The organism is Thermomicrobium sp. 4228-Ro, assembly GCF_026241205.1.
Lineage (GTDB): Bacteria > Chloroflexota > Chloroflexia > Thermomicrobiales > Thermomicrobiaceae > Thermomicrobium.
In genome coordinates this window covers 691,068-747,882 of sequence record NZ_JAPFQM010000006.1, presented here as the reverse complement: position 1 = coordinate 747,882, position 56,815 = coordinate 691,068, and the positions used below count along the sequence as shown (strand labels likewise).

The window sequence follows — 56,815 nt, the reverse complement described above, 5'->3', positions numbered from 1 at the left end:
GGGCGTCAGGATGTCCGGTTCGGCAGCGAGCACTGCCACCAGCGCTTCCCGTGCGGCATCGACGATGACCGGGAGCTGGCGAGAACGGGCCAGCGCGACACACTCGACATACAGGGCGACTGGGAGGCCAGGTGGGAGCGAGCCGATCGCCACCACCAGCGCACTGTCCCCGAGCTTCCGAGCGAGCAACTCGAGCAACTCCGACGCCAGACTCGCGTCGAGCCGGGGGCCTTCCTCATTGAACACCGTCACCCGGCCACTGTCCTCGAGGACGATCGTGTTGACCCTGGTCTCCGCCTGGAACCAGTAGGGGTGCACCGCGAGACGCTCGCGGTCGGCGAGTTCAGCCACGAGCCGCCCGATCCAGCCACCGAGGAAGCCGACCACGCTCGCCTCGGCACCCAGCGCCGCAGCCGCCCGGGCGAGGTTCAACCCCTTCCCGCCTGCCGAGACGAAAGCCGAGCGGAAGCGCATGACCGTACCCGGTTCCAGCGCCCCCAGCGACCCGATCCGATCCAGGCCGAGATTCGGGCACAGAACCGTGACCTTCCCTCCGCTCATCGGCTGACTCACCCTTCCCTCCGCTAGACGGTCGAGCCGAACAGGAACTGCCGCGTCTCGGTAGGAGGGTACGAACCTCGTGCAAGAACATCCTACCGGCCCGGCACCTGCCACGGTAGACTGCACGGTCGCGGCCGGGTCGGGCAGCTCGAGCGCCAGCGGTGGCCACGGCCCGCTCCAGCCGCTCCGGACAACTTCTCGACGAAGAGACGGCGTCGTAGACTGGTTCAGCACGGCACGACCGAGGGGGAAGGGAGAGCTCGAGCGATGACGACGACACTGCTCGGCAAACCGCTCAAGCGACGCGATGCTGAACCGAAGGTGCGCGGCGAAGCACGGTATACCGACGACCTGCGCATACCGGGGCTCCTCCACGCCCGGCTCGTCACGAGTCCACACGCGCACGCTCGTATCGTCCGCATCGACACCCGTGCTGCCAGCCACTTGCCGGGAGTCGTCGCGGTCCTGACCGGCCAGGATCTCCTGCCACCAGGACCGGAGCCAGCTGAACGAGCCCGGCACCTCCTGGCCCGCGACAAGGTCATCTTCGCCGGTCAGCCGGTCGCGGTCGTGGTCGCCGACTCGCCCTATACCGCAGCCGATGCGGCCGAGCTCGTCGCGGTGGAGTACGAGGAGCTACCGACTGTCGTCGACCCGCTCGAGGCGATGCGTCCCGACGCACCGGCTATCCGCCCGAAGGAACTCGAGGGCGAATGGGCAGAAGCAGGGATGCACGCGACCGTGTCCGGCGGCGAGGAGCTGGATATCCGCCGACTGCCGGCCAACGTCACGAACGCCGTGCGCTTCCAGCGCGGCGACGTGGCACAGGGCTTCGCCAGCGCGGACCTCGTGATCGAACGCACCTACCGCACGCCGTTCGTCCACCAGTCGTATCTCGAACCGCATGCCTCGGTCGCCGTGCCGCGTCCCGACGGCGGTGTCACGATCTACACGAGCACACAAGGCATGTTCTACTGCCGCAACGTGACGGCCACGACCTTGGGCCTCCCGCACGAGCTGGTCACGGTCGTCCCCATGGAAGTCGGCGGTGGCTTCGGCGGGAAGACGGTCTTGCTGGAACCGCTCGTCGCAGCGGTCGCGCTCCGGCTCGGCCGACCGGTCAAGCTCGTCCTCACGCGCACGGAAGAGTTCCTGCTCGCCACACCCGCACCGGCGGCGATCTTCGAGTTGCGCGGCGGGATCCGCCGCGATGGAACGCTGACGACACTTTCGGCACGCGTCATCTTCGATTCCGGCGCCTACCCCGGCGCCCCGGTGAATATCGCGCTGCTGCTCCTAGGGGGCACCTATCGCTGGGAGCACCTCGATCTCGTCGGATACGAGGTCCTGACCAACAAGCCGGGCACCGGGGCCTACCGGGCTCCGGGAGTTCCGCAAGCGACCTTCGCCGTCGAACAACTGGTCGACGAGCTGGCTCGGGGGATCGGTCTGGACCCGCTCGAGGTGCGCCTCCGGAACGCGTCCCGGACCGGTGATCTCCAGCCGAACGGCGTCCCCTGGCCACCGATCGGACTCGTCGAGGTCCTCGAGCGCGCGCGAGAACATCCCCTCTGGCGCGCACGGGAGAAGCGCCCGAACGAAGGCTGGGGACTCGCCATCGGCGGCTGGCCGGGTGGCATCGAACCCTGCGCAGCGAACGTCCGCCTCAACCACGACGGTACCTTCACCGTGACGCTCGGCGCTGTCGACATCACCGGTACGCATACCGTCCTCGCGATGATCGCCGCTGAGGTGCTCGAGCAACCGGTCGAGCGCGTCCGCATCGCGCTCCTCCCGAGCGATGCCGCCCCGTACGCGGGGATGAGCGGCGGGAGCAAGATCACCTACACGGTCGGACTCGCCGTCAAGGCAGCGGCCGAGGAAGCGAAACGGCAGCTCCTGGAGATCGCCGCCAGCGAGCTCGAAGCAGCACCGGAAGACCTCGAACTGGTCGACGGGGCGGTTCAGGTACGTGGCGTGCCCGATCGCCGTATCACGCTCCAGCACATTGCCGCGCTCAGCATGGCGTTCGGCGGTCGGTACGCGCCGGTCTACGGCACGGGCCGGGTGGCCGTGACCCAGCAGTCGCCCGGTTTCGACCTGCAGATCGCGCACGTGCGCGTCGACCCCGAGACGGGCGAAGTGCACCTCCTCGACCTCGTCGCGATCCAGGACGTGGGGCGGGCGCTCAACCCGGCACTGGTGGAAGAGCAGGTGCACGGTGGCGTCGGTCAAGGGGTCGGCTGGGCGCTCCACGAGGCGATGCGCTGGGACGAGAACGGCCGACCGCTCAACCCGACGTTCCTCGACTACGACCTCCCGAAGGCGAGCCACCTTCCGGCGATCGCCGTCGAGCTGGTCGAGGTGCCCTCGCCGGTCGGTCCTTTCGGCGCGAAGGGAGTCGGTGAACCGCCGGTGATACCGACCGCCGCTGCGGTCGCCAATGCCATCGCCGACGCGATCGGCGTGCGCATGACCGAGCTTCCGATCACGCCGGAACGCGTCCGAGCAGCGCTCCAGGAAGCCTCGGCGAGCTGAGGGGGAGCGAAGCGATCGGGTCGCTTGTCACCCGGTCCGATCGCTTCGCGCATGCTCCCAGCGACCGCCTCCCGAGCGGCCACTGCAGCCTGGTCGGGAGCGAACCCGAGCGCAGGGCCCGGTGGCAGTCGCATGGCAGGAACCCGCGCTACCCAGCGTTTCCAGCAGGCAGTGGCTGGGATCGGGGCGGCGCATCTCCCCGATTGCCGGGAAACGGGGACACACAGCGCATTGACGCGCCTGCATGGCCAGGTGGACGTATCGCGTGCGCGTCGGGCGTGGTGCAGCCGTCCGCACGCTCCCCGAGCGAGCCGCGCTAGCAATCCGGTTTGCCCGGTCGGCACTCACGGCTGTGGCGTGATCGAGACGACCGTTACGGACTCGGTCGAAATCGTGCTGCCCTCGATCCGGGCAACACCGAACCAGAGGTAGAACGCCACGAACAGGACAACACAGGCGAGAACGATTGCCCCACTGAGGGTAACAATCCAGAACACGAACCGACGCATCGTCCCGAGCGAGTGTGCCCGCTCTCCGTTCTGCACGGCTCACCTCCCCGATCGCACCGCTAGCGGGGATCGATACGATCGCCCCCTGGCCGAATACCTTCCGTCGGCATAACCAGTCAGTTCAGCCCATGGGTAGGAGTGACTGACGCAGCCGAGCTGCGAGGTCAGGCACAATGCGAAATGCCCTTGCCGGAAATGACGGACGAAGTTATAGCCATTACCATCGGCGGTATTCTGTGCGATATCGCCAACGAATTACCAAAACGGCATAAGGACACTACCTCTGCTCCGGCCACCATAACCTGTTATTGTAGAGCCATTCGAGCACCGCCAAAGCACGACGTGATATTCCCACAATGCGACACCGAATGCATTACGTCCTACAAGAAGGACACCCGCTTCCCAGCAAATTCCCGTTGTCGAGACGAAGTGGTTCCGAGGGCTCGAAATGGCAGCGGGGCGTCCGATAGTGATAGTCGTGCGCTCCGCTGAGAGGTAGTCACGAACGAGCTGCTGCTCTTCAGGAGACAGCTGCTGGAACGCTCCGGCCGGATCGCCAGCCTGCGCCAGCGCAGCCACGATCCGTTCCGCTCGCTCGCGCGTTCAAGTCGTGACCGGCTTCGCTGCCGCGACCGGCGTCGGCACCACCGCGAGGGAGAGCGCGAAGACGAGCAAAGCCGTACGGCGTCGCCAGAGGCTGCGCATCGGAACCCCCTCTCGAATTCCAGAGACGCTCTACCGGTCACGGCGCGTCGTACGTCCAAAATATCAGAGAGAGATGTCAACCCTCAGGCGAGGCCGAGACGCACGCAGGGTGGGACACCGCGCCCTCGTCGAACCCAGCGGGCACCTGGGAGACCGAATACCGGCCTTGCGTGCAGGGTCGAGAAGACCCTGCGCGGTATCCATCGGACACGCGGGGACACATTCAGTCGAAGAACGATTCAGGGATCGGCACGAAGGCAGCATCAGCGAGGAGTTCCTCGCCTTCGCGGGTAAGCCAGGTTCCGAGCACGACCGCGCGGGCGGGGCGCCGCCCGATGCGCTCGAGTATCGCCGCCCGCTCGCGGGCTCGCTGGACGTCGGACGGGCCGACCCCCCAGGAAATCTCGCAGACCAGGTAGACCAGACGCTCCCGCCCGTTCGCCTCGCGTCCCTCGATCACCAGGTCGGCGAGCAACAGCTGTTCCGCTTCCTCCTCGCTGAGGAGCCCGGCATCCACCGCATCTTCGACCAACCGGGTCAGGTCTTCGTTCGTCAGCACACGCGGGCGCCGGACGACCTTGCGGAAGAGTCCACCGAACCGCCGCTCGACGAGGAGCGGGAGAACCAGGCCCTTGAGCCGTCCGAGGTCACGCTCGACCCGACCCATCCGCACTGTGAGGTCGTCGACCCGCTGCGTCAACGCTTCGATCTGCGCTTCCACCCGCTCCATCCGTTGGGTCAACGCCTCGATCTGCGCCTCGACGCGCTCCATCCGTTGCGTCAGCGCCTCGATCTGGGCTTCCGCGTCAGCGCCTCGATCTGGGCTTCGACACGCTCCATCCGCACCGTCAGGTCGTCGACCCGCTGCGTCAACGCCTCGATCTGCGCCTCCACCCGCTCCATGCGCTGCGTCAGCGCCTCGATCTGCGCCTCGACCCGGTCCATGCGCTGCGTCAGCGCTTCGATCTGCGCTTCGACTCGCCCCGCCAGTTCGTCGATCCGCGCAGCTAGTCCAGCTAGAGCACGCTCCATCGCCTCTTGGAACGCTGCCAGATGGGCAGTCAACCGTTCCTGCCCCACCACCAGCGATCGGACGACATCGGGTAACTGCAGGAGTTCCTCCGAGAGCAAGAGAGCCCGTACCGCCGCCCGGAACTCCGGCGAGGTCTCCAGCAAGTGCAGAAACTCTTCAATGTGCTTCGAATATGCACTCACCCAGCTCCTCCCCCTCGCTGCAGCGAAAGCATAGCAGGAGCGTGCCGCGCGCGCCACACCTGCCGTTCGCTCAGGTGTGAGTCGGTAAGGGAACCGGTTGCCAGCCCGCTTCGCTGAGCAGCGATACCTCCCGGTACCCGACCGCAGCGAGAATCTCCTGCGCTTCTGCAAAACCCGCTGTCACGTCCTCCGGCCGGTGCGCGTCCGCACCGATCGTGACGGGAATGGCGAGTTCCCGGCAGCGATGGAGCACCCACTCGCTGGGATACGGCGCCGCGATCGCCCGCCGCAGTCCAGCGGTGTTGAGTTCGATCGGCAAGCCTGTTTCGCGGATCGCCGCCAGCACGCGCTCCACCGCCTGCCGGTACCACGCTGCCGACTCGGAGAAGTACCGCCCGCCAAGGTTCCACTGCTTCACTTTGTCGAGATGCCCGATCACGGCCGGTAGGCCGAGCGTGCTCGCCCAGTGGACGAGCTGCCGGAGGAGCCGGTAGTAGTCTTCGACCAGTCGTCGCACGTCGCCACCGTACACCTCCTCGACTTGCCGGGCGAAGGACTCGGCCGACTCGTCGACCGCCCACGGGTGTCCCTTCCCGTCGCGCCCGACGAAATGGAGGCTCACGACGGCGTAATCGAGTCCCGTGCCGAGCACGACCTCCCGCTGGAAGGCCATCCCTCCCGGTACGAGCAGCGGATCCAGATAGTCGAGTTCGACCCCGAGCCAGATCGGGAAACGCCCCCGCCACCGTTCCTGAGCTGCCCGCACGTCCGTCAGGTACTGTTGGAAACGCTCGACCGTCATCGTCCAGTCGCACGGAAACGGCACCGGTGCGTGCGACGAAAACCCGACCGCAGCGAGTCCCGCCTGCCGCGCTGCAACGATATAGTCCTCGACGCTTCCCGACCCGTCGCAGTAACCAGGATGGTTATGGTAACTCCCGAGCATCGCCTCGCCGCTCCTCTCGCCCGTTTGCGGTACCCCCGAACGCTCAGCCTACTCGACGAGCGAGGCCTCCTCGTGCGCACCGAAGAGGACGCCTGCCTCAGGACTCGCATCACGACTCCGGATCCCGTCAGGCATCCGTCCCGATTCCGAGGCGTCGCGGAGTGGAGGCACCTGTTGACAACTCTCTCTGCTCTGTTGTGCGCGAGTAGACCGAGGGCCGTGCAGTCTCCTGCGCACTCGCCTGCGTAAGCCATCCGACGCCCGGAGCGACCGGGCAAGGAGAGAGCGATGGGACAGTTCTCTCGACTCTGGCTCACTTTGGTTCTCGCGGTGACGCTCCTCGTCCCGCCGGTCCCCGCCAGCAGCACCGCCCGAGCTGAAGCGCAACAGCTGGAACGCGACGCCCAGTACTTGTGGTGGGCTCGAATCCGCGGCGACCACTGGGAGTTTCCGTTCGTCGACTACCGGCCACACGTCCTCGCCATCTGGAGCCGACCGTCCTGTTACAGCCCGCAGTTCCACGGTTCAGCCGGTAACCAGGATACCTGCTCGAGTGGCCACGGTTGCATCGGCCAGTGGACCTGGTGGATGCGGGCACCCCAATCGAAGCTCGGCGTTCCCGGCCGCTGGTGGGTCACGCCGTGGCGAGCCGACCGCCGCAATATTTCGAACTACTCAGCCGTTTGCTGGTTCGACTGAAAGGGTTACGCTCATGGTGCTTCGGCGCATCGTCCTGGTCGCTGTGATCGGGCTCGTGGCGCTCTCGTTTCTGGGCAGCGGGCTCGCGCTCTGGACGAGCCGGCCATCCGCCCCGGTGAGCGTCTCCCGAGCGACGGATCCCGTTCCTCGCCTGCTCGGTCCGGAATCGCTCGCTGTCTGCCACCTCGCCATCTGCGAAATGGACGAGCACGAGTTCGTGCCCGGTTCGGAGGATTGGCAAGCGTTCGCTCGTGCCTACGGCATCACGGTGACACCCACCGCCGCACGCTCGCGCACCATCCTGATCGAGACGATGCCGATCCCACTCGTCCTCGTGCAAACTCTCCTCACCTTCGGCGATCCCGCGCAGGCCCGAGAAGCAGTGCGCCTGAGCGCCGCCAGCTTTCCCGACGCGCGACCGCTCGCGCGCAGTACGCACGCGACAGGTTTCTGGGCATCGACGCACACCTACCAGGACATCAGTGGCGAGAGCACACTGGTTGCAGTCCAACGGGACCGCTTCCTGCTCGTGCTCGAGGCGGCCACGCTTAGAGGGTGGCAGGCATCCCTTCGGTCGACGATCGAGCAGGTTGCCCCAGACCTGGTCGATGCGCTCAGTTCGTTCGGATCCACGACCCCAGAACGCACAGCGATGCGCGAGGCTCTCCTCGCTGACGTGCTGCAGATGACTGGCCTGGAACCGATGACCGTCGCATCTGTCCCCGGACCGCTCGCTGGAGTTCGCCTGACCAGCGAGACCGTACCCATCTGCCGTTTCGTGCCCTGTCGGGCGGAGACGCTCGCACCCGCGCAGGCCAGCGCAGCGCTCGTTCCACTCGCCTTGCCGGGTCAGCCGGTGCTGGAGGCTGCCGAGCGGCTCACGCGGCTGACCCCACCGCTTTTCCGTTCAGTCACACGCCTCGTCATCACGTATCCCGACACGAGAGCAGCCGAGGAAGCTCTCGAACGGTTGCACACGCACCCGCACCGCTGGCCGGATCAGGTGGAAGGGTTCGACACTGGAACGACCGGTCCCGCTGTGATCCTCCAACTGGCCGACGAGTCCACCTCGACCGCGTGGCTCATTCTCGGCGAAGGTAACCGCCTCGTCGCCTTCGCACTCCAGCGTGAGGAAGCACGAGCACGCCACCTATTGGACACTGCCACGGGTGTGGACGATACCCCAGCCGCACGGGGCGAAAGTTGGGAACGGCGGATCGGCGACGAGGCACGGGGCATCAGCGAACTCCTGGCTGTCGTGGCCAGCGTGCGCGACACCGATAGGAGACTCGACCATTCCGGGTGAACAGCGGCACCCCGCAAGCAGGAGCGCGGTGGGGCAGCAGCGACTCGCTCGTTCTGCGCTCTCGTTGGCCACTGGTGGTGGATCGGACAGCCCTCCCGCACCCCGCTGGAGCGGCTTTGGCTCATCGCGCCGCGGCCATATCCGGCACGGGCCTGCGGCTCTGCCTGCAGCGAAACGCCGACGAGTGTGGCCCCACAAGCAACGCGACGCTACCGAGGAACCAGCAGCTCGGGTCGCGTCAGGAAACTCGCGGGAAGGGTACAACCGGCGATGACCGAGAGAAGCGTCTCGCTGTGGCTCAAAACACCACCGCGTCCACGACCATCGCCGCGAAGAGCAGCCCGAGATACTGCATCGAGTACAGGAAGACCTTCTTCGCGAGGCGATCGCTCCGTTCGCGGTAGAGCCGAGCCACCAGCCAGAGGAAGCGGGCGCCGAGAGCCGCTGCTGCGACGAGATAGGGTAGACCGAGCACCCCGAGCGGATAGAAGAGGAGGCTCGTCAGCACCATCGCGGCCGTGTAGACGAGAATCTGCCGCCGCGTTTCCTCCTCGCCCCGCACGGCTGGCAGCATCGGTACCCCCGCTGCGGCGTAGTCGCCGCGCTTGTAGAGGGCCAGTGCCCAGAAGTGCGGTGGTGTCCAGGCGAAGACGAGCAGGAACATCAGCAGCGCAGCGACACTCAGTTGTCCGGTGACCGCCGCCCAACCGACCAGCGGTGGTACCGCACCCGCCGCACCACCGATCACGATATTCTGCGGCGTCGACCGCTTGAGCCAGATGGTGTACACGAAGACGTAGAAGAGATTTCCCGCGAGCGACAGGAGCGCTGCGACCGGGTTCACGAACGCCGTGAGCACATAGACTGCCAGCACGCTCAGCACCACGCCGAAAACGAGCGCGTACTCCGGCGCCAGCCGACCAGCCGGCAACGGCCGGCGTCGCGTCCGCGTCATCACCGCGTCGATGTCCCGATCGACATAGTGGTTGATAGCGCCTGCACCCCCAGACGCCAGCGCCCCACCGACCAGCGTCCAGAAGAGCGTGCCGAGCGCGGGCAGTCCCTGAGCCGCCACGAGCATCGCGCAGAGCGTCGTGACGAGCAACAAGACCATCACGCCCGGCTTCGTCAGGACAGCATAGTCGCGGAGCACCGCCCGGAGGGGGCGGTTGCGCTCCACGCGCGCTCCTGCCCGCGAGCTTTCTCGCTCGAGCACCGGCAACGCGCGGTCGGCCAGCGTCGCCAGGACGAGGAGCACCCAGATGACCGTCGCGACCGCGAGATGCGCGACGCTCACGGCCGGATGCAGGTGGAACCAGATATTGGCTGCCCCGACGAAGACCTGCGCCACCATGAGGACAGCTGCTGCCGACGTCAGCCCGACGACCCACGGTGCATCGCTGCGGACGCGCCGGGCTTGCCAGGCCAGCAAAACGACCGAGAAAATGGCGACCAGCGCGAGCAACCGGTGCGTCAGATGCACGTCGACATTCGTCCAGCCGGTCGGGAGCCAAAAGCCGCCACAGAACGGCCACTCTGGGCAGGCGAACCCGGCCCCACGCTTAGCCGTATACGCACCGCTGAGCATCAGGACGAACACCGTGACGAGCGACATCAGCAGCCAGGGGCGGAGCGGTGAGTGCACGGCGTGGCGAGCGAGAGCGGGAAACCAGGTTCGGAAGGTCAGGATGAGGGCGACCGCGAGATAGCTCAGCGCGACACCGAGATGCAGCGCGACGACCGCTGCTTCGAGGTGCGTCCAAACGGTCACCGCACCGAGGAGCGCCTGCAAGAGAACCAATCCGACCGCGACAAGCGGGAGCCGGTTGACCCAGCGGTCCGATACCCGCGCTCGCCAGCCCACTCCTGCAACTATGCCGGTGAGGAGGATTACCGCGAGCGCGATCAACCGGTGCACGTACTCGATCCAGGCCAAGAGATCCCACCCGGGAACGATGCGCCCATTACAGAGCGGCCATTCCGGACCGCATCCCAACCCTGCACCGGTCACGCGGACCGTTCCGCCGATAACGATCAGCGAATACCCTGCAAGAGCGGTAGCAAGCGCGAGCCAGCGAAGTCCTGGCTGTCCCTCTCCCGACTCACGCATAGCGGCCCCCGACTAACCTGTCGTCTACCGACACGACTCGCTCGACGCGAGTCTACCACAGTGAGCGTAACGCACCGACCGTGAGGACGGTGTCGGAGATCACCCGATTTTCCACGGCACCCGACTCAATTCGAACCACGAGAACCCATAGAGGAAAATGAACAAGATGAGGAAAGCGACCGAAATGACCAGCGTGCCAGGAACCTCAAAGCGACTGTGCTCGCCAGACGCAGCCGCTTCCCCGCTTCCACCAGCGATCACCGGATACGGGCTGAACGCTTCCGGAACGATTCGACCGACGACCGGCCGCGGTGTCCGCTGTCCGACGAAAACGGTCGCGACCGCGACCAACACGAACATCGCACCGCCCACGACAGCGATAATTCCACCGATCCCCATCATCGCCAGGAAGACCGCGATCTCGGGGCGGAGGTCGATCAGGTTCATGCCCAGTGCCGGAGCTGTCGAGAACGTGATATCCCAGTGTCGTCGGGGAACGCCCCAGTGCCCAGCCAACCCCATGCCGATGCCGAAGATCAACATGCCGAACCCGTAGACGTACGGCTGCCACTGGGCAAGCCGGCGGAACAAGAGCTGCCGCTGGAAGATCAGCGGCACCAGGTAGTAGGCGATCCCCATGAACGCTGTTGTCGTCCCAGCGACAACGGTCATGTGGAAGTGGGCTGGAACCAGCAAGGTATTGTGCGAAATCATGTTCACCTGCGGCCCACCGATGATGACCCCGCTGATGCCACCGAGGAGCCCGAAGAGGATCATGCTCACGACGAGCGCCGCGAAACCCGGTTCACCCCAGGGCGCACGACGCAACCACTCGAAGAGTCCACGCCGGTACCCGCGCTCACGCAATGCCAACTCCATCGAGGCCGGGATGCTGAAGGCGTGGATCAAGCTTCCCATCACCGCCGCGTACATGAAGTAACTCGCATTCACGTTCTTCACCCAGGTCCCGAGCCCGGGATCGACCAGCAGATGATGCATCGCGCCCATATTGATGAACAGGACGTACAGCACGATCGCGATCCGGCTCAACCCCTCATTGAGCGGCCGCGCGCCGGTCGTCAGACTCGCCAGCCCGTACCAGACACCGACCATCGCGGCGAGATTCACTTGCTGAGCCCCATGCCCCAGTCCCCAGTAGAGCAAGCGGTAAATACCAGGGTCGACCTCGGGAATGACACCGAGCGTCCAGAGCCAGACTGGGAAAAGAGCCAGCGCACCCGACACCAAAGACCAGAGCGCGATGATGGCGGCTCCCATCAACGCGAAGGTGAAGAGCGGAAGACTCTCCACCTCGCCACGCAGCCGGGCGGCGACGATGTTCAGGAAAAAGTGCACCACTGCCAGGATCGCGCCGACCGCGAACACCAGGACGGCTGCGTAATACCAGTGCGTCTCGGCACGCAGCGGCGGATACGACGTGAACATGACGGTCGCACGCCCGCTCAGCATCAGGAGCGTGGCGACGACGGATCCTCCGAGCATCAGCCAGTAGGCAAGCCAACCGAGCCAGGGGATGACCATCCGCGCACTGAGCAGTACTGTGCTGGCGAAAATCAACCCGGCAACCTCGAAAAAGAGGATCCAAAAGATCAGCATCACCATGCCATGCGTCGAAACGAACTCGTAGAACCGTTGCGGAGCGAGAAGATGGACAGCCTGCCAGCGAGTGAGCGCGATGAGCAACGCCAGAATACCGCCGATCGTCAAATAAACGACTGCTGTTACCGCATTCAGCATGATGAGACGCTCGGCGTGCCGGTCGACCGAGAGCCCTGTGACCTCGCACCGTCGCATCGCACCGATCGTCGCCATGGCCGCACCTCACTCTGTGACGATGACCCGTCCGATCATCAGATGATGACCGAGCCCGCAGTACTCGTTGCAGATCAGGGGGAACTCTCCGGTCTCTTCGGGCGTCAGCCTCAGCACCGTCACGTAACCCGGCAGAACCTGCACGTTGATACTGTGCGGTGGCATCACCAGCGAGAAACCGTGCTGCACGTCGCGCGAGCTGATCAAGAACCGGTACGTCTCACCGCGCTTGAGCCGGATCACCGGCTGCCACGCGAAGGCGCGCGCATCCAGGTACACGTCCCCACCAGCCGGTGGTGCCACGACCGGCACCCCATCGAGCTCCCCGACTCGGTACTGCTTCATGAACGCCTCCGCCTGGGAAGCGAAGGTCGCTGGGTCAACCCGGTACGAACTCAGCCGGTTTTGCTCCTGCCCGATGAGCGGCCAGACGAAGGCGATCATCAGGAACATCGCGACGCCCCAGATGACCGTCAACCACACCCAGAGCCGCTCGTCACGACCCAACCCCTCCCACCAGACACCGCGCGGTTTCGCCAGCGTACTCACCCGGCTGGCCATCGCGATACCTCCCGCTGGACACCCGTCACCGACCGAAGAGCGGGATGAAGCCGAGATCGATCAATCCCCAGATCAGATAGAACAGGGTCGGCACGACCAGTCCCGCCATCAGGATGAGGAAGATGTCGTCCAGGAGCACCTGCGGCCAGGGGATGCGCTCGGCTCGCTCGTCACGATGCTCCATCCTACTCTCCTTCCGTCAGGAGTTCTGTTCTTATAGTGTCGGTTGACGACAATCCGTGTCAAGGGGCAGTGACCACGAGCAGCGTTACAAGAATGTAACAATACTTTCAAAACCGGTATGTACAGAATACCGGAATCTAATCGTCCACATCGACACACACTTCTTCGACAGTCCTGTACCGCTCCTTCTGGTCCCGGCGTCCACGATACCGCGGAGGGCGTCTCGTCGGTCTCGCGAGCGTCGCACCGACCTGGCTCGCGGCAGCCGCTCCCACACCACGAGCTTCCCGAGCCCAGTGGCTCCCCGGACTGACGCTGTCGCGCCAGATGAGATGAGGACGAGCGGTCGTCTCGCGAACCAGAGGGCAGCCACTCGCACAGGCGCCGTCGCCACGCTCCGGCACGGACCATGGACCGGCCAGTCCATCACTCGTCGCCCGTGCTGGACCGAGCGTCCTCTCGCACCGGCCCTCCTCTCGGGGGAACCGTCCTCTCCCCGGAGAGAGCAGTGCGCGGCGACCGAGCTGCGCGCTACTCTTTCACGATGACGAGCCCGGTCATCGACCGGAACGTGGGGCCGCACAGTTCCGTACAGAGGATCGGATATTCCCCTGCCCGATCTGCTCGAATGCGGACCACCGCCACGTGGCCCGGGAGGACCCGCACGGTGAGCCGCCGTCCACCGAGATCGACAAACAGTCCGTGTGCGCTGTCGCGAGCCGAGACCACCAGCTGGTACTCGACGCCACGCTGAAGTTCCAGCAGCGGGTACCAGCCTTCCGCTCGTCCGACGAGCAGGGCTTCGCCGCCGGCCGGTGGAGCGACGACCGGTCGCCCATCGCGCTCGCTGACTCGATACGCCGCGACGAACGCCTCGACCCGGCGCTCGAACGATTGCGGATCTTCGCGTTCCCACTGCACGACGTCACCATCGCGTGCCATGACCGGCGCGATGACACCCAAGCTCAGAAAGACGAGCGGCACCACCGCAAGCGCTGCCACTGCGATCGGAAAGAGAAGACGAGCCGGTTCCGACGCACGCGCACGCCTCGCGACCGTCCCTGGTCGCGCAGACCGCACGAGCAGCACGAGGAGCACCACCGCGTAGAGGCCACCACCACCGACCCACATGATCGCCCCGCCGAGCCGCTGGTCAGCAAGTGGATCGATCCCCCAGAGCGCAGCGGTCTCGGTGTAGGAACGATAGAAGGGGCGTGGAGCCAGCGTCACCGTGGCACAGACCAGATCGGTCGCCATCCAGGTCGCGAAAACGAGCAGGAGGGCAGTCGTCGCCGACAAGCGGCGACGCCGCGGGAAGGGGTCGAGCAACACCCACCAGAACAGGAACGCCCCACCGAGAAAACTCGCGTGTTCCAGTTCGTGCAGTGCAGGGATCCGGAGCGCCGCCTCGTAGAACGGCGGATAGTGCCAGAGCACGAAGGGCCCGACCACCGCAAGGAAGGCGGTGATGGGATGCGCGATCACCCTGAGCGACGCCACGAGGGCGCGTCGTCCGGCTAGCCAGCGAAGTGCTGGTGGCGGCAAGCTGCGAACGAGCGTGCGAGCAGGTTGCCCGAGCGCCAGCAGCGGTGCAGCGACGAGCATCAACAGCGTATGCTGCGCCATGTGGACACTGAACCGCACCGCATTGCCATGATCGGGCGGCCCCATCAGCGCGACCGCCACGGCCTCGAGCCCTCCCAGAAACGCGACGACACGCCAGCGTGACGGGAGTGCCCGGCCAGCCCGCGCTGCGGCCCGCCGGGCCAAGAGATAGCCAGCCGCGATACTCAGGAGGAGAACCGTCAACGGTGGATCGAGATGCCAAGCGCGCAGCGCATCGACCGGCAAAACAGCGGCATGTAAGACGGGAAGGAGCGGCGCCGGCATCGTTCACCCCCGGGGCGCAGGCGCCACTCGCGCGCCCCGCGTGCTAACTGCGCGAAGCCAGCTGCCCCAAGCGCTCTTCGAGCGCCCGAATCGCCTCGCGGTCCCGCGCGACCAGCGTCTCCAGATAGGCCCGCAACGTCATCCGCCCACGCGGCGTCTCGAACTCCTCCTGCCACACCTCGTCGGGAAGATCGCGCACCATGGCGAGCGTCGCCTCGCGCGCTGTCCCGAACTGGCTCAACAAGACCGTCGCCGTCAAACCCGAGACAGCCTGCTGCAGTGTGAGCAGCGGCTCACCCTCATCGTCGAGGATCGTCCGCTCTCCTCGCCGGAGCATCTCCTTGATCGCCTGCGACGCATTGAGTTCCCGGTTGCGGAGACGATAGAGGATACCGAGCGGCGTTGTCGGATCGTCGATCGAGCCCACCCCAGCGTTCATCGCTACAAGGATTGGCCGGAATCGTCGGTTCAGTTCCCGGTAGGTCGCGATGAGTGCTTCGATCACATCTCGATCGGCCATCGATCCCCCCGTCTCCCGCCTACTCACGCGAATCGCTGTCTACCATAGCCGAGAGCCCAGCGACCAGCAAGTACCGCAACGGCTGGGACAGCAACCCAGAGATGCGCCAGAACGGTTCCAGCACGCTTGCGTGTTCCACCCTGACACAGCAGGGTCTTCGTGCTCCCCACCCGGGTGACTCGACCGAGCCGACACAAGTCCTGCACAGGCACGCGCGTTCAACTATACCGAACACTCCGATTGTCACCTACCGACAGCCATGCTACGATTCGGACGGTTCAGCTGAAGTTCAAGGCTAAAGGAACGGAGGATGCGATGAAATCTCGAGCAGCGATCTTGTACGGTCCGACACGCTCCTTCAGCATCGAGGAGATCGAGGTCGACGAGCCGAAAGAAGGGGAGGTACTCGTCAAGCTGGTGGCGACCGGCCTCTGTCACTCCGACTGGCACTTCGCTAAAGGGCAGTCCCCGGTCCGTTTTCCGATGGTCGTCGGGCACGAAGGTGCCGGGATCATCGAGAAGGTCGGCCCCGGCGTCACCGAGGTCAAACCGGGCGACCACGTCGTGCTCTGCTACATTCCTGCCTGCGGCAAGTGCCGCTGGTGCTTGAGCGGACTGGCCGCCCTCTGTGACCGTGGTATCCTGTTAACCCAGGGCACTCAACTCGACGGCACCTTCCGGATGCACAAGGATGGCCAGGACATCGCCCAGTTCGCGCTGGTGTCGGCGTTCAGCGAGTACACGGTCTGCCCGGTCGACTCGGTGATCAAGATCGACCCCGATCTGCCGCTCGACCGCGCCTGTCTGGTCGGCTGCGCCGTCCCGACCGGGTGGGGTGCGGCGGTCAACCGGGCACGGGTGCGTCCCGGCGAGACGGTCGCCATCTTCGGCACCGGTGGCGTGGGGATGAACGCGGTGCAAGGGGCAGCGATGGCGGGTGCCGAGAAGGTGATCGCCATCGATCTCGTGGACTGGAAGCTGGAGAAGGCGAAGGAGTTCGGCGCTACGCACACGATCAACCCCACCCGGGAGGACCCGGTGCAACGCATCATGGAGATTACCCATGGGGTCGGTGCTGACGCGACCATCCTCACCGCTGGCCTCGTCACACCAGCACTCTTGGCAACGGCGACCCGCGCGACGCGCAAGGCCGGGCGCACAGTCATCGTCGGGCTGATCGGGCAAGATCCCAACGAACCGGAGACCCACCCGCTCGACCTCATGTTCATGCTCATGGCCAAAGAGGTATTCGGCACGATTTTCGGCCATAACGTCCCACGCGTCGATATCCCGCGCTTGCTCGACCTCTATCGGGACGGTAAGCTCAAGCTCGACGAACTGGTGACGCACCGCTACCGCCTCGACGAGATCAACCAGGCTTACCACGATCTCGAGGCGGGCAAGGTCATTCGGGGCGTCCTGCTCTTCGACTGAGCGGTAACCGGAGCAGGTCAACGAGGCGGCCCGGCGCGATGCGGGCCGCCTCGTCTCGTGTGAGTGGCAGAGCGACCAGTGCAGACTCATCCCCGGCTCAGAACCGCAGCCAGGTGAGCTGGTGTTTCTCCGTCAGGTTATAGTTCGGCTGCGGCGTCCAGTTGGCCACGACGCCCGGGCGATAGACATGCCAGATCACCGGTCGGTAGACGGAGATCTTCCCGAAGCTCAGTTCAGCGAGCGTAAGATAGTCCAGCTCGTTCACCATCGTCCGCCGCTGCGCTTCATCGCTCTCACGCAGGATTCGCTCGAAGAGAGCGATCAACTCGTCCTACCACAGGCCAGTGAACGACGTATCGGGATCATTCGTCATCCAGGAAGCAAAGGTCGCCTTAGGCTCGTCGAGCCACGGCGCATCGAAACCGAGCACGAGCTGATAGGCGCGATCCTGCAGCCGGCTCACGTACTCCCCGAGCTGGAGAATCTGCGTCTGGACGCGGATACCGATCTGACCGAGCTGGTCAGCGATGGAGCTCGGGGTCGACACGTCCAGGTTGAACGCTAGCAACTCGACATCGAAGCCGTTCGGATAGCCTGCTTCGGCGAGGAGCTGTTTTGCCCGGGCGATATCCGCCGCCTTGTCGCTGCCGAACCCGGGGACACTGCGAACGCGTTCCTCCGGTAAGGCCCAGGCGCCATCGGGATGCATCCAGCCGGAGAGCCGGCTCCGGCCTTCGGTCAAACTCGCGATCAAGCCCTCACGATCGAGTGCGAGCGAAATGGCGAGACGAACGCGTTGATTTTTGAACGCTTCGACGTTCGCGGCATTCGTGTAGAGCGTCCAGACGAGCAGGGTCGGCACACCGACGACCCGAACGTCCGGCTGACTCTCCAGGAGATCGAGCGGTGGTGCCGTGAGCGACCGGTACAGGTGCAGCTGCCCGGCGAGGAACGACTGCGAAGCGGCGTTCCAATCGACCATCGGATACGCGACGATACCATCAAGATACGGTAGGTTCCGATCGTAATAGTTCGGGTTCCGCTCCAGCTCGTAGCTCACCGATGGCGTGTAGCTCTTGAAGCGGAACGGTCCCGTGCCGATGATGTTCTGTGGCTCCCGCAGATCCGCCCCAGACTCGATGAGATGGGCCGGATAGAAGCCACACCACGGGATCGCGACGAAAGAGACGAGCGAGGGATACGGCTCCGTGAGGACGAACCGCACGGTCGAGGGGTCCGGCGCTTCCAGATGATCTACCGTATCGAAGAAGACCGCCGGCGGGCTGTTGACTCCTTCCGGTGGATTGATAATGCGCTCGAAGTTCACCACGACATCGCGACTCGTGAAGGGGCTCCCGTCATGGAACTGCACACCACGGCGCAAGAAGAACGTGTAGACCAGCCCGTCCGGTGATACTTCCCACCGTTCAGCGAGGTTCGGCAGTAGTTTCGTCTGATCGTTCCGAACTGCAGGAGCGAATCGAAGCAGGGATGAAGACACCAGAGATCGGTGCTCGTGCCGGCCTGATGGAGGTCGAAGTTCACCGGATCACCGGGGAGGTTGAACGCGAGGATACCCCCTCGCCGCAGCGCCTCGGTCGGCGTCGGGGCAGGCGTCGCCGCTCCCATCGGTGTGGTGACCGGCGGAGGCGTGCCCGGAGCAGTCATCGACGTCGGAGCTGCACCACCGCGGCAAGCGACCAGGGAGCCGGTGAGGAGCATCGCCCAGGAAGCCCGCAGCAGGTCACGCCGTGTCCACGCCCACATGCTGCGCCCCTTTCGCGTTGTCTTTTCACGAGGAGATGCGTTGGTTCACATATCAATTCATATCACTACCGGAGTCAAGAGCACCCAGACACCGCAGTCTGCAGCCAGCAGGCTCGGGCGCCCCCGTCCGAGCGATGCATCCGCCGCACGGACAGGGGCTGCTCTCGCCTTTACCTCGAGAACCGCGTGCCGACGCGCCCACGGCATGCACGTGCTATGATCGTCAGCGAGGAGCTCCGGACGGGAGCGACCACACCTTCTCTCGGTGAGGGGACGAGCGGCCATGAAGACCGTTCGGCGAGAGCCAACCACACCGCTGCGCTGCCCGCTCTGCCGCAGCGAGCTCGAGGATGTCGTCATACGCCACCTCGGGCAGGTAACGGCACGGTTGCCTTGGCAACTCCATGCTGGGCGCTGTCCGCAGCACGGCTGGTTCCAGGCCGAGGTGATCAGTCGCCCACCGCGCGAGATCTTCCCGGTCACTCGACCAGGCGGTATCGCCCGCCGTATCGTGCTCGAAGGCAAGGCAATCTACGCGTTCCCCACTCTTTGGAACCGGCTGGATACGCGTCAGGAAGTCGATGCGTTCGATCCACGCTTCTGGCAAGTCGACTGGGAACGGCTCGGTATCCGGCCACCGGCTCCAGTCGCGCAGCCGGAGACGACCGCGGTTCCGGCAGGGGGCGGGCACCGTGCCTGAACTCCCCGAGGTCGAAGCAGCCCGGCGCGGGATCGCCGAACAGTTAGTCGGCCGCCGCTGCACCGGCTACGAGCTCTACCGACCTCGCCTGATCGTCGCGCCCGCTGGCCTCACGCTCGATCTCATCGTCGGCGATACACTCCAGGATGTCGGGCGCTGGGGGAAGTATCTCTGGCTCCGGTTCCCGCACCTCGCGTTGCTCGTCCACCTCAAACTGACCGGTCAGCTCGTCGCCCGCGGGTCGACGATCCCCGGATTCGCCGCTGGCCATCCCGTTCCACCCTACGACGCGCCGCTTCCCCACAAGTCGACTGCCTTGCGGCTCGATTTCGCACCCGACGTTCAGCTCTTCCTCACCGACATTCGCCATTTCGCGCGCGTCCAGCTCGTGCTCCCCGAGGAATTGCCGACGACAGTCGCGTCGCTCGGACTGGGCCCCGATGCGCTGAGTCCGGCGTTCACGCTCGAGGCACTCCGCCGCGGACTCACCCATCGCCGTGGCACCGCGCTCAAGGCAGCGCTGCTCGACCAGACGGTCGTCGCCGGGCTCGGCAATATCTATGTCGACGAGAGCCTCTGGGCCGCCCGCCTGCATCCGCAGCGGCTGGTCGGAAGCCTCACTGATGAAGAAATCGAACGCCTGTACGAGGCGATCCGTTCGGTGCTCGCGCTCGCCGTACCGATCGGCGGAGCCGAGATCCGTAACGGTCGTGCTGTTCCGCCGCTCGGCGAATTTCCGTACGTCCACGGACGCGCTGGACAACCGTGCGTCCGCTGCGCTACCCCGATCGTGAAGCGGACGATCGTCGGACGCGGGACATATTACTGCCCGTCGTGCCAACCTGAGCCGACCGGAGACGCGCTCCCGGCAGGCGATCAGGTAGAGACAGCCATCACGGCCTCGTGACGAGACTCGCCCTCCGTGTAGCCGTTCCCGTTCGCTTCGTACACCTCGCGCTTGAGGACACAGATGAACGGCAGGTTGCGGTAGAGTTCGCGATAATCCAGCCCGTATCCGACGACGAACTCGTTGGGAATCGTGAAACCGACGTACTTCACCGGTACCGGTACGAGCCGGCGCTCGGCCTTGTCGAGTAGGGCACAGACTTCGAGACTCGCTGGCTCGCGCTCGCGGAGCGTGCGCAGGATGAAGTCGACCGTGAGCCCGGTATTGACGATATCTTCGACGAGCAAGACATGCTTCCCGCGGATGTCGAGGTCGAGATCTTTGCGGATCGCCACCCCCTGGCGCAGGTCACGCGTGAGCTGCAAGTAGTCGATCGCGAGCGGCCGCGTGATCGCCCGCGCCAGATCAGCGAGAAAGAAGGTGATTCCCTTCAGCACGCCCACCAGCAGGAGCGACTCACCCGCGTAGTCTTCGGAGATCTGCCGGCCCAGCTCGGCCACGCGACGCTGGATCTCCGCCGGGCTCAACAGCACCCGCTCGATCTGGTCCGGCCGGAGCGAGGTGATGTCGACCGAACCGTAACCGAACCGCGAGAGGATCTCGTGATAGTCCTTGCGGTACAGGAGGACGATGTTCACGTGTGGATAGAGTTCCTTGAGGCGACGCACCTTGCGGTGCTTGCGGGTAACCAGACTCTGTTTCATCGTGGTGAGTTCGACGTAGAGGTCTTGTTCGGGGAGATAGAAATCCGGGGTGAACTGCTCGATGACGCGACCGTTTTCCCAGCGGAGCGGGAACGTTCGGGGTTCGTACTCCCAGGCGATGCGATAGAAGTCCAGAAACGCCGCGAACTCAGCTTCTGCCGGGTGCGCGAACCGCCGGAGCTTACCGGTGCCCGGCGGCAGCACCTGCTCTGCTTCTCTCGCCATCCGACCTCCTCAGCATCCGGTCAACCCCCACTCCACCTTCCCTCCCGCTACCACAAGTCTAGCACATTTCCGGAAAAATGTCTTCCAGAACATGGTGCCAATCTGTCACACTCCTCACGGACGAATGACGTGCTGCGTACTCCTCTCCCCACCATCTGCAACACGCAAAATGAGCGTCAGCTCGGGCAATGCCATCCCGCGACCGGAGCACACGGCAGGTCGTTGCTCGTATCTTCTCGATCGCAGGACTCATTCGTCGCTGGCGAGACCATACCGATGCCGCGCTTTGCTCGTCACGGTAATCCGGTCGCCGCCTTCACCGGGCTTGCGGGCGATGAAGCCACGACGGGCCTGCTCAGCGACCCAGGCCTCGTCGAAGCCGTAACGCTGGGCGAGCGCGGCGAACGCATCCACTGAGAGTGGTTCCTGCTCGACGGCTTCGCGATAGAGCGCCCGCCGGCGCGCCTCGTCCTCCGAGTCCGGGCGCAGGAGCAGGCGCTCCACCGGCCGGTCACCCCTGCGCAGTGAGTCGATCAATTCGGCCAGATCGCTCACCTGGACGTTCCGATAGATCCAGCCCGGCGGATAGACGACGATGTTGGGACCGATGTCGCAGAGGTCGATCGAGTCGCAGGTATTGACCATGATCTCGGCATCGAGACCAGCACGCTTGAGCTCGAGGCGCAAGCGCGCGGCGACCTGCTGCGCACCCTTTTGGGTACAGTGGTTGGCTGTGCACACCAGGACATGCAAGCGGCACCAGTACATGGGGCGTCTCCTTTCATGCTGCCCTGCAACGAGTACGCTGGAGGCGAGACGACGCCCGGGAAAAGTCTAGACGTTTCCGTGACCTGGCGCGGCCACGGACGACCCTGCTGTCTCTCGCCAGGAGAAGCCACCGAGCGACGCGTTCTGCGTTGCACCGATGCGAATCCGCGAGCACGCTCGAACCTGCCGAGCGTCTCGCGCGAGCCGAGAATCGGCATCGGGGATCGGGTAGAACGCGGGACACCTCGACCAGATCCGCCAGCGCGCGAGCCAGCCACAGCGACGGAGCCGAGCCGAAGTATACGAGGGTCGAGCCATTTTTCCTTCGCTAGTAAAAAATGAACCTGTTGCATACGGAATTGCGTATGCGTTACACTGTGCCCAGGGCCGGCCTGGGCACCTCGAAAGGCGGAATCAGCGATGGACGAAATCACTGCGGGAACAGCGCGACCAGCGAAGCCGGTCAGTACTGTCCTCGAGAGTCTCGCAACGGTCGGGGCCCTGGCTGTGACCGCCATAGCCTGCTGCAGTTGGCTCGTCATCCAGTGGCTCGCGCTCGCGCTGGCAACGCTCGGCGGCACCGCTGCCTTCACGTATCTCAGCCGGTTCGAACACGTCTTTCTGGCTGCGATCGCCGTGCTGCTCACTCTCGCCGGAATCGTCGCCCGGGATACGTGGTCACGAATCCTGGACGTTGCCCTGGCCGGACTCGCTCTCTGCCTCGCCCTCTTGCGGACGGTTCGGGAGTGGCAACCCACCGCCCTGTGGACCGCTCCACCGCTGAACTGGCTCTTCATCCATCGGCAGCAAGCCCTTTTCGTTGCCTTTACGGGTGCACTCGTGGTTCGACTGCTTCTGGCTCTCCTGCATCGCTGGCAGCGGTCCGCTCAGGCGGCCTGCTGCGCAACGTCCAGCGCAGAGGCAGCACTGCTGGCAGGGCACCACTCCCACGTCTCCGCGAGCGAGGGTGGACCCTAGGCCCTACTCGGTTTCTGGATCGCCGAGTCGGAAGGTCTGCGATGGGTACTGTCCGAAAGATTGCTCTCTTCACGATCCTGACCTTGGCCTGCCCGTGCAGCTGGCCAGTCCTCGCGTTCGTCGGCCTCAGCCTCTCGCGCTCGGTTCCGACATCCGTGCTCGTCACTGGTCTCACAGCGGTTGCGCTCGGAGGCACGCGACTCGTGATGCTGCTGCGCCGGCATCGCTCAGCACGCGGAAAGCTGGAACCGTGCTGTTCCTCTCGCCTGCAGCGTGCATCGCTGCTCGAGAGCCGCTCAGCCGAACGGTAGGCCACGCTGCGGTCTCGCCGGGAATGAGGGGTCGACATGGCGAACATCCGGAAAACCCGAGCCGATCGGAAACTCGTCGTGATCCTCGTCTCGGTTCTGTTCGCCCTGGTCTCTGCCTGCCAGTCGAATCGTGAGCGGACGGCCCAACGACCGCCGGACACGACTCCCGCACGAGCGAGGCGATCGACTCCGAACCCACCTCTCGCGTCCCCATCTCCTGATCGATTCCCGGGCTCGCCTGCCCGCGCCACGACGGTCCCGCGAGTCGGTTCGGTCGTCACTGCGGACATGCTCGACCTGACGGCGTTTCGGGGACGCACGCTCGCCGTCTTGGCGATCAGCTCACGAGGATGCGTTTCGTGCGTTCCCGCGATTCGGTCACTCGAGTCGGTCGCTCAGCAGCGGCCGGACGTCCTCGCGCTCGTGCTCGATCTCGCACCGGGACAGGACGAGAGCGGTCTCCTCGAGCTGCAAAACGCTCTCGGTGTCGAACATCTCGTCTGGGTCGTCGACCCGGACGGCAAGCTCGCGCGCGAACTGGAACTCGCGACCGTCGATCAGCTGCTCGTCCTCGATCCGAATGGCGCCGTGACCTACCGCGGTAGTGCGCTCGTGAACCAGGAGCGATGGGTACCGTTGCTCACCGGTCGCTCTCCAGCGATCCCGTCACCGCCAGGGCCAGCATCCGGCTGCTGTTCGGAGAGGGCAGGAAGGATCCGCACACGATGAGCACCCGGACGACGCGACGCACGCCCCGGTCGCGTGGGCAACGAACCGTGCTCCTCGGGTTCGTGCTCACGCTCGTTCTACTCGGTACCGTCGTCGTTCTCCTGTTTCGAGGCCGCGCGCCCGCTGCGTTACCCGGCACGGCATCGCTTTCGTCAGCTCCGCTCGTGACCCTCACGCTCGACGACGGAAGAAGCACGCTTGAGATCGGTGGACCCAGCAGCGGTCCGGTCGTTCTCTACACCGTAGCCAGCTGGTGCCCCTCCTGCGTTCCCGGTGCCCAGGTGCTCGCGACGCTCGCTCCGGAGTTTTCGACTGTACGGTTCGTTCTTCTGTCCGTTGACCCGACCGATTCACCAGCGATGATGGAGGAATTTCTTCGGCGAGCTGGCATCCCACCTGGCACGCTGCGGTATGCGCTCGATGCGAACGGCACAGCAGCGAGACGTCTCGGCGCCCGGGGCCTCGACCAACTCATCGTCTTCGACTCGGGCGGCCACGTGATCTTCACGGGCATCGGCGCGCCGCAGGAAGAACAGCTCCGCCGTGTGCTGCGATCTCTCTCATCGGATCGCGGTACGAGTTCCGGAGCGGCAGAGCACGCAGCATTGGCGCTCCAGTAGCGAGGGGCAGCTACCCATACCGATACTGGACACCGAAGCCGCCGCGCGGATACGTCCAGGCGATGTTGCGGAACTCGTAACAGACGATCCGGCAGGTGCCGCACTCGACGCAGCCTTCGTAGGAGAACTTCACTCGCCCGTCCGGCAAGGGTGTGTAACAGGCAGCTGGGCAGCAGACGATACACTGCTGCCGCTCGCACTGCAGACAGACGTCCGGATCGATGATCCAGATGTGCGCTCGCTCCCGATCCACATGGTACGGGGTCGTCGCGAGCTTCCGTTCGAGACCTGCCCGGTCGAGGATCGGATCGACGACACGCACCGGCCCACTCCGATCGCTTCCACGGCAGTCTACCACGCCTTTCCGCGCATCGGCATCGCAAGGTACACTCAGCGGGCCGGGGTTTCCTGCCCCGCAGTCGATGGAAGGCGGAACTCTCCATGGCGGATCGTCGCACGCCGATCGAGCGCGTCTGTATTTTCTGTGGGTCACGGCTCGGCAACCGGCCGATTTACCGGAGCCACGCGGCACGTGTCGCTGGACTGCTGGCCGAACGCGGTATCGGGATCGTCTACGGCGGTGGCAGTATCGGGCTGATGGGGGTCGTCGCCGATGCCGCATTGCGCGCGGGCGCTGAGGTGATCGGTGTCATTCCGGAAGTGCTGATGGCGCGCGAGTTCGCGCACCCGAACCTCACGCGACTGCACGTCGTCCGCACCATGCACGAGCGGAAGGCCCTCATGTCGGACCTCGCCGACGGGTTCATCGCACTGCCCGGTGGCTTCGGGACGCTCGACGAGCTCTTCGAGATCGTCACCTGGGCTCAGCTCGGGATTCACAGCAAGCCCGTCGTGCTGTTGAACTCCGGCGACTACTATCGACACCTTCTCGCGAGCCTCCGGCACGCTGTCGAGGAGGGATTCATCGCCCCGGAACATGCCGGACTGCTCGCCGTGACGGATGACCCGGAGGAAGCTGTCGAAGCCGTCCTGACCTACCGACCACCGGTCGCCATCCCACGCTGGATGGGACGCGAGGAACGCTAACCGTCGAAGCGACGGAGCTGCAGGCGGGCAGCGCCGAGCTGCACGTCGTGCTCTGTCCAGGCCCAGAGCCGCGCCAGCACCGGCCCCGGCCCGAGTCGCCCGAGCCGCTCGGCTACGAGCGGATGGGTTCCAGCCTCGGTGAGCAGGACACGATGCGGCCCCACGACGAAGCGATGCACCGGTATCCCGAGGCTCGGATCGATTTCCTCGCTACCGATACTTCCAGTCAAGGCACGCCAGAGGTCGACCGCAGTGGGAAGTTCCGCGACCGCAATCAGCACCTCGGCGAGGCCACGAGCACCATTGGCATGTTCTGCGAAGCGCCCATGCGGCACCCGCTCGCTCCGTGGCGTCACGTCTTCGATCAAGAACGGGAGGACGCCAGTCAGTTCCTTCGCAGGCGTCGCGTTCTTCCAGGCGATCACGACGCCATCGGGCCTCCGGCGGCTCCCCTCGCTCACCTGGTAGGCCAGGCCGCGCTCGGCGAGCCGGCGCACTTCCGCGTCGAGGCCGTCGACCAGGAGACACAGATCGATGATGCCACCACCCGGCGCGACGAACCGGTACCAGCGGTGATCCGGGTTCGCCTCGCGGAAGGCGAGCAGTTCCAGATAGGAACCATCAGCGAACCCGACCAGCGCATTGTGCGTTCCCGTCGGATGCTCCCCACCGCGGACGACCGTAAAACCGGCATGCTCCGCTAAGGTCACTGCCTCCTCGAGCCCCGGAAACAACACCACGAGGTGATCGATCTGTCGGAGCACGGGTGTTACTCCTTCCACTCGGCCCTCGCTCCAGAGCAGCAGTGTACCCAACTCGGTGCTGTGCCCGGTGGTGTCTTGTCGGATTCGGTATCGGTAGGCTACACTGCACGGAGCCGCGCCTGCGGCGTCTCGTTCCTGGAAACTCCGCGAGGCGACCGGTTTGCGTGCCGGCCGTCCCGCGGGGGTTCCACCGAGAGCTGACTGTGCCGCCGCCCCCACAGCACGAGCGTACGAAATCGAGCGGACGGAGTCGCGATGCTGTTCGGCCTCGCAGCGCTCGCTCTCCTGATCGTTCTTGCACCGATCACTGTTCCGTACCTCCGGCGGCGCTTCGGCTATCTCGTCGCGTCGATTTCCTTCCTGCTTTTCGTCTGGTTCGCTGCCCACACTCCGGAGCTTTCGCAGGACGCCCCCCGCATCGAAGTCCTACCCTGGCTTCCGACGCTCGGCAGCTCGCTGGCGTTTCGGCTCGACGGTCTCGGTGCGCTGTTCGCACTACTTATCACCGGTATCGGAGCGCTCGTGGCGCTGTATACCGTCGGCTATCTCGAAGATCATCCACGCCTCGTGCGTTTCTGGATCGTACTGCTCCTGTTCGAGCTGGCGATGCTCGCAGTGGTACTCGCTGACGACATCCTGGTGCTCTTCGTGTTCTGGGAACTCACCGGCATCGCCTCGTTCTTCCTGATCGGTTTCGCGAGCGAGCGACCACGTGCCCGCGCCAGTGCCCAGCAGGCCCTCGTCGTCACCGGTGCGGGCGGGTTGGCGCTCCTCGCTGGGCTCCTGCTCCTCGCTCTCCAGGCCTCTACCTTTCGCCTGAGCGAACTCCTCGTCACGCTCCAGGGGGCGAAGGACGAACCGATCTTTACGGCAGCTTTCATCCTCGTGCTTCTCGGTGCTGCGACCAAGTCCGCGCAGGTCCCCTTTCATTTCTGGCTCCCCAATGCCATGGAAGCACCGACGCCGGTCAGTGCCTATCTCCACTCGGCGACGATGGTCAAAGCCGGGGTGTACCTGCTCGCGCGCATGAGCCCGCTCTTCGGTACTCACCCTTGGTGGGAACCTGCCCTGGTCACGCTCGGGAGCACAACCGCCCTGCTCGGTGTGCTCTTGGCCGTACCCCAACGCGACCTCAAGCGACTCCTCGCCTACAGTACCGTCAGCGCGCTGGGAACGCTCGTGCTCTTGCTCGGACTCGGCTCGGCGGGAGCCAAGCCGTTCGCTCTGTTCCTCCTCGCTCATGCTCTGTACAAGGGCGGCGCCTTCCTCGTCACCGGGGCGATCGAGCACGCCACCGGCTCGCGAAATCTGGATCGAATCGGCAGTCTCTGGCACACGAGCCACACGCTGGCCATCGCCACCGGGCTCGTCGTCCTGGCTGCCGCCGGACTCCCACCGACCCTGAGTTACGTCGCGAAGGAAGCAGCACTCGAAGCTGGATTTCACGATACGAGCGTACTCGTTTTCATCGTTCTGTTGTTCAGCTTCACCGGACATGCTGCAGTCGCCTGGCTCCTGCTGCGACCGATCCTCACCCGCTCCGAACAGCTGCACGACCCGCACGGGGTAAACTGGACGCTCCTCGCCGGCCCGTTGCTTCTCGCGAGCACCGCACTGCTGAGCGGTGTCGTCGTCTCGCGCCTCGTTCGCCTGATCCAAGCCGTCACAGCCAGCCTGCACACGAAATCCGAGGAGTCATTCGAGCTCGCGCTCTGGCACGGCTTCACGCCAGTGCTCGGTGCGAGCAGCGTGCTGCTGGTCGTCGCGGCAGCGATCGCCCTCGTATGGCCCCGCATCCTTCGTCTCGGCGATCGCCTCGCTTTGACGACTCCTCTCGAGGAATCACCGCGGGGACTCGGGCGTTGGGGAACAGAACGCTGGTACGGTGCCACCTTGCTGGTTCTGAACCGTTTCGCGACGCTCGTCACAGGATATCTGCAGAACGGTTACCTTCGGGTCTACGTGAGCACGGTCATTCTCACCGCTCTGGCACTCGTCGGGGCAAGCATCTTCCACGCGCGGATTCCCGTCCCTGCAGACCTGCCAGCGTTCCTCGTTATCGACGTCATCGATGCGATCCTCGTCGGCATCATCGTCGTGAGCAGCCTTGTCGCCGTACGCGCCGCAGAGCGCCTTGCGGCCGTCGCTGCTCTCGGCGCACTCGGCTTCAGTCTCGCGCTGCTTTATGCCCGGTACGGTGCCCCTGACCTGGCAATCACCCAGGTGCTGGTCGATACTCTGACAGTTGTCCTCCTCGTTTTCGCCTTCTACCGACTCCCACGCTATGCTCGTCTTTCGTCGACCCGGTCGCGCGTTCGCGACGCCATCCTCGCTACCGCATTCGGCTGCATGATGGCAGGGTTCGCACTCGCGACCCACGTCTTCCGGTACCCGGAGCGGATCTCCGCATTCTTCGTCGAAGAAGCCTACCCGGCAGCCCACGGACGGAACGTCGTCAACGTGATCCTGGTCGATTTCCGTGCGTTGGATACGTTGGGCGAAATAACGGTTCTCGGCTTGGCGGCGCTCGGCGTTGCTGCTCTGCTACGCCGGAGAGGGGAACGCACCACATGACCACGCTGGCATCGATCATTCTGCGGACCGCTGTTCGCTGGATCTCCCCGTTGCTCCTGCTCTTCAGTCTCTTCTTGCTGCTGCGTGGGCACCACGAACCCGGCGGTGGCTTTGGCGGCGGCCTCGTCGCCGCGACGGCATTCGCTCTGCTCACCTTTGGGTACGACCTCTCAACGGCGAAACGCCTGCTCCGTATCCGTCCGCTCACGCTCACCGCGCTCGGGATCGCTGTCGCCTTGGCAAGTGGACTGCTTTCGCTCCTCCTCGGCGATCCGTTCCTGACCGGCTTGTGGTTGAAGATCCCGGTCACGACGGCTCTCACGCTGGAACTGGGCTCTCCGGTGCTCTTCGATATCGGCGTGTACCTGGCAGTGATCGGGGCCACGTTGACGATGCTGTTCGAGTTCGCCAAGGAGTGAGGGTACGATGGAGATCCTCTTCGCACTCATGGCCGGTCTCCTCTATGGGTGCGGTCTCTACCTTCTGCTGCGCCGGAGCATCGTGAAGGTCGTAGTAGGCTTGATCCTGCTCGGCAACGGCACGAATCTCCTGATTTTCACTGCTGGCGGCTTGATCCGTGGTCGCCCGCCGCTCGTCCCACCCGATGCCACGAGTGTTTCACCACCGTATGCCGATCCGCTTCCCCAGGCGCTCATCCTCACCGCGATCGTCATTAGCTTCGGGGTGCTCGTCTTTGCCGTCGCGCTTGTCTACCGCACCTATCGCGCACTTAGTACTGACGATCTGGACGCACTCATCACCACCGACCGGCTGGGCGAGGTGCCGGAAGCCGCTCACGCACCGATGATCCCAGCCGTTGTCGCGAGCGAGACGAACCGGGAGGAAGGCTGATCTATGGGACTGACGCTCGTCCTCCCTCTCCTCATCCCACTCGTGACAACTCTCGTGCTGTTCGCCGTGCGGCAGCGGCGACGAGTGATCTCGCACGGAATTGCCATCATCGGTGCGACACTTACCCTCCTCGCTGCAGCTGTTCTGCTCGCCGATGTCTGGACACACGGAATCCGCGTCATCGCCATCGGTCGCTGGCCACCTCCGTATGGGATCGTGCTCGTCGCCGATCTGTTCAGTTCAGCGCTCCTGGTCGTCTCCCAGCTCGTCTCCTGGGCAACAGTCGTCTACGCGACCGCTTGGATGGACCCCGACCGAGAACGTGCTGGTTTTTACCCCCTCGTCTTCGTGCTCCTTGTCGGCGTGAACGGAGCATTTCTCACCGGAGATCTGTTCAATCTCTATGTCTGGTTCGAAGTCATGCTGATGGCATCCTTCGTGCTTCTCGTCCTCGGCGTCGAGCGGGGTGAGGTCGAAGGTGGTATCAAGTACGTTTCGCTGAATCTCCTCGCTTCAACCTTTTTCCTCAGTGCTGCCGGTATCCTCTACGGCATCGCTGGAACCCTCAATCTGGCCGATCTGAGTGTGGTCCTCCCGCGTCTCGATCCCGGAATCGTCACCGTGATCGCCATGCTGTTCGCTGTTGCGTTCGGGATCAAGGCAGCGGTCTTCCCGCTGTTCTTCTGGCTACCAGCCTCCTATCACACGCCGCCGGTACCGGTGTCGGCGCTCTTCGCTGGCCTCTTGACCAAGGTTGGCGTCTATGCCTTGATCCGCGTCTTCACCCTCCTCTTCGTCCACGACCCAGGTTGGACGCATCGGATCTTGCTCGTCTGCGCCGCCTCGACCATGGTTACCGGCGTGCTCGGTGCACTCGCGCAGCAGGAGGTGCGGCGCATCCTGTCGTTCCACATCGTGAGTCAAATCGGTTACATGATCTTCGGGCTCGCTTTGCTGACGCCGCTCGGACTATCCAGTAGCGTCTACTACCTAATCCACCATATCGTGGTCAAGACGAACCTGTTTCTGATCGGTGGATTGGTCGAACGCACGGGTGGGAGCAGCCGACTCGCTAATCTCGGTGGCCTCGATCGGATACACCCCTGGCTCGGCCTGATTTTCTTGATCCCTGCGTTATCCCTGGCAGGTATCCCACCTCTCTCTGGTTTCTTCGCAAAGCTCCTGGTGATACGTGCCGGATTCGCTGCCGGAACGTACTGTGCAGTAGCAGTCGCGATCGTGGTTAGCCTGCTCACTCTCCTCTCTATGCTGAAGATTTGGAATGAGGCCTTCTGGAAAGAAGAGGGCCACGCACCGTCGAGCTCACTGCAGGCGAAGCACTCGCTCAGGCTCGTACTCCCGAGTGTGCTCCTTGCACTCGTCACCATTCTGATCGGCATCGCGGCTGAACCGGTGCTCACGCTCTCCACCGAAGCAGCCGAGCAGTTGCTCGACAACCAGGCCTATCGGGATGCAGTCCTCGGTGCACGGTCGGCACAGGTGGCATACACGTTTCCCGGGGGAGGTCACGCGTGAACGCTCTGCTCCTCAATATCTTGCTCGCTATGGTGTGGATGATGGCAGTCGGCCGCTTCACGTTCCACCAGCTTCTGCTCGGTTTCCTGCTCGGGTTCCTCGTCGTCTCGGTCGTCGAGCCACTGTGGGGCAGCGGAGCGTACGCCCGTCGCGTCTTTCGGTTCGTTCGTTTCGCTGGTTTCTTCTTCTGGGAACTCCTCCTGAGCAGTTTGCGTGTCGCCTACGATATTGTCACGCCCGAGCTGCATGCCCGCCCGCGCATCTTCGCCGTTCCACTCGATGCTCGAACCGACACAGAAGTCACGCTCGTCGCGAATTTCCTCACGCTCACTCCTGGCACGCTCTCGCTTGACGTTTCAGCCGACCGGCGGACGCTTTATGTCCACACCATGTACGCCGAGAGTCGTGAGCAGTTTATCGCTGAGGTCAAGCGCGGGCTCGAAGCGCGACTTCTGGAGGTTCTGCGATGATCGAGCAGTTGATCGGGCTCCCGACCGACTCACCGTTCCTCGTCGGAGCGATGCTCCTGCTCGTCCTCGCGCTCGTGCTCGCCTTCGCGCGTGTCGTGCGCGGCCCGACGATTCCGGATCGCGTCGTTGCGCTCGACATGATGGCGACGCTCGTCGTCGGGCTGCTGCTCCTGCTCGGCGCCGTACTCCGGATGCTCGCCATCGTCGATATCGCGATCGTGCTCGCGCTCATCGCTTTCCTCAGCACGGTCGCCTTCGCTTCGCTCGTCGAACGGAGGACGCGCGAATGACGGACGTCGTGACCGGTCTCCTGGCCCTCTCCGGTTCCTCGCTCATGCTGATCGCAGCACTCGGCCTGCTCCGCATGCCTGATTTCTACACACGCATGCAAGCGGCCGCGAAGGCTGGAACGCTCGGCATCCTGCTCGTCGTGACCGCCACCGGCCTCGTCCTCGGCAGCCTCTCCGCGCTGCTCCACGCGCTGCTCGCCAGCTTGTTTTTCCTCCTGACGACACCGATCGCGACGCACCTTCTGGGCCGCGCTGCGTACCTCTCGGGGATCCGTCCATGGGTGCTCGAGGATGATCTCGCCGGGCGCTACCACCCCGAGACGCACGAACTGGAAAGCGCGCCTGACGCGGGCTCGTCGCCCTGAACGACACGACGAACCGGCAAAAACACGCAGGGCGGCCCGTTTTCAGAACCGCCCTACGCTCCAGCAGTGCGATTGGGACATCAAGACCTTACGCCTTCTCGGTGCTCTCCGGCGTCTGCTGCTGGCGCGCCCGCTTGGCCTCGCGCCAGCGCAGCATCGCGACTGCATCGTCTTGCGTCAAGGGCACCCGGCCGCGCTCCGTCTGCCGGTACTTGAACGGATACCGCTGCGGGATGCTGTGCTTCGGCTGCTTGAGCCGCTGGTTGATCCGCTTGGCAGCTTGCCGGCGAAGCTTCCGTGCCATCGATTCGACCGACATCGTGCGTTCCTCCGTTCCTCTCCAGCTTCGTCAGGGCGCTTGCTCGCGCCGCGGTACGAACGTATTCAACGTCTCGACTTCCTCATCGCCGACGACGCGTGCTCCGTGCGCCACACCACCCGGGATCACGATGACGTCACCCGGCTCACCGAGCAGCTCGGTGCCATCGATCTCGAACGCGAGCGTCCCACGGAGCACGACGGTGATCTGTTCTTCCGGATGCGCATGGACGGGGAACACCGAGCCGGGCGCATACCGGTATCGGACGAGCGTCTGGCGCTCAGCGTTTACCGTCTGCCGGATCACACCCGGTCGGGGCACCTCTTCCGGCATAGTCGACCACCGATACAGGGTAACGCGTTCCGCAGCAGCCATCGGCCGATCCGTTCAATCGAGCGGCGGGAGCCCCAGTCCACAGCGCTCGCGGACCACCGCCATCTTGGCTGCAGCCAGCTCGCGTGCCTTGGCAGCCCCCTCGTGCAGCGTGCGGATCACGATACGCGGATCCGACATCAGCTCGTCGAGCTTCGCCTGAATCGGTGCGAGCGCATGAACGATAACTTCAGCCAGATCCTGTTTGAACTGCCCGTACCCTTTGCCGGCATAGCGCGCCTCGAGTTCCGGTATCGGGATGCCCGAGAGCAGCGAATAGATCGTGAGCAGGTTCGCGATCGCCGGTTTCCGCTCCTCGTCGTAGCGAATGACCGTCTCCGAGTCGGTCACCGCCTTGCGGATCTTGCGCCGGATCACGTCCGGTGGGTCACGGAGTTCGATCCGGCTGTCCGGGTCCGGATCGCTCTTGCTCATCTTCTTGGACGGGTCGGTCAGCGACATGATGCGTGCCCCGGCGGGCTTGATGTCCGGCTCCGGCACGACGAACGTCTCGCCGAATGTGTGGTTGAAGCGGATCGCGAGATCGCGCGTCAGCTCGATGTGCTGCTTCTGGTCCTCACCCACCGGCACGACGGCAGCATCGTAGAGCAAGATATCGGCGGCCTGCAGAACCGGGTAGAAGAACAATCCCGCTCCAACCCGTTCGTTTCCTTTCGATTTCTCCTTGAACTGCGTCATCCGCCGCAGCTCACCGAACGTGGCGAGCGTACCCAGGATCCAGCAGAGCTCCGTATGCTCGCGCACGTCCGATTGGACGAACAGGATCGAGCGCTCGGGGTCGATCCCAGCTGCGAGCAGGACACTCGCGACTTCGAGCGTCCGCTGCCGGAGCTCGCGAGGATCGTACGGCACGGTCATCGCGTGCAAATCGACGATACTGAAGATGTTCTCGTACTGATCCTGCTGGAGCACCCAGTTCCGGATCGCCCCAAGGTAGTTTCCCAAGTGAATGCCACCAGTCGGTTGGATTCCCGAGAACGCGCGCGGCTTCCCCGCCATCCTCGCTCCTCCTGCATTCCGACGGGAGAGGATACCACGAGCTGGAAGATCAGCTTCTCCCTCTTCGCTGCGGCACGGAACGTTCAACCACCGTCGTCTGCCTCGAGTGCCCGCCGGAGTTCCTCCGGGATCGGTACCGGCCGCATGGAGTCCACATCGACGAAGACCTGGACCATATGGCCTGTCACTGCCGGTTCAGCTTCGCCCTCTTTGACGAGGGCGAAATCGAGCCGCAGCGACGAACGGCCGATCGTACTCACCCAGAGCTGGCAGGTACCGCGATCGAAAATCCAGAGCGGGCGATGGTAATCCGCCTCCACGTGCACGCGCGGGTTGGCCAGCCGTCGCTCACGCATCAGGCGGATCGTGTCGAAACCGAGACCGCTGAACAGCTCGTGTTCCGCCTGCATCACGTAGCGGAACACATTCGGGTAGAAGACCAGCTGTGCGGCATCGGCGTCGCCCCAGTAGACGACGAACGGCACCTCGACTCGGCGCACGATCCCTCCTTCCCGGACTCGCTTTCGCACACGTGTCGCCAACTCTCACACCAACGATCGCACGCGGGATTCCGGCACGGTCGCCCGCTCCGTCACGCGCATCACCAGCGAGGCCGGGAGGGCGAGCGCGACCAGCGCGACACCGGCAACGGTGAACGGCACCCACTGACCGAGTCCGTAGAGAGCCGAACTGCCCAAGGCACTCAGCGCTGCACCGGCGATACCGGCCGTCGTATAGGCCCCTTGGACGCGCCCTTGGTGCTCCGGCCCCGCGATCGTCGAGAGATAGGCATCCACCGACGGGATCAGCAACCCAACCAGCGCTCCCTCCACGGCAGCGAGGAGAAGCAGTACCGGCACCGACGGGATACCGTAACTCACGACGATCATTCCGAGACAGAGCGCCAAGATGGTCATGCGGCGCCAGCGCGGTCGACGATTCGCCAGCCGTCCACCGACGGGGAGCGTCAAGAGATTCGTCACCGAGAAGGCTGTGTACGAGAGCCCCAATGCCAACTCGCTGGCACCGAGTTCACTGAGGTAGATACTCCAGATCCCGCTGAAGATGCCCACCGGAACCTCGAACCCGAACGCCAGGAGCATCGCCGCGAAGAGCGGTGGCCCGAGGAGTGGACGGAAGGAACCGCCCGTCACCGTGCGCGTCACCTCGTCCCGCACGGCGATCAGTCGCCGGAAAGCGAAGGCAGCCGGGACGACCAGTACCATCTCCCCCAGGCCGCTGAGCACGAGCAGCGGCACCTTCCCGACGACACTGACTAAGAGCCCACCGAGTGCAGGGCCGAGTAACCAGCCGACGTTGAGCATGCTCCAGAACGCGGCAAAGGCTTCGCCCCGGCGCTCCACCGGCGCGAGATCGACGATCAGTGCACGGACAGCCGGATAGATCAACGACAGGCCGATTCCTTGCACCAGCCGCAACGCGACGAATGCCCAGGTCGATTCTGCCCAGGCGAAAGCAGCCGTCGCTGCCCCCTCGATGAGCAGACCCGCCATCACTGGTCTGGCGCGCCCGATGCGATCGGCCAGCGCTCCAGCGGGGAACTGAAACACGAGTTGCGCGAGCAGGAAGGTCGAGGCCATCAAGCCGATCGTTCCGTAGGAGGCGCCCCGGTCGCGCGCGACCAACGGGAGGAACGGCACGACGAACCCGCTCACCAGTCCTGCCAGCAGGGTCAGACCGAGCACTGCGCGGAGCGCCGGTTGCCGGAAGACCCACGGTCGGGGTATCAGGTCACGCATGCCGCTACGCTCCTCGCGATCGCCGATTCAGCGGACGCGCGTCACTGCCCGCGGCTGCTCGCCGAGAAGCGTCGGGCGACGCAGGATGGGAAAACGTGCGGCAACCATCACGATCGCGAGCATCGCGCTCAGCGTGAGCAGCGTGACCGCCCGTGGCGCGCCCCAGACATCCGCGATCGCACCGGCCGGCAAAGTCCCCACCGGTAACAAGCCCCAGGTCAGCAAATAGACGCTCAGCACCCGCCCCCGAATCTGGTCATCCACTGCAAGCTGCAAGAGCGTGTTCGTCGATGCCATGTACACCGCCCCTGTCGCCCCCGCCACGAACAAGAAGAGCGCAGCGAGCCAGGGTACTGGCGCGTGCGCGAAAGCGAACACTGCAGCCGCGAAGGCGAGCACACTCGCCACGAGAATGCGCGGTGACTCGCCGAACCGGCGGCGAGCTGCGACCGCGACGGAGCCGATGACGGCTCCCAGGCCGTTCAGAGCCATCAACACCCCAAGGCCGGTCGCACCGAGTCCCAGTTCGTCCCGCGCGAAGACCGGCAGAAAATTGGTGTAGGGGAAGACGAGCAGGGTCGGCAGCGCCGCCAGCCCCATCAGAGCTCGGAGCTGCTCGCGCCGCCAAACCGCTTCCAGCCCCTCGACGAACGAGCGCCAAAAACCGCTCCTGCGCGTGGTGGGTCGAACGCGTGGGAGCCGCACCGTGATCACGACCGAGAGCACCTGGAAGACTGCACAGACCGCGAAGGCTCCAGGCATTCCGAGGAGCCCGACGAGCGGCCCGGCCAACGCCGGGCCGACGATACGCGGCGCATTTTGGGCCGTCGAAGTGAGGGCGACCGCATTGGCGAGCGCCTCGCGCCCGACGAGGTTCCCCACGAGCGCGCTGCGCGTCGCGAAGACGAAGGCCATCCCTGCCCCGGAGAGAAATGCGGCGAGCAGAAGCTGCCACGGATGCAGCCAGCCGAACCACAGGAAAAGCACCAGCACGACCGTGACCAGGGCGACGACGACCTGCGCTGCCAGCAGGACGAACCGGCGGTCGAACCGATCGATGAGGACACCAGCCGGCAGACTGACGATGAGCATGGGGATCCCGCTGAGAAAGCCCGTGAGGCCGACGAAGAATGGTGAGTCGGTGAGGAGCAAGGCGAGCCAGCCAGCGAGGAGCGACCACATCCAGAAGGCAGCATTCGTCGTCAAGGTCGTCCCGAACAACACGCGAAAGGCCGGATACATGCGCAACGAGTAGAGTACATCGACCCGGTCCGTCATCGACCGTGCATCGTCGCTTTCCTGCGCCATGACTCCTCCCACACGCGCCCCATGCTATCACGGTAGCGAGCGATCCGCGAACGAGTCAGCGCTCCCTCGCGCCCCTCCTCACTGGGATCGGACAACCTGCCAGCTGGCCTCGCTCCGATGCGCTCCAACCCGCTTCCCGCTCTGAACGCAATGGGCGCACCGCGAACACTGCCTCGACGTCGGTGACGGCAGCGCAGTCGACAGGGAAGACGCGCCGCGTGCGTCCGAGCAGGAACGGCCGTCAGACAGTGCGGCCGACCTGGGACAGCCCCGCTTTCGGTCGGGCCACCGTCATCTCGATCTCCGCACGATCCGCCACCCCGTGCTTCCGGTTACAATCCTGGCGTATGAGCGTGGCTGTTCAGCGTGGTCGAGGAGTGCGGTATGGGAACGATCGAAAAATATCGCGAATACGTCTGCACGAGCTTCGTCGCCGCAGTCGAGCCAGTCGTCGTCGCTCGTGCGTCCGGCGCGACCGTGTTCGACGTCGAGGGGCGCGAGTACATCGACTGCTTCGCTGGCATCGCCGTTACCAACGCCGGCCACTGCCATCCCAAGGTCGTCGCGGCAGCCAAGGCGCAGGCCGACAAGCTCGTGCATGCCGCTAGTTACGTCTACCATGTACCGGTGGTCGCTGATCTGGCGGAGCGGCTCGCCCAGATCACACCGGGCCGGCTCAAGAAGACGTTCTTCGGGAACAGCGGTGCCGAAGGAATCGAGACGGCACTCCGCATGGCGAAGGCGTACACCGGGAGGAACGAGTTCATCGCGCTGACCCACTCGTTCCACGGGCGTACGGTCGGCACGCTCTCGGTCACCGGCAACATGCTGCGCAAGAAGCGCGGTGGTCCCTACCTCCCCGGCGTGGCTTTCGCTCCCGCTCCGTATCTCTACCGGAACCCCTTCGGAACGGACGACCCGGAAGTCCTCGCCCAGCGCTGCGCCGAGATGGTCGAGTGGGCGATCAAGTACCAGACGTCCGGCAACGTGGCTGCCTTCATCGCCGAACCGGTCATGGGCGAGGGCGGCATCATCGTGCCACCGGCCAACTATTTCCGCTACGTCAAGGACGTGCTCGACCGCTACGGCATCCTCTTCATCGTCGACGAAGTGCAGAGCGGCTTCGGACGGACCGGCAAGCTCTTCGCGATCGAGCATTACGGCGTCGAGCCGGACATCATGGTGATGGCCAAGGGAATCGCCGATGGCTTCCCGCTCTCGGCTTGCATCGCCCGCGCCGAGATCGCCGACGCCTTCCAGCCCGGCGAGCACCTCTCCACCTTCGGGGGCAATCCGGTCTCCTGCGCCGCTGCACTGGCGAACATCGACGTCATGCTGGAAGAAGACGTGCCCGGTCAGGCCGCCCGCAAGGGAGAACAGGCGCTGGCGCAGCTGCGCGAACTGGCTGCCGAGCACGAGCTGATCGGCGACGTACGCGGGATCGGCCTCATGATCGGCGTCGAACTCGTTACCGACCGAACGACCAAAGAGCCAGCCGCGAAGCACGCTGCCGCGCTCCGGGCCTACTGCCGCGAGCATGGCGTCCTGATCGGTGTGGGCGGGCAAGAGGGAAACGTCGTTCGTATCCAGCCACCGCTGACGATCGGCTGGGAGCAGCTGGAGCGCGCGCTGGCCGTCTTCGCCGACGGGCTCCGCGCGGTGAGCAGCTGACTGACAGGCCGGATCGACAGCGTTGTGCGCTCATGCCGGGACAGGTCGCCTGCCCTGCCCGTGCGCGTGACCCAGCCCTTCACGCGCACACACCGCTTGCGCCCAGCACCTGTGAGCTCCATCGCGAACCGCGAGCTGGGATGGGTCGATATCGGCACCCGAGCGAAGGACGGAGAGGCCACGTGCCCTGGTGCGCGAGCTCGGGCAACGCCCTCGACCTCAGGGGATATATCAGACCGCGCTGGAGCAGCCCGTTCGGACGGAGGCTGCACGGGTCACGTTCGTCTTGGTCGCGTGGCGCCGCAGCAGGCCGCGACCAGCGGTACTCGTCGCCAGCTTCTCCCCCGGACGCGAGACATGCTACCATACCCTCGGTATGCGAACCAGCAGGCTAACGGAGGACGCACGTGTTCCGCTACCTGTTCGAGGGAATCGTGGTCGGTTGTCTCTCGGTCGTCATCCTCGTCCTCGCTCTCAGCATCGGGCTCGCTGTGGTCGTCGGTCTGCGTGGTGGGACGGCCGACACGATGGTGTTCCCGCCAGCCATCGGAAGCGTCGAATTCGCTCTCTTGTTCTTGTTGTTCTTCCTCATCGTCATCGGGTGGATGCTCGGTCGAGCGCTCCTGAGTCGCCGCAGCGGAGCGAGTTGACCAGCGGGCGGAGCCTGTCCGGTCCGCGGAAGGACCTGCTACACTCCAGCCGTCACCGCGCACCGGTACGAGCGCGAGAGGAGCAGGAGCGATGCCCGCACGGAACTTGAACCACGTCAGCATCGTCGCGAAGAACCTCGAGGAATCCGTCCGGTTTTACGAGGACGTCTTCGGACTCGAGCGCATTCCCACCCCCAACTTCGGTCACCCAGTCCAGTGGCTCCGCGTCGGCGACTTGCAGTTGCACATCTTCGAGCGACCGGAAGAAGCGCGCCGCTACGCGCATTTCGCACTGACTGTTGACGATCTCGTCACGGTCTACGAGAAGGCACGTGCCCGGGGCTGCCTGGACGGCGATACCTTCTCGCATTTCCTCGTCCAGTTGCCCAACGGGAACGTCCAGCTCTACGTGCGCGACCCAGCTGGCAATCTGATCGAGGTCAACTATCCGAGCATCGCGCAACTCCCCGCGGAACTCCAGGCCCAGTGCGTGCGGCTCGAGGACCGGTACCCGCAGAGCGACTGGAACCGCCAGGCGACCCTGTTCCTGGAGCCGGTCACGATGCGCTCCTGAAGGCACCGCTCGCTCGATTTCTCCAGCGGGGGTAGGATCCGACCGCACCGACACACGCGCGGAGCCGCGATAGCGAGCCGGTCACCCGGCAGGCGGCCGCGCAATCGCCGCTACCGCCCTGCCGGTACCATTTGACTCCTCGCTCGCTTGCCGTAAAACAAATGGGGGTTCTCCGTACCATCACGTTCGCGCTGGAGTCGGACCATGCCGCATCGGTTACTGGAATCACTCACCCCGGAGCAACAGGCTGTCGTGACCCATGAATCCGGTCCACTGCTCGTCATCGCTGGGCCTGGTGCTGGGAAAACCGAGGTGATGCTGCGCCGCGCTGCCTACTTGATTCTCGAACGAGGCGTCGAGCCGGAAGGGATCCTGCTCACGACGTTTACGCGCAAGGCAGCCGAAGAGCTGCGCGTTCGCTTGGCATCGCTCCTCGGCCCCCAGGTCGAACGGTTACTCATCACCACGATCCACGGCTTCTGCCAGTGGTTGCTCGAGCAATTTCCCGACCACCATCCGTTCGGCCAGCCGCTCCGGATCCTCGACGAGCACCTCCAGCACCTCTTCGTCTTCACGCATGCCAGAGCGTTGGGCCTGCACCAGGCACGCGGCCGCTTCGGAGACTTCATCGCTGACGTTATCGCGGCGTTCAACACCTATAGCGAGGACCTCGTCGATCCCGATGCGCTCGTGACGCTTCTCTCGGCATCGAGCGACGATCCCGAGGCATTGGCTGTCGCCGTTGCCTACCAACGCTACCGGCAACTCCTCGACGAGTCAGGCTGGCTGGACTTTCCCGGGCTCCAGCGCGAGGCCTATCGGCTCCTGCGTGACGACGACACAGTCCGGGCAGCCGTCCAGGCTCGTTTCGAACACGTGATCGTCGATGAACACCAGGACACGAACGTCCTCCAGGACCTCATTCTCGGGATCGTCGCCGCACCGGAGACGAACCTGTGCGTGGTCGGTGACGACGACCAGAGCATCTACCGTTTTCGCGGTGCCACAGTCGCCAACTTTCTCCGCTTTCCTGAACTCTACCCGCAGGCTCGCCGTATCGAGCTCTCGCGCAACTTCCGTTCGACGCGTCCGATCGTCCAGGTCGCCTCACGCCTCATCGCACATAATCCCCTGCGCTACGCGAAAGCGATCGAGCCCGTGCGCGGCGAGGGGCCAGAGGTTCTGCTCCTGACGAGCGACGACGTCGACGACGAGGGCGAGCGCCTCGCCGAGCTGATCGCGACGCTCCGTGCCGAGGGGGCGATCGAGCGCTGGAGCGACATCGCAGTGCTCTACCGCAGCGTGCGCTACTACGCCCAGCCGCTCCTCGCGGCACTGGCCGCGCGCGGCATTCCGGCCGTAGCGGCAGGAAACGGTGCATTCTTCGACCGTCCCGATATCCAGCAACTCCGCGACCTCATCGTCGCGTTCGGCTGGCCAGCAAGCTGGCGACCTGACCATTTCGCCGGTCCGATCCTCGACTTCGCGCTAGAGACACTCGAGCGCCTCGCAGCGTTCACCGGCAACATCTGGGAATTGGACGAGCGCGAGCTCGCAGCACTCGGCATCACCGATGAGCGAGAGCGCAAGCTGCTGGCCAGCATCATCGCGCTGCAACGCCGTGTCAAGGGAAAGCAGCATGGCTCTATCCTCACCCTCGTCTACGAGATCCTGGCCCGCAGTAAATACGTGGCTCGGTGCGTCGAACGCGGGGATACCCGAGCCGTCCTGAACCTCGCTCAGTTCTCGCGCCTCGCCGCCGACTTCGATCGGCAGGAACGTTCCGCCGCCCCCTTCCGGTTCGGCGAGTTCCTCCGCAGTCTCCCGGAACGCTCGCTCGACGAACTCGAGCCGGAGGACGAAGATGCCGTCCAGGTGATGACGATTCACCAGGCCAAAGGGCGCGAGTTTCCGGTCGTCGTCCTCGCTTCGCTCGTCGAAGGCCGCTTGCCTGGCCGGGAGCGCCCGCGTCGGTTCCGCCTCCCACCCGAGCTGCTGGCGCAGCTGACCCCACCGGAGATCGCCGAACGCCACCTCAGCGATCCAGAGGAAGCACTCAGCGACCAGCGACGCCTAGCCTACGTCGCCTTGACGCGAGCTCGTGACCTGCTCGTCCTCAGCGCTCCAGCGCGGATCCGGCGCCAGCGTTGCCGCCCCTCACGGTTCCTCGAGGAGATGGGCATGCCTCGTGAGCCAGCGAATGCTTCGTCAGCACGACGCTTCTCGCTCACCAGCACGCGAGCCCAGACTCGACCGCGCGAGCTCGGCACATCGGCCATCGTCACCTACGCGACCTGTCCATTGCGTTTCTTCCTCCTCTACGAAGCAGGGTTCGAGCTTCCGGTATGGCCGACTGTCCAGCTGGGCCAGACGATCCATCTCGCGCTCGCTGCAGTGCACCGGGAGGTACTGGCTGGACAACCCGTCGACGAAGACCTCGCTGCCCACCTTTTCGACCGGTACTGGCTCCCCACCTCGCGCCTGCCGTCGGCCCAACGCGAGGGGCTATACCGAACGGGACGCGAGGCGGTGATCCGCTACGTGCGGCACTGGCACCACACGTTCGAACGGATCGTCAGCGTCGAGCAATCGTTCTGCTACCCCACCGGCCACGGTGTCATAACCGGGCGAATCGACCTGGTACGCGCGTGTCCCGACGGGACGCTCGAGCTCGTCGACTTCAAGACGCGAGCGACTGCTGGTATCGCGCTCATCAGACCCGATTTCCAGCTCCGCCTCTACGCGCTAGCGTTCGAGCGGACGACACAACGTCCGGTCAGTCGCCTCTGTGTGCATCTGCTGGCAGACGACCGCGAAGAATCGTGGGCCTGGACTGCGCACGAACGGGCCGCGATCGAGGCCGAGGTCAGGGAAATCTGGGACGGCATCGCTACTCGTTCGTTCCCGCCACGTCCTGGCTCGCACTGCACTGCCTGCGAGCTCGCTGCGTTCTGTCCAGCTGCGAAAGGGGGCTGAGGGTGGCACGGCTGCGCAATCTCGACTACCACGGCTTCTACGAGTTGCTCGTCGAGCAGCTCAGTCGCTACCGCGGCGAGGTCGACGAGATCGTTCAGCTCGCGCCCGATCTCTTTCGCTTCCTCACGAATCTCCTCGAGGACACTCGTGTCACCGCACCAGCCCGGCGACTCATCTGCGCAGCGCTGGCCTATTTCGTCGCACCCTACGACGTGGAGCCGGAGGAAATCTACGGGCCACGCGGTTTCGTGGACGACGTCTATCTCTGCGCCTCTGTCGCCCGGGCGCTCCGTACGATCCTGCCCGCCGACATCCTGGAAACAGCCTGGGAAGCGGAATTCCCGTTCGAGGAAACCATCGACCGAACCTATGAGCGCGCCAGCGCAGTCCTCGGCGAACGCGCGAGGGACGTCCTGCGCTACGTCGGCCTCGACTGACGAGTGCACCGATGCCGGTTCTCGTGGCACTTCTACCGGTTGGAGCCTGATACCGCTCCGAGCCAGCGACGTGCTGGGGTAGCGCATCTTCGGGAGCGAAACCAGCTGGAACGGGGCTCCTTGTCACGGTCTCGGGCACTCTGTTAGCCTTCCCGTTGAGGCGAGACAGCGTCTTCCTTCCGTGGTCCAGCGAGACGGACAGCCGAGAGGGCAGGCTCGATGCCGGGTGCGGAGCGGGTGACCGTGGAAGGACAGGAGGCTGCAGTCATCGCAGACGGGGTCTCCCGGATTTTCGGCCCCCTCCGTGCTGTCGACCGGCTCTCCGTGGTCATCCCGCGCGGCGTGATCTATGCCCTCCTCGGGCCGAGCGGATCCGGCAAGACGACCTTCCTCCGCATGGTCGTCGGTGCGCTGCGGCCGAGCGAAGGTCGGCTCTGGGTCTTCGGCATCGCGATGCCCAGTCGGCGCGTCGCACAGCGCATCGGTTATATGCCGCAGGCGCCTGCCCTCTACCCCGATCTGACCTTGCGCGAGAACCTGCGCTTCTTTGGCGCCGTCTATCGTGTCTCACGCCGCCAGCTCGAGCAGCGGATCGAAGAACTGGCAACCGATCTCGATCTCCTGGCCTGGCTCGACCATCCCTTGTACCGGTTCTCCGGCGGGATGCTGCAACGCGCCTCGCTCGCCGTCGCCCTCCTGCACGAGCCAGACCTGCTCGTGCTCGATGAGCCGACAGTCGGCCTCGACCCCCTCCTGCGCCGCACGTTGTGGGAGCGGTTCCGTCTGCTCGCCAGTCGGGGAACCACGCTCCTCATTTCCACGCACAGCATGGACGAAGCTGACCGCTGTGACCTCTTAGGGTTCCTGCGCGGTGGCCGGCTGCTGGCGAGCGATACGCCAGCTGCACTCCGCGCCCTGACCGGCCAGGATTCGCTCGAAGACGCGTTCCTGATCCTCGCCGGTCACCCCGTCCTGCCGGTGGAGCCACCGCGATGAGCGGGCAGCGCGTTCTCGCGATCACGATCCGCATCGTTCGGCAAATCCGGCGCGATCGGCGAACGCTCGCCCTCATCTTCCTCGCACCGGTCGTTATCCTCTCGCTCCTCGGCTATGTCTATCGCGGGAGTTCCCACACCGTCGCCCTCGCGGTGAGCGCACCCGCCGATCCGTTCGCCGAAGCCATGATCGACACCCTCTCCTCGCTCTCGGTGCAGGTGGAACGCCTCCCTTCGGACGAGGCGCTCGCCCGTGTCCGCTCCGGTGACGTCGCCGGTGCCCTCGTCGTCGAACCCACCGGCACAGCGATCACTCTCCAGCTCTACCTCGATGGCTCCCAGCCGGGCCGAGTGCGGCAAGTGATCGCAATCGTGAACGAGGCGATCATGCGCGCCGCGACCGAACGACTGCCTCCCGGTCTGGCGCTCCCGCAGCCGCAGATCGCCTACGTCGCCGGTAGCCTACAGTTCGACGAGCTGGATACGTTCGCCCCGGTCTTCATCGGGTTCTTCGCCTTCTTCTTCGTTTTCCTGCTGACCTCCGTCTCGTTTCTCCGTGAGCGACTCCAGGGCAGTATCGAGCGTCTCATCGTCTCGCCGCTCGGCCGCGCGGAAATCGTCCTCGGGTACATGCTCGGCTTCGCCTTCTACGCGCTGATCCAGTCGATCGTGATGGTCCTCTTTACCGTCTACGTCTTGCGGATCCACACGGTCGGTGCGCTCTGGCTGATCATCGTCCTGACCGTCATCCTGACCATCGGTGCGGTCAATCTCGGCATCTTCCTCTCCACCTTCGCGCGGACAGAACTTCAGGTCGTCCAGTTCATCCCTCTCGTCATCACCCTCCAGGGACTGCTCTCCGGTATCATCTGGCCGGTCGAAACGCTGCCGCGCCCCTTGCAGTGGATCGCGCATGTCCTACCGCTCACCTGGGCGAACGATGCCTTGCGTGCCGTCATGCTCCGGGGGCATGGTCTCAGCGACCTCGTGCCGCACGTCCTGGTCCTGGTCGCCTTCGCGACACTCATGCTCCTTCTGGCCATGACGACGCTCCGCCGGGAGGTCGCCTGAACCATGCCGGACCGAGCAGTGCTTCTCGCGCTCGGCTCCCACCAACCGGCCAAACGTGCAGCCGTCGAACGGGTCGCACCGAGCTTCTGGAGCAACTGGCGCATCGTCACGCTGAGTGTGCCGAGCGGTGTGCGGGAACAACCGCTCAGTGACGACGAGACGGTACTCGGTGCGCTCGAGCGGGCCCGCAACGCGCGCAGTGCGGTCGAAGCAGATTTCGGTATCGGGCTCGAATCCGGTGTTGCTCCTGGGCCGCTCGGCCGGTTGTACGTCGTGAGCTGGGCCGTCGTCGTCGACCGCGCGGGACGGATCGGCGTCGGTGGTTCAGAGCGCTTCCCGCTCCCCCAACCGATCGCGGAACGCCTGCGGGCGGGCAGCGACCTCGCGAGCGCACTCGCTTCCGTGCTCGGCACCGAACCGCCAGCGGGCGGCGGAACGGTCGCCGTGTGGAGCGCTGGACGGCGACAGCGCGTCGATCTCCTCGCTGGTGCACTGCTGCTCGCGCTCGTTGACCTCGAGCACCAGACGGGCGCTTCCCGTTAGGTTGCCCGCTCGAGGACAGCCCCAGGCGGCAAGTGTGTGGTCAATTCCTGCACGACCGCATCCGCATCGCTCTCCGGCGGTAAGCGCAGGACGAGTCGCACCGTCACAGCAGCCCGCTGTGGCACCGCAGCGCGCGTGTCAGCCACCAGCACGGCAGCGTGGTAGACCAGCACGCCGAGCGCGACGAGCGTGAAACCGAAGGCGGGCGCGGCATCGGATAGTGCGTTCAGGGGTTGGACCAGACCGAGGGCAAGACCGACAGCTCGATAGATGACGTAGCCGGCTGTTCCGAGTATGACGAGAACGCTCAGGCCGAGTGTCCCATACAGATACGCCCGCCGGCTCAAGCTGGCGCACTCGGCTGCCGGCTCCCGCGCGACGCGTACCAGGACCGCGCGCCAGAGCGCGAGCCAAGCGATACCGCCCACGGAGGCTACGGAAAGCTGAAACGCGAGGTCCTCGCGCCATGTCCCGAGTGGAGCTGCCGTGAGGGCAGCGAGAAGCACCTGCAGGAAAAGTCCGACGAGCCCACCCAACCCGAGCACGGCGAGCGCAAGGCTGGCGAATGCCGAGAGGTACAGCAGGAAGCGCGAGACCCCGCGTGCCCAGTCTGGGCCGGCGACTGGTCGCGCGGCGAGGGCAGTCGCTTCCTCCTCCATCACACGCCGGTGATAGTGCCAAACGAGCGCAACTGGCAGGAGCCAGGCGAGCGGATCCAACAACTGGCGGACACGCTCTCGCACATCCCCGTCCGGTACACCGAGTACCCAGCGCAACACTTCGTGCAGGAAAGCCGCCAGTGCGACCAGCATGACCGCTAGCCCAGCGAAGACGGCGAAGCCCAGGTAGGTCCAACGGAGGAGTGAACGGCGCTCCCGGTCAGCCGCTGGGAACGGGCGCGCCACGAGCACGAGTGCCTCGCCCCAATGGAGGGCCCAGGCGACCGCCCCGCCGACGAGCAGGCTCGTCTGCGTTGCCAGCGGATACCGGAGGGTACCAGCGAAAGCGGTGGGAACGAGCAGTGAGTCCAGCCCGAGCCGCAGGAGGTTCGCGGTGCCGACGACGAGCAACACGATGCCGCTCCCGGCAGCGCCGTATCCGTAGAGCCGTGGGAGCCAGTCGGCGGCACCGGCACGCGTGACGGACCGGTGCTCCTCGCGTGCGGCACGGGCGTGCCCCAGCCACAACGTCCCTGCGACGAGGAGGACGGTAAGTTCGTCGAGCACGCGCGGGACACTCGCCCCCGCTGGCTCGGCAACACCGAGGAGTGCGAGCACGATGAGACGCACCAGCTCGATGCCGCTCGCCAACCAGAAGCTGAAGCTGATCGACAAAACGACCGTGAAGAAGACAGCACGGACGGCGGATCGCCGCTCCGCCTCATCGGCTGCCGCCTGGCGCTCGACCAGCCACCAGTGGACAGCCCAAATCGGGAATCCGACGACCAGGAGCGCAACGCTCACGCTGAGCTGTCGCCGGAACGTCTCCGCATCCCCGACCACCGCCGGCCGCGCAACGAGCTCCCAGGCAGCCGAGGCCAGTGCGCGCAGCAAGCGCACCGCTCCGATCGCCCACACGGCCAGTGCGACGCTCGCGATTCCATACAAGTACAGCCGACGAGCGATCGCCATCGTCTCATTCCTTCCGGCCACGCGCCTCTTTTAAAAGTAAAAAGCCACTTCGTCGACCTTCCATGCACCGCCGTCACGCACCAGAGCGAGCGTGCGCTCATAGGAGAACGTACCGCCACCGACCGCCGGAAACGGAAAACTCGGCTCGAGGGCAGGACCTGTCCGCTCGATCGTCACGGTCACCAGTGCGCGCCCTCCTCGCACCTCGACGCGATCGATCCGCACTCGCGCCGTGCGGAGGCTCTCGCTGGCGCCGCGGAGTTCGGCATCGAAGTCGTAGAAGGGTTCCATCTGCTCGCGTCGTTCCAGCTCCGCACGGGCGCGTGAGGAGAGGAGCGCGAGCACCTGGTCTCGGTCGGCAGCACGCAGCGCCTCGACGAAGGCAACAACCGTCGCTTCCGGTGAGTCGGGTGGATACTGGGGCGGCCCCGCGCGTTCGACGAGTAGGACGAGTACCGTCGTCGCGACGATCAGCACGACCAAGCCAGCAGCGATCGCCACGATCGTCCATGTCGGCTGCCGCACGCTTCACCTCGCCCCAGTCGATTCGGTTCGAACCGTTGATCGTTCGGTGCAGTGTAGCAGGCCACGCTCGTTCGCGCCAGGTCCACAGAGCGTTCGTTGTTTGCCCGTTCGTGAAGGCGTGCTAGCCGCCGCAGCAGGGACGCTGTCCGCCGCAGGAGAGCGGGCCAGACGAGGAAGGACGATCGCACGAGGGTCACACGCTCGGTGGGTGCGGGCTTTCAGCCTTCCGGCCCTACCTCATTCCGCCGACCGTGCCTCGTACGTGACCCGCACGACCCGAACCCGGTACCCTTCCATCGAGCGCACCTCGAGGCGCAAGGGGCCCAGCTGCACCGTGTCCCCGACTTCCGGGAACCTCCCCAGGAACTCGATGATCACGCCACCGACCGACTCCGCCTCGAACTCGACACCCAGTTCTTCCTCATCCAGTTCGAGGCGGTCCAGCAACTCGTCCAGGGAGACCCGTCCGTCCACCTCGAGCACGCCGGGTGCGATTTCGCGGAGCGGCTCGTAGTCCGGATCGAACTCGTCGGCGATCTCACCGACGATCCGCTCGAGCAGGTCCTCGAGCGTGACCAGTCCCGCGACACCGCCGAACTCGTCGACGACGATCGCGATCTTCGTCCGGCGGAGGCGGAGCAAGCGGAGCGCCTGCCGTGCCGGCGTGTGTTCGGGGACGAAGACTGCTGGGCGCGCGAAGCGATGGCACGGCTGCTCTTTCATCGCCGGTTGCTGCCAGACGATGCGGAACACATCCTTGATGTAGAGGACACCCCGCACATCGTCCGGCGAGTCACCGATCACCGGCAACCGCGACAACCCGGTGCGGAAAAAGTGCTCGACCGCCTGTGCCAACGGCATGGACGCGGCAACCGTGATCATATCGACGCGCGGAACCATGACCGTGCGCACGGTGATTTCACCGAACTCGAAGGCATCCTCGATGAGCCGCGCTTCTTCCCGACTTACCGAACCTTCGCGTGCCGCGACATCGAGGAGCGTCAAGAGTTCTTCGCGCGTCACGCTCGGTACCCGTCCCGGGTAGCGTACGCCGAGTACACGGAGCGCGATCGTCGTGGCGCCAGACAGGAACCAGACCACTGGCGAGGCGACTCGGGAAAGCCAGACGAGTGGACGCGCCGCGACGAGCGCCAGACGCTCCGCGTGCTGCACGGCCAGCGTCTTGGGGACGAGTTCACCCAAGACGATACTGGCGAACGAGAGCCCGACGGTCACGACCACGAGGGCAACCGCCGAAGCCTCCTGCTCGCTGATCGGCAGACGTCGGAGCAGCGAGGCGAGCGGTTCGGCCAGAGAAACTGCGCCGACCGCCGACGTGAAGAACGTTGCCAGCGTCACGCCCACCTGAATCGTCGCCAACAGCCGCGACGGCTCCTCGAGGAGGCGCAGCACCTGTCGTGCAGCCGTGCTCCCTTCCTCGGCGAGCGCATGCAAGTGCGCCCGCCGAACGGAAACGATGGCAAGTTCCGCAGCAGCGAGCGCACCGTTCACGGCCAGGAGCGCGACGATCACCAACAGTTCGCCGACCAGTGGCATGCCCGCCTCCACTCTCGTTCAGAGCCCGAAGCCAATCGGGGGCTCGGAACGCTCGTGCAGCCCCGTCAGCTCAGACCCAGCAAACACGACCGGCTTGACGACAGGCGTCGCAGAAGCCACCGCTGTGACGCCGATCGTCCGCTGAGGGAGCAGGAACGGCGAACCAGCCTCGCAGGCGCTCCCCGTCCGCGGTGACGTTCACGTCAGGGACGCCCCTTCAACCCTCGGCAGGTGGCTGCCATTTCGTCTCCTCGATCGCCTGCTCCAGCAAACGACGAAGCTCCGGGTCGGTGACCGCTTCCATCGCTCCGAGCACGAACGAATCGATGATCAGTTCCGGCTGCTGGGCTCGATACTCGAAGGCCTGAAGCACCGTCTCGAGCTTGTCGAGCTGACGGACGAAACGCGCCTCCGCTGTCTGCCCTGCTTCGTACTCTTCCCACGCTGTCACCAGTTCCGTACCGACTGATCCAGGCAACGTGGCAGCCAACTCCTGCAAGGCAGCCCGTTCAGCGGCTGCCTTCTTCGCCTCGCTTTCCGGATCGTAGACCGGCCGCTGGCGGAACAAGCGCTCCCGCTCCGCACCAGCCCGAAGCGCAGCATCGAACGGTGTCCGGTCGCCGGCGAGAGCCTCAGCGACATCGTGCGCCAATGCCAGGAGCGCCGCACGCTCAGCGTCGAGGCCCGGGCGTTCCTGAGCCAGGAGCCAGGCCATGAGTGCGAGGCGGAAGCTATGATCGGCGACCGACTCGGGCACGCGCACACCACGGTCGACCCAGCCTTGACGGCGGAGCGTCTTCAGTCGGCCGACGAGCCGGAAGAAGCGGAGCCAGCCGTCCAGCCCGGTCACCGTTCGACCTCCTCAGCAGCGATCGGCACGCGCCCCGACTGGATTGCGCAGGACGCCGATCCCTTCGATTTCCACTTCGACGACATCGCCCGGCTCCATCGGGCCGACCCCGTATGGAGTGCCGGTCATGATCACGTCGCCCGGTTCCAGCGTCATCACGTTCGAGATGAAGGCGATCAGAAACGCTGGTGGGAACAACATCTGACTCGTCCGGGCATTCTGTCGCACCTCGCCATTGAGCCGCGAGACGATCGCGAGATCGCTCGGATCGACCTCGGTCTCGATCCAAGGGCCGAGGGGGCAGAAGGTATCGTACCCCTTGCCACGTACCCACTGGCCGTCCTTGTACTGCTGGTCACGGTGACTGACGTCGTTACCACAGGTATAGCCCAACACGTAGTCGAGCGCCTCTGTCTCGCCTACACGGTACGCCCGGCGACCGATCACGATACACAGCTCCGCTTCGTAGTCGATCCGATTCCCCGGCGGCAGCAGGATCGTCCCACCATGGCTGAGCAATGCACTCGGCGGCTTGAGGAAAACCACCGGTTCGTCGGGGATCTTCCGCGTCGGATCGTTTTCCGTCACGTGCGCAGCATAGTTCAACCCCACGGCGACGATCTTGCTCGGGCGCTCGACCGGTGGAAGGACGGCGAACGACTCGAACGGCCCGAGCTCCCGTCCTCGCCGCGGAGCCCCGGCGAACCAGTCACCGATCGCCTCATAGGCGATGTCACCCTCGACCACGACCGGTGTCGGCCGCCCATCGACGATGATCCGTGCCAGACGCACCTCGATCTCCTTCTCTTTCGTTTCCGATCAGCACGCCCCGTCTCGTCCACGATGACGCTCACAGCAGGAGCACTTGCTGGAGCTGTTCGTCACGTCCGGCGATCGTCAACTCGTCACCGAGGTGCAGACGTTCTCCACGGTGGGGATTCATGATGACCTGGTCGCCGCGCCGCAAGAACAGGGGGGTCACGCCGAACCGCTCCCGCAAGTCCAGTTCCTCCAACGTCTTCCCCGCCATACGCTGGTCGACCACGACCTTGGCCAGACCGTATCCTGGTCCGACGTCGAAATAATCTTTCGCAAGTGGCATCGTCAAGCTGTGGGCGACGCGGATACCGGTCTCACGCTCGGGGTAGACGACGCGGTCGGCACCGACCATCGTCAGGATATCGCCGTGGAGTTGGTTCTGCGCTTTGGCGAGGACGAAGCGCACACCGAGCTTTTTCAGCAGCACGGTCGCCATGATGCTGGAACGTTCGTCGGCTCCGATCGCGACAACGGCAGCGTCGAAGTCCTGGGCACCGAGCGTCCGGAGCACTTCGAGGTCAGTGACGTCAGCGGTTACCGCATGCGTCACGTAATCCGCCACCGCCTCGATCGCGCGCTCGGAACGATCGATCGCCAAGACCTCGTGTCCGAGCCGTTCCAGCTCGATCGCGACAGCACTCCCGAACCGACCGACACCCAGCACCATGAACTGCTTCCGCATCCCCTGCCCCCTAGCCGAGCCGGACCGATTCTTGCGCGTAATGGACGATCTCTCGTGGCACACGAGTCGCAAACACGACGGCGAGAAGCAGCGGGCCGAATCGTCCCAACACGATGAGTGCAGCCAGCAGGCTCTGTCCACCGACGTCCAAGTTCGCGACCAACTGGCCCTCCGATCCAGCCAGAGCGAAAGCCTGGACGACGAGCAACCACACAGTCGTGAGCTGGTAAGGTGCCCAGGCCGCCAGGATGACCGTCCCCAGAAACATCACCAGGAGCGCGAAGACCGCTGTCGCGAGCGCGCGGAAGATCTGCCAGTCCGGTACTTCACGGCCGAAGACGACCACCGAACGACTCCCCCGGATCGTTGCCAGAATCGCGAGCAGGAGTAAGCAGAAAGCCTGAACCTTCACGCCACCGGCTACTGACCCGCTCGCCCCACCGATGAAGGTGAGCGCGCCGAAGAGGAAAGTCGTTTCCTCGCCGAGCATGCGCGTTTCGATGACGCGCGGCCCACCAGTCCGACTGAGCGCCACCGCGAGCGAGTCGAGCACCTGCTGGTACCAGGGCAGTCCAGCGAGGGTTGCTGGATTGGACCGCTCGAGCAACCAGATGCCCATCGTTCCGATGGCGAGTAAAGCCAGCATCGTCGTGAGTACGAGTCGGGTATCGGGATAGAGTCGTCGCCAGGACCGCCGCGTGACGATATCGGAAAGCACTGGGAAACCAGTCGCGCCGAGCGACACCAGCAGACCGACCGGAATGATCACCAGCGGGTACCGCTGGTACCCGGTGAAACCACCCAGACCCGGCTCGAAATCGAATCCGGCATTGTGGAACGCGGTGACAGCAGTCGCGAGCGACCACCAGAGCGCTTCGGCGATAGTACCGTGCAGGGAGAGACTCGGCACCAGAAGCATGCCAAAACCAACGAACTGGATCGCGAGCGTCGCGAGCAAGAGCCGACGGAGCAATGGCCAGAGTTCGCCGAGTTGTTCTTCACCGAGGCGCATACCCAGCACGTGATGTGCTTCGTAGACGATCGTCCGCCGCATGATCCCTGCCAGCAGCACCGTCGCCGTCGCGACGTAGCTCACGCCCCCCACCTCGACGAGCAGGACGAGAACGAGCTGCCCGATCCGATTCCACGTCGTCGCCACATCGACCGGTGCGAACCCAGCAGTGCAGATCGCTGAGAGCGCGACGAAGGCCGCCTCCCACCAGGACACAGCTTGACCGCCTTGCCAGGTGGCCGGCCAGCGGAGCAGGAGCGTGCCGAGGAGCGTGAGGAGAGCGGTACCGAACCAGAGGACCACCAGGATGGGAACCGTCACGCGGTAGCGACGCGGCATCCGGAGCGAGATCGTCTCGCTGGTCCATGCCTCCCGCCGGATCGTCCGGTCTCCCGGACGACGCACATGCGCTGGTGGACGACTGGGATGTCTCGGTCGTAGTCTACGTTCCACCGTCGTCGCCTGCTTCCGGCTACGCCGCCGCACCGCAGTGCTGGCGCGTCCTGAAGCCTACGCCCTGCCTGTTTCGCCGTCAACGATGGATTTCGCTTCGACCACGTAGCTCAGCCGGGCGCACCAGGGGTTCTCGGAACGCCGTCAACGGCCTCAGCCGAGCGCCACCGCTGTACGGGCATAACGGATTGGCTCGGGCCGGGCTCGCTCGGCGAGCGCCAGCGCCAGGGTGAGTGGCCCGAGACGTCCCGCGAACATGGTCGCGACGAGCACGATCTTGCTCAGTGTATGCAGCTCGGGCGTGATTCCCATGCTCAGGCCGACCGTACCGAAGGCCGATGCCGACTCGAACCAGATCTCCAGCAGGCTGAACGGTTCGACGAGCGAGATGACGAAACTGCTGACGAAGACGAGTGCGACCGCCAGGAGGGCGATAGCCATCGCCCGGTACACGAACTCTCCCGGAATCTCCCGCCCAAAAGCGACCACGTGTGGCCGCCCACGGAGCACTGTCCATACAGCGAGGACAAGCACGGCGAAGCTCTGTACCTTGATTCCACCAGCGAACGAGCCGCTCGCTCCACCGATAAACATGAGACCGATCGTCACGAATGCCGACTCGTCGTTCATGCCAGCGACGTCGATCGAATTGAAACCAGCCGTCCGGGGGACGACTGCCTGGAAGAAGGCGTTCAAGAGCTTGTCCGTCCAGGGAAGCGGACCGAGTGTTCGCGGATTGTGCCACTCAAAGAAGAGGATGAGAAGCGTACCGAGAGCGAGCAACACACCTGTCATCGCGAGCACGAGCTTGCTATCTAACGTCAAGCGCCCCCAGCGACGTTCGCGCACCAAATCGGAGAGCACCGCGAAACTGAGTCCACCCAGAATGATGAGCGCGGCGATCGGGAGCAGTACCTCTGGCGCATGCTGGTATGGTGTCAGCGAACGATACCCACCGACGATATCGAATCCTGCATTGTTGAAAGCCGAGACGCTGTGGAAGACCGCCCACCACAGGCCTCGGAGAAACGACTGAGTCGCCGCGATCCCGCTGGGAAGGAGCAGGAGCCCTCCTGTCGCTTCGATAGCGAGCGTCAGGATCGCCAGCCGGCGGAGCAACCGTACCACGCCGCCTGGCCCGGGTTCCCCGAGACTCATGCCGCAGGCCAACCGATCCCGTAAGGTGGGGCGGATACCGAGGAGCGCGAGGAGCAACGTCGCACTGGTCGCGAACCCAAAACCGCCGAGCTGGATCAGGAGGAGGATCACAGCCTGCCCGAAGCCGCTCCAGGCTGTCGCCGTATCGCGCACAGCAAGACCGGTCACGCACACGGCCGAGGTCGCCGTGAAGAGCGCATCGACCAGCCTGGCACGCTGGCCATCAGCCGAAGCGAAGGGAAGGCTCAGCAACACAGTACCGATCGCGATGAGCAGCGCGAAGCCGACCACGAGCCGAAACGCGATCGGTCGGGGGCGCCGATGCACACGAGGCCGGGGGAGTTGAACCGCTTCACGCCGGGCGACCGCCCGGCGGACGACGCGATCGCCTGGTCGCCGAACTTGCTCGTGCGGGCGACTGGGATGTCTCACGCGCTCCATCGGCGCTCCGATCAGCCTCCCACGGCACTCGCGTCGATTCTGGACGAAAGCCTAGGGGATGGTCACCATGCGCGTCAATGCGTATACTGTCTGGAAGACGTGCTGTTCCCGAGCGGAGCCCGCTTCCGACCGATGGCGTTCGGGAGACGGGCGCACCATGAGCGGTGCGGAGGTGAAACGAACGATGACGCAGCACGAAGTGTTCGATACCACGATCATCGGTGGGGGGCCGGTGGGGCTCTTCGCCGCCTTCTACGCCGGCATGCGCGGCCTCAAGACCAAGATCATCGACTCCCTGCCCGAACTCGGCGGCCAGCTCATCGCCGTCTACCCCGAAAAGTACATCTACGATATCGCCGGTTTCCCCAAGATCCTGGCCAAGGACTATGTCAAGGGCGCGGTCGAGCAGGGCCTCTCGACCGGCGCCGTCCCCTGCCTCGGCGAGACCGCTCAGACGCTCGAGTGGCTCGAGGACGCCGGCTCCTATCGCCTGACGACCGACAAGGGTGAGCATTACACCCGGACCGTCATCATCTGCGCCGGCGTCGGCTCCTTCGAGCCCAAGCGCCTCGAGGCACCCGGTGTCCGAGACTTCGAAGGCCGCGGCGTGACCTACCTCGTCCGTTCCCTCGAAGAGTTCCGCGACAAGGACGTGGTGATCGTCGGTGGCGGCGACTCCGCCGTCGACTGGGCCCTGGCGGTGTATCCGCTCGCCCGCTCGACGACGCTCGTCCACCGCTCCAAGTTCCGCGCCCACGAGCGCTCGGTCCAGCAGCTGCACGAGTCGCCAGTGGCGCTCTACTACCCGTTCTACGAGGTCAAGGAGGTGCACGGTAACGCCTGGCTGGAGGAAGTCGTCGTCCACCAGACCCGCACCGGCGAGGAACGCGTCTTCCCCGCTCAGGCGCTGATCATCGCCATCGGCTTCGCAGCAGACTTGGGTCCGCTCAAGAGCTGGGGCCTGACGATCGAGCGCAACGGCATCGTCGTCGACCCACGCACGATGAGCACCGGCCTCCCCGGTGTCTTCGCCGCCGGTGACGTCGCCGTCTATCCCGGCAAGTTCAAGCTGATCGCCACCGGCGTCGCCGAGGCGATCACCGCCGTCAACCACGCGGTTGTCCATATCGACCCGTCCGCCCGGCTCGATGCCGGCCACTCCACCAACGTGATGGAAAAGCGCGAGCGCGCCACCGCATCGGCGAGTTGACGAGCACTCGGATCGACCCGAGAGCGAGCCTGGCCGTGCACCCTGCATGGCCAGGCTTCTCGCTCTTGTAACACGCTGCATCACCTCGCTCTTCCGGTTCTCCGCGTAGACTCGTCTCGTGAGCACGAGCTGGTGTGTTCGGCAAACGTCAACAGCCGACCCAT

The 56,815-nt window shown here is 65.0% G+C and carries 58 protein-coding genes (1 of these 58 running past the window's edge); 27 read left to right on the top strand and 31 right to left on the bottom strand.

Annotation, left to right across the window (positions count from 1 at the left end; genetic code table 11):
- A protein-coding gene (locus OO015_RS12880) for a 1-phosphofructokinase family hexose kinase (protein ID WP_265941794.1) crosses the window boundary here: on the bottom strand, positions 1-561 show its 5' portion. It extends 411 nt beyond the left edge of the window; only the first 561 of its 972 coding nucleotides appear in the window; the start codon lies at positions 559-561; the stop codon falls past the left edge of the window.
- A 267-nt stretch (positions 562-828) separates the two neighbouring features.
- On the opposite strand from OO015_RS12880, the gene OO015_RS12875 reads away from it, so the two are divergent.
- Complete coding sequence (locus OO015_RS12875) at positions 829-3,099, top strand: xanthine dehydrogenase family protein molybdopterin-binding subunit (RefSeq protein WP_265941792.1); 2,271 nt, start codon at positions 829-831, stop codon at positions 3,097-3,099.
- Between the two features lie 344 nt (positions 3,100-3,443).
- On the opposite strand, the gene OO015_RS12870 is transcribed toward OO015_RS12875, so the two are convergent.
- From OO015_RS12870 to OO015_RS12855, 4 genes are all read right to left on the bottom strand, one after another.
- Entirely contained in the window at positions 3,444-3,644 is a 201-nt protein-coding gene (locus OO015_RS12870) for a hypothetical protein (protein ID WP_265941790.1), read from the bottom strand.
- A gap of 892 nt (positions 3,645-4,536) precedes the next feature.
- Positions 4,537-5,085: a hypothetical protein gene (locus OO015_RS12865; protein ID WP_265941788.1), complete on the bottom strand. Its 549-nt coding sequence runs from the start codon at positions 5,083-5,085 to the stop codon at positions 4,537-4,539.
- Between the two features lie 8 nt (positions 5,086-5,093).
- Complete coding sequence (locus OO015_RS12860; protein WP_265941786.1) at positions 5,094-5,528, bottom strand: hypothetical protein; 435 nt, start codon at positions 5,526-5,528, stop codon at positions 5,094-5,096.
- Positions 5,529-5,598: 70 nt separating this feature from the next.
- Entirely contained in the window at positions 5,599-6,474 is an 876-nt protein-coding gene (locus OO015_RS12855) for a histidinol-phosphatase (RefSeq protein ID WP_265941784.1), read from the bottom strand.
- Positions 6,475-6,762: 288 nt separating this feature from the next.
- On the opposite strand from OO015_RS12855, the gene OO015_RS12850 reads away from it, so the two are divergent.
- Positions 6,763-7,173 carry a hypothetical protein gene (locus OO015_RS12850; RefSeq protein WP_265941782.1) on the top strand — a complete coding sequence of 137 codons (411 nt, stop codon included), beginning with the start codon at positions 6,763-6,765 and terminating at the stop codon, positions 7,171-7,173.
- Between the two features lie 13 nt (positions 7,174-7,186).
- Positions 7,187-8,479 carry a hypothetical protein gene (locus OO015_RS12845; protein ID WP_265941780.1) on the top strand — a complete coding sequence of 431 codons (1,293 nt, stop codon included), beginning with the start codon at positions 7,187-7,189 and terminating at the stop codon, positions 8,477-8,479.
- A 298-nt stretch (positions 8,480-8,777) separates the two neighbouring features.
- Here the strand turns inward: OO015_RS12845 and OO015_RS12840 are convergent, their stop codons facing one another.
- The 6 genes from OO015_RS12840 to OO015_RS12815 all read right to left on the bottom strand — a co-directional run bounded on the left by OO015_RS12840 (position 8,778) and on the right by OO015_RS12815 (position 15,576).
- On the bottom strand, positions 8,778-10,589 hold the full coding sequence (locus OO015_RS12840) for a heme o synthase (protein ID WP_265941778.1): 1,812 nt from the start codon (positions 10,587-10,589) through the stop codon (positions 8,778-8,780).
- Between the two features lie 99 nt (positions 10,590-10,688).
- Complete coding sequence (locus tag OO015_RS12835) at positions 10,689-12,422, bottom strand: cytochrome c oxidase subunit I (protein WP_265941776.1); 1,734 nt, start codon at positions 12,420-12,422, stop codon at positions 10,689-10,691.
- Between the two features lie 9 nt (positions 12,423-12,431).
- On the bottom strand, positions 12,432-12,983 hold the full coding sequence (locus OO015_RS12830) for a cytochrome C oxidase subunit II (RefSeq protein ID WP_265941774.1): 552 nt from the start codon (positions 12,981-12,983) through the stop codon (positions 12,432-12,434).
- Between the two features lie 25 nt (positions 12,984-13,008).
- Positions 13,009-13,167 (bottom strand): hypothetical protein, encoded by a 159-nt coding sequence (locus OO015_RS12825; protein WP_265941771.1) that lies wholly within the window; start codon positions 13,165-13,167, stop codon positions 13,009-13,011.
- Between the two features lie 530 nt (positions 13,168-13,697).
- Entirely contained in the window at positions 13,698-15,056 is a 1,359-nt protein-coding gene (locus tag OO015_RS12820; RefSeq protein WP_265941769.1) for a cytochrome c oxidase assembly protein, read from the bottom strand.
- A 43-nt stretch (positions 15,057-15,099) separates the two neighbouring features.
- A complete protein-coding gene (locus tag OO015_RS12815; protein WP_265941767.1) occupies positions 15,100-15,576 on the bottom strand; it encodes a hypothetical protein in 477 nt (158 codons plus the stop codon).
- Between the two features lie 315 nt (positions 15,577-15,891).
- Between OO015_RS12815 and OO015_RS12810 the strand changes: the two genes are divergently transcribed.
- Positions 15,892-17,010 carry an NDMA-dependent alcohol dehydrogenase gene (locus OO015_RS12810; protein ID WP_265941765.1) on the top strand — a complete coding sequence of 373 codons (1,119 nt, stop codon included), beginning with the start codon at positions 15,892-15,894 and terminating at the stop codon, positions 17,008-17,010.
- Positions 17,011-17,107: 97 nt separating this feature from the next.
- Here the strand turns inward: OO015_RS12810 and OO015_RS12805 are convergent, their stop codons facing one another.
- Together OO015_RS12805 and OO015_RS12800 are read right to left on the bottom strand one after the other, a co-directional pair.
- Positions 17,108-17,335: a hypothetical protein gene (locus tag OO015_RS12805; RefSeq protein WP_265941763.1), complete on the bottom strand. Its 228-nt coding sequence runs from the start codon at positions 17,333-17,335 to the stop codon at positions 17,108-17,110.
- A gap of 6 nt (positions 17,336-17,341) precedes the next feature.
- A complete protein-coding gene (locus tag OO015_RS12800) occupies positions 17,342-18,511 on the bottom strand; it encodes an ABC transporter substrate-binding protein (RefSeq protein WP_265941761.1) in 1,170 nt (389 codons plus the stop codon).
- Positions 18,512-19,060: 549 nt separating this feature from the next.
- On the opposite strand from OO015_RS12800, the gene OO015_RS12795 reads away from it, so the two are divergent.
- Together OO015_RS12795 and mutM are read left to right on the top strand one after the other, a co-directional pair.
- A complete protein-coding gene (locus tag OO015_RS12795; RefSeq protein ID WP_265941759.1) occupies positions 19,061-19,477 on the top strand; it encodes a hypothetical protein in 417 nt (138 codons plus the stop codon).
- Positions 19,470-20,384 (top strand): bifunctional DNA-formamidopyrimidine glycosylase/DNA-(apurinic or apyrimidinic site) lyase, encoded by a 915-nt coding sequence (gene mutM, locus OO015_RS12790; RefSeq protein WP_265941757.1) that lies wholly within the window; start codon positions 19,470-19,472, stop codon positions 20,382-20,384. The genes OO015_RS12795 and mutM overlap by 8 nt, the downstream gene beginning before the upstream one ends.
- On the opposite strand, the gene hpt is transcribed toward mutM, so the two are convergent.
- Entirely contained in the window at positions 20,354-21,313 is a 960-nt protein-coding gene (gene hpt, locus OO015_RS14115; protein ID WP_323053869.1) for a hypoxanthine phosphoribosyltransferase, read from the bottom strand. The two genes, mutM and hpt, sit on opposite strands and share 31 nt — an antisense overlap.
- Positions 21,314-21,562: 249 nt before the next feature.
- The gene (locus OO015_RS12780; protein WP_265941755.1) at positions 21,563-22,081 is read right to left on the bottom strand and encodes a (2Fe-2S) ferredoxin domain-containing protein; all 519 of its coding nucleotides are present in this window, start codon (positions 22,079-22,081) and stop codon (positions 21,563-21,565) included.
- A gap of 420 nt (positions 22,082-22,501) precedes the next feature.
- Here OO015_RS12780 and OO015_RS12775 point away from each other — a divergent pair, with 420 nt between their 5' ends.
- The 4 genes from OO015_RS12775 to OO015_RS12760 are packed head-to-tail and all read left to right on the top strand — an operon-like array spanning position 22,502 to position 24,719.
- On the top strand, positions 22,502-23,059 hold the full coding sequence (locus OO015_RS12775) for a hypothetical protein (RefSeq protein ID WP_265941753.1): 558 nt from the start codon (positions 22,502-22,504) through the stop codon (positions 23,057-23,059).
- 41 nt (positions 23,060-23,100) lie between these two features.
- The gene (locus OO015_RS12770) at positions 23,101-23,370 is read left to right on the top strand and encodes a hypothetical protein (protein ID WP_265941751.1); all 270 of its coding nucleotides are present in this window, start codon (positions 23,101-23,103) and stop codon (positions 23,368-23,370) included.
- A 36-nt stretch (positions 23,371-23,406) separates the two neighbouring features.
- A complete protein-coding gene (locus tag OO015_RS12765; RefSeq protein ID WP_265941749.1) occupies positions 23,407-24,099 on the top strand; it encodes a TlpA family protein disulfide reductase in 693 nt (230 codons plus the stop codon).
- Complete coding sequence (locus OO015_RS12760; RefSeq protein ID WP_265941747.1) at positions 24,096-24,719, top strand: TlpA family protein disulfide reductase; 624 nt, start codon at positions 24,096-24,098, stop codon at positions 24,717-24,719. The genes OO015_RS12765 and OO015_RS12760 overlap by 4 nt, the downstream gene beginning before the upstream one ends.
- Positions 24,720-24,729: 10 nt before the next feature.
- Here the strand turns inward: OO015_RS12760 and OO015_RS12755 are convergent, their stop codons facing one another.
- The gene (locus OO015_RS12755; RefSeq protein ID WP_265941745.1) at positions 24,730-25,041 is read right to left on the bottom strand and encodes a ferredoxin family protein; all 312 of its coding nucleotides are present in this window, start codon (positions 25,039-25,041) and stop codon (positions 24,730-24,732) included.
- Between the two features lie 119 nt (positions 25,042-25,160).
- On the opposite strand from OO015_RS12755, the gene OO015_RS12750 reads away from it, so the two are divergent.
- Complete coding sequence (locus OO015_RS12750) at positions 25,161-25,766, top strand: TIGR00730 family Rossman fold protein (RefSeq protein ID WP_265941741.1); 606 nt, start codon at positions 25,161-25,163, stop codon at positions 25,764-25,766.
- On the opposite strand, the gene OO015_RS12745 is transcribed toward OO015_RS12750, so the two are convergent.
- On the bottom strand, positions 25,763-26,530 hold the full coding sequence (locus tag OO015_RS12745; protein ID WP_265941739.1) for a VOC family protein: 768 nt from the start codon (positions 26,528-26,530) through the stop codon (positions 25,763-25,765). The two genes, OO015_RS12750 and OO015_RS12745, sit on opposite strands and share 4 nt — an antisense overlap.
- Positions 26,531-26,785: 255 nt before the next feature.
- On the opposite strand from OO015_RS12745, the gene mbhE reads away from it, so the two are divergent.
- Genes mbhE through mnhG form a run of 7 tightly spaced genes read left to right on the top strand, consistent with a single transcriptional unit; the run spans position 26,786 to position 32,617 of the window.
- Positions 26,786-29,104, top strand: a complete 2,319-nt coding sequence (gene mbhE, locus OO015_RS12740) for a hydrogen gas-evolving membrane-bound hydrogenase subunit E (protein ID WP_265941737.1) — start codon at positions 26,786-26,788, stop codon at positions 29,102-29,104.
- Entirely contained in the window at positions 29,101-29,523 is a 423-nt protein-coding gene (locus OO015_RS12735) for a Na+/H+ antiporter subunit B (RefSeq protein WP_265941735.1), read from the top strand. The genes mbhE and OO015_RS12735 overlap by 4 nt, the downstream gene beginning before the upstream one ends.
- Before the next feature lie 7 nt (positions 29,524-29,530).
- A complete protein-coding gene (locus OO015_RS12730) occupies positions 29,531-29,956 on the top strand; it encodes a Na+/H+ antiporter subunit C (RefSeq protein ID WP_265941733.1) in 426 nt (141 codons plus the stop codon).
- A 3-nt stretch (positions 29,957-29,959) separates the two neighbouring features.
- Positions 29,960-31,492 (top strand): Na+/H+ antiporter subunit D, encoded by a 1,533-nt coding sequence (locus tag OO015_RS12725; protein WP_265941731.1) that lies wholly within the window; start codon positions 29,960-29,962, stop codon positions 31,490-31,492.
- A complete protein-coding gene (locus OO015_RS12720) occupies positions 31,489-31,962 on the top strand; it encodes a Na+/H+ antiporter subunit E (protein WP_265941698.1) in 474 nt (157 codons plus the stop codon). The genes OO015_RS12725 and OO015_RS12720 overlap by 4 nt, the downstream gene beginning before the upstream one ends.
- Positions 31,959-32,252 (top strand): monovalent cation/H+ antiporter complex subunit F, encoded by a 294-nt coding sequence (locus OO015_RS12715; protein ID WP_265941696.1) that lies wholly within the window; start codon positions 31,959-31,961, stop codon positions 32,250-32,252. The genes OO015_RS12720 and OO015_RS12715 overlap by 4 nt, the downstream gene beginning before the upstream one ends.
- Positions 32,249-32,617 carry a monovalent cation/H(+) antiporter subunit G gene (gene mnhG, locus OO015_RS12710; protein WP_265941694.1) on the top strand — a complete coding sequence of 123 codons (369 nt, stop codon included), beginning with the start codon at positions 32,249-32,251 and terminating at the stop codon, positions 32,615-32,617. Before OO015_RS12715 ends, mnhG begins: the two co-directional genes overlap by 4 nt.
- 88 nt (positions 32,618-32,705) lie before the next feature.
- Here mnhG and OO015_RS12705 read toward each other — a convergent pair whose 3' ends face one another.
- From OO015_RS12705 to OO015_RS12680, 6 genes are all read right to left on the bottom strand, one after another.
- Positions 32,706-32,936 (bottom strand): hypothetical protein, encoded by a 231-nt coding sequence (locus tag OO015_RS12705; RefSeq protein ID WP_265941692.1) that lies wholly within the window; start codon positions 32,934-32,936, stop codon positions 32,706-32,708.
- Positions 32,937-32,966: 30 nt separating this feature from the next.
- On the bottom strand, positions 32,967-33,311 hold the full coding sequence (locus tag OO015_RS12700) for a cupin domain-containing protein (RefSeq protein ID WP_265941690.1): 345 nt from the start codon (positions 33,309-33,311) through the stop codon (positions 32,967-32,969).
- Positions 33,312-33,323: 12 nt separating this feature from the next.
- Complete coding sequence (gene trpS / locus OO015_RS12695; protein ID WP_265941688.1) at positions 33,324-34,328, bottom strand: tryptophan--tRNA ligase; 1,005 nt, start codon at positions 34,326-34,328, stop codon at positions 33,324-33,326.
- An 83-nt stretch (positions 34,329-34,411) separates the two neighbouring features.
- The gene (locus tag OO015_RS12690) at positions 34,412-34,828 is read right to left on the bottom strand and encodes an acyl-CoA thioesterase (protein ID WP_265941687.1); all 417 of its coding nucleotides are present in this window, start codon (positions 34,826-34,828) and stop codon (positions 34,412-34,414) included.
- A gap of 45 nt (positions 34,829-34,873) precedes the next feature.
- A complete protein-coding gene (locus OO015_RS12685; protein WP_265941685.1) occupies positions 34,874-36,088 on the bottom strand; it encodes an MFS transporter in 1,215 nt (404 codons plus the stop codon).
- A gap of 27 nt (positions 36,089-36,115) precedes the next feature.
- Positions 36,116-37,396, bottom strand: a complete 1,281-nt coding sequence (locus OO015_RS12680; RefSeq protein WP_265941683.1) for an MFS transporter — start codon at positions 37,394-37,396, stop codon at positions 36,116-36,118.
- Between the two features lie 384 nt (positions 37,397-37,780).
- On the opposite strand from OO015_RS12680, the gene OO015_RS12675 reads away from it, so the two are divergent.
- From OO015_RS12675 to OO015_RS12640, 8 genes are all read left to right on the top strand, one after another.
- Positions 37,781-39,067, top strand: a complete 1,287-nt coding sequence (locus OO015_RS12675) for an aspartate aminotransferase family protein (protein WP_265941680.1) — start codon at positions 37,781-37,783, stop codon at positions 39,065-39,067.
- A 407-nt stretch (positions 39,068-39,474) separates the two neighbouring features.
- Positions 39,475-39,717, top strand: coding sequence for a hypothetical protein (locus tag OO015_RS12670; RefSeq protein WP_265941678.1), 243 nt, complete (start codon positions 39,475-39,477; stop codon positions 39,715-39,717).
- Positions 39,718-39,808: 91 nt separating this feature from the next.
- Positions 39,809-40,291 carry a VOC family protein gene (locus tag OO015_RS12665; RefSeq protein ID WP_265941676.1) on the top strand — a complete coding sequence of 161 codons (483 nt, stop codon included), beginning with the start codon at positions 39,809-39,811 and terminating at the stop codon, positions 40,289-40,291.
- A 204-nt stretch (positions 40,292-40,495) separates the two neighbouring features.
- The gene (locus OO015_RS12660) at positions 40,496-43,267 is read left to right on the top strand and encodes an ATP-dependent helicase (protein ID WP_265941674.1); all 2,772 of its coding nucleotides are present in this window, start codon (positions 40,496-40,498) and stop codon (positions 43,265-43,267) included.
- A gap of 2 nt (positions 43,268-43,269) precedes the next feature.
- The gene (locus OO015_RS12655) at positions 43,270-43,704 is read left to right on the top strand and encodes a YkvA family protein (RefSeq protein ID WP_265941672.1); all 435 of its coding nucleotides are present in this window, start codon (positions 43,270-43,272) and stop codon (positions 43,702-43,704) included.
- 219 nt (positions 43,705-43,923) lie between these two features.
- Positions 43,924-44,700 (top strand): ABC transporter ATP-binding protein, encoded by a 777-nt coding sequence (locus tag OO015_RS12650; protein WP_265941670.1) that lies wholly within the window; start codon positions 43,924-43,926, stop codon positions 44,698-44,700.
- Positions 44,697-45,770 (top strand): ABC transporter permease, encoded by a 1,074-nt coding sequence (locus OO015_RS12645; protein WP_265941668.1) that lies wholly within the window; start codon positions 44,697-44,699, stop codon positions 45,768-45,770. Before OO015_RS12650 ends, OO015_RS12645 begins: the two co-directional genes overlap by 4 nt.
- A 3-nt stretch (positions 45,771-45,773) precedes the next feature.
- Complete coding sequence (locus OO015_RS12640; protein WP_265941666.1) at positions 45,774-46,313, top strand: inosine/xanthosine triphosphatase; 540 nt, start codon at positions 45,774-45,776, stop codon at positions 46,311-46,313.
- Here the strand turns inward: OO015_RS12640 and OO015_RS12635 are convergent.
- From OO015_RS12635 to OO015_RS12600, 8 genes are all read right to left on the bottom strand, one after another.
- Positions 46,310-47,944 (bottom strand): DUF5671 domain-containing protein, encoded by a 1,635-nt coding sequence (locus OO015_RS12635; protein WP_265941665.1) that lies wholly within the window; start codon positions 47,942-47,944, stop codon positions 46,310-46,312. The genes OO015_RS12640 and OO015_RS12635 overlap by 4 nt on opposite strands.
- A gap of 30 nt (positions 47,945-47,974) precedes the next feature.
- Positions 47,975-48,469, bottom strand: a complete 495-nt coding sequence (locus OO015_RS12630) for a nuclear transport factor 2 family protein (protein ID WP_265941663.1) — start codon at positions 48,467-48,469, stop codon at positions 47,975-47,977.
- Between the two features lie 237 nt (positions 48,470-48,706).
- Positions 48,707-50,026 carry a hemolysin family protein gene (locus OO015_RS12625; protein ID WP_265941661.1) on the bottom strand — a complete coding sequence of 440 codons (1,320 nt, stop codon included), beginning with the start codon at positions 50,024-50,026 and terminating at the stop codon, positions 48,707-48,709.
- Positions 50,027-50,243: 217 nt separating this feature from the next.
- Complete coding sequence (locus tag OO015_RS12620) at positions 50,244-50,876, bottom strand: HD domain-containing protein (protein WP_265941658.1); 633 nt, start codon at positions 50,874-50,876, stop codon at positions 50,244-50,246.
- Between the two features lie 12 nt (positions 50,877-50,888).
- On the bottom strand, positions 50,889-51,668 hold the full coding sequence (locus OO015_RS12615) for a fumarylacetoacetate hydrolase family protein (protein WP_265941657.1): 780 nt from the start codon (positions 51,666-51,668) through the stop codon (positions 50,889-50,891).
- Positions 51,669-51,726: 58 nt separating this feature from the next.
- Positions 51,727-52,377 (bottom strand): potassium channel family protein, encoded by a 651-nt coding sequence (locus OO015_RS12610; protein ID WP_265941655.1) that lies wholly within the window; start codon positions 52,375-52,377, stop codon positions 51,727-51,729.
- Between the two features lie 10 nt (positions 52,378-52,387).
- Positions 52,388-53,842, bottom strand: a complete 1,455-nt coding sequence (locus OO015_RS12605; RefSeq protein WP_265941653.1) for a potassium transporter TrkG — start codon at positions 53,840-53,842, stop codon at positions 52,388-52,390.
- 153 nt (positions 53,843-53,995) lie between these two features.
- Entirely contained in the window at positions 53,996-55,441 is a 1,446-nt protein-coding gene (locus OO015_RS12600; RefSeq protein WP_265941651.1) for a TrkH family potassium uptake protein, read from the bottom strand.
- A gap of 184 nt (positions 55,442-55,625) precedes the next feature.
- Here OO015_RS12600 and OO015_RS12595 point away from each other — a divergent pair, with 184 nt between their 5' ends.
- Positions 55,626-56,651 carry an NAD(P)/FAD-dependent oxidoreductase gene (locus OO015_RS12595; protein ID WP_265941649.1) on the top strand — a complete coding sequence of 342 codons (1,026 nt, stop codon included), beginning with the start codon at positions 55,626-55,628 and terminating at the stop codon, positions 56,649-56,651.
- The last annotated feature ends 164 nt before the right edge of the window (positions 56,652-56,815 follow it).

Coding starts and splice junctions, on each gene's coding strand:
- OO015_RS12875 (WP_265941792.1), top strand. CDS start 829: ATGACGACGACACTGCTCGGCAAACCGCTCAAGCGACGCGATGCTGAA.
- OO015_RS12865 (WP_265941788.1), bottom strand. CDS start 5,085: ATGGAGCGCGTCGAGGCGCAGATCGAGGCGTTGACCCAACGGATGGAG.
- OO015_RS12855 (WP_265941784.1), bottom strand. CDS start 6,474: ATGCTCGGGAGTTACCATAACCATCCTGGTTACTGCGACGGGTCGGGA.
- OO015_RS12850 (WP_265941782.1), top strand. CDS start 6,763: ATGGGACAGTTCTCTCGACTCTGGCTCACTTTGGTTCTCGCGGTGACG.
- OO015_RS12845 (WP_265941780.1), top strand. CDS start 7,187: ATGGTGCTTCGGCGCATCGTCCTGGTCGCTGTGATCGGGCTCGTGGCG.
- OO015_RS12840 (WP_265941778.1), bottom strand. CDS start 10,589: ATGCGTGAGTCGGGAGAGGGACAGCCAGGACTTCGCTGGCTCGCGCTT.
- OO015_RS12835 (WP_265941776.1), bottom strand. CDS start 12,422: ATGGCGACGATCGGTGCGATGCGACGGTGCGAGGTCACAGGGCTCTCG.
- OO015_RS12830 (WP_265941774.1), bottom strand. CDS start 12,983: ATGGCCAGCCGGGTGAGTACGCTGGCGAAACCGCGCGGTGTCTGGTGG.
- OO015_RS12825 (WP_265941771.1), bottom strand. CDS start 13,167: ATGGAGCATCGTGACGAGCGAGCCGAGCGCATCCCCTGGCCGCAGGTG.
- OO015_RS12820 (WP_265941769.1), bottom strand. CDS start 15,056: ATGCCGGCGCCGCTCCTTCCCGTCTTACATGCCGCTGTTTTGCCGGTC.
- OO015_RS12815 (WP_265941767.1), bottom strand. CDS start 15,576: ATGGCCGATCGAGATGTGATCGAAGCACTCATCGCGACCTACCGGGAA.
- OO015_RS12810 (WP_265941765.1), top strand. CDS start 15,892: ATGAAATCTCGAGCAGCGATCTTGTACGGTCCGACACGCTCCTTCAGC.
- OO015_RS12795 (WP_265941759.1), top strand. CDS start 19,061: ATGAAGACCGTTCGGCGAGAGCCAACCACACCGCTGCGCTGCCCGCTC.
- hpt (WP_323053869.1), bottom strand. CDS start 21,313: ATGGCGAGAGAAGCAGAGCAGGTGCTGCCGCCGGGCACCGGTAAGCTC.
- OO015_RS12780 (WP_265941755.1), bottom strand. CDS start 22,081: ATGTACTGGTGCCGCTTGCATGTCCTGGTGTGCACAGCCAACCACTGT.
- OO015_RS12775 (WP_265941753.1), top strand. CDS start 22,502: ATGGACGAAATCACTGCGGGAACAGCGCGACCAGCGAAGCCGGTCAGT.
- OO015_RS12770 (WP_265941751.1), top strand. CDS start 23,101: ATGGGTACTGTCCGAAAGATTGCTCTCTTCACGATCCTGACCTTGGCC.
- OO015_RS12765 (WP_265941749.1), top strand. CDS start 23,407: ATGGCGAACATCCGGAAAACCCGAGCCGATCGGAAACTCGTCGTGATC.
- OO015_RS12760 (WP_265941747.1), top strand. CDS start 24,096: ATGAGCACCCGGACGACGCGACGCACGCCCCGGTCGCGTGGGCAACGA.
- OO015_RS12750 (WP_265941741.1), top strand. CDS start 25,161: ATGGCGGATCGTCGCACGCCGATCGAGCGCGTCTGTATTTTCTGTGGG.
- mbhE (WP_265941737.1), top strand. CDS start 26,786: ATGCTGTTCGGCCTCGCAGCGCTCGCTCTCCTGATCGTTCTTGCACCG.
- OO015_RS12735 (WP_265941735.1), top strand. CDS start 29,101: ATGACCACGCTGGCATCGATCATTCTGCGGACCGCTGTTCGCTGGATC.
- OO015_RS12730 (WP_265941733.1), top strand. CDS start 29,531: ATGGAGATCCTCTTCGCACTCATGGCCGGTCTCCTCTATGGGTGCGGT.
- OO015_RS12725 (WP_265941731.1), top strand. CDS start 29,960: ATGGGACTGACGCTCGTCCTCCCTCTCCTCATCCCACTCGTGACAACT.
- OO015_RS12715 (WP_265941696.1), top strand. CDS start 31,959: ATGATCGAGCAGTTGATCGGGCTCCCGACCGACTCACCGTTCCTCGTC.
- mnhG (WP_265941694.1), top strand. CDS start 32,249: ATGACGGACGTCGTGACCGGTCTCCTGGCCCTCTCCGGTTCCTCGCTC.
- OO015_RS12705 (WP_265941692.1), bottom strand. CDS start 32,936: ATGTCGGTCGAATCGATGGCACGGAAGCTTCGCCGGCAAGCTGCCAAG.
- OO015_RS12700 (WP_265941690.1), bottom strand. CDS start 33,311: ATGGCTGCTGCGGAACGCGTTACCCTGTATCGGTGGTCGACTATGCCG.
- trpS (WP_265941688.1), bottom strand. CDS start 34,328: ATGGCGGGGAAGCCGCGCGCGTTCTCGGGAATCCAACCGACTGGTGGC.
- OO015_RS12685 (WP_265941685.1), bottom strand. CDS start 36,088: ATGCGTGACCTGATACCCCGACCGTGGGTCTTCCGGCAACCGGCGCTC.
- OO015_RS12680 (WP_265941683.1), bottom strand. CDS start 37,396: ATGGCGCAGGAAAGCGACGATGCACGGTCGATGACGGACCGGGTCGAT.
- OO015_RS12675 (WP_265941680.1), top strand. CDS start 37,781: ATGGGAACGATCGAAAAATATCGCGAATACGTCTGCACGAGCTTCGTC.
- OO015_RS12665 (WP_265941676.1), top strand. CDS start 39,809: ATGCCCGCACGGAACTTGAACCACGTCAGCATCGTCGCGAAGAACCTC.
- OO015_RS12660 (WP_265941674.1), top strand. CDS start 40,496: ATGCCGCATCGGTTACTGGAATCACTCACCCCGGAGCAACAGGCTGTC.
- OO015_RS12650 (WP_265941670.1), top strand. CDS start 43,924: ATGCCGGGTGCGGAGCGGGTGACCGTGGAAGGACAGGAGGCTGCAGTC.
- OO015_RS12645 (WP_265941668.1), top strand. CDS start 44,697: ATGAGCGGGCAGCGCGTTCTCGCGATCACGATCCGCATCGTTCGGCAA.
- OO015_RS12640 (WP_265941666.1), top strand. CDS start 45,774: ATGCCGGACCGAGCAGTGCTTCTCGCGCTCGGCTCCCACCAACCGGCC.
- OO015_RS12635 (WP_265941665.1), bottom strand. CDS start 47,944: ATGGCGATCGCTCGTCGGCTGTACTTGTATGGAATCGCGAGCGTCGCA.
- OO015_RS12625 (WP_265941661.1), bottom strand. CDS start 50,026: ATGCCACTGGTCGGCGAACTGTTGGTGATCGTCGCGCTCCTGGCCGTG.
- OO015_RS12610 (WP_265941655.1), bottom strand. CDS start 52,377: ATGCGGAAGCAGTTCATGGTGCTGGGTGTCGGTCGGTTCGGGAGTGCT.
- OO015_RS12600 (WP_265941651.1), bottom strand. CDS start 55,441: ATGGAGCGCGTGAGACATCCCAGTCGCCCGCACGAGCAAGTTCGGCGA.
- OO015_RS12595 (WP_265941649.1), top strand. CDS start 55,626: ATGACGCAGCACGAAGTGTTCGATACCACGATCATCGGTGGGGGGCCG.